Source organism: Candidatus Binatia bacterium, assembly GCA_036504975.1.
Taxonomy (GTDB): Bacteria; Desulfobacterota; Binatia; order UBA9968; family UBA9968; genus JAJPJQ01.
Window position 1 is genome coordinate 1 of the sequence record DASXUF010000011.1, and the last position, 41,821, is coordinate 41,821.

Below are 41,821 nucleotides of genomic sequence, written 5' to 3' on the forward strand. Positions count from 1 at the left end.
TTAAACTCAACATTGTGGATGAAGGTCGTGGTTGAATTCCAGTTTGAAGCCGTACTGGGAAAAACCCGCCGTACGGAATTTTAGAGAGGGAGGAGGACACGCCTGTTCCTGTATGGGTTCATGTGGTGCGCCTCCTCCCTAAACCTTCCTTCAAGCGGAGCCGGAAACGTCGATGAAAATGCCGTCCGGGTCGGACAACTGAAGCCGGCAATAGCGGCAAACGGCGATCAAGCTCGCTCGACGCTCGCCCTCTTCAGCCACGCCGATGGTTCTCTCGCGCATGGCAGGGTCGGACTCACGCAAAGCCGCCAGATCCTTCTTAAGCGCCTCGACGCTCTCGACCTCGAAGCCCAGATGCTCCAAGCCCGGCCTGTCGATGCTCGCTCCGGCGTAGTCGGTCATGCGCCAGGGCGCAATGACGAGCGTCACTCTGCCGTCGGTGAGATAGAAATTGGGATCTTCGAGCGCCTTTTCCTCCTCCTTCAAATCGAAGGAGTCGCGGTAAAAAGAGGCGATCGCCGTGGGATTCATGACGCGCAGCTTGAAGTGACGGATGCGCCTTGGCTGCTCGCGCGCCGCCTCCGCGTAAACGTCGCGCCGATTTTCCATCCCTTCCTGCGTGAGATCGAAGAAATTTCCCTCGGGATCGTGTGCGCCGAAGCTGGCGAAGGGGCGATTGGAGGGGCGCTTGAGCACCGTAACGGCCGGGTATCTTTCTTTGATCCGGGCGCAGGCTTTTGCGACGTCGTCGACGTCGATGCCGAAGTGGTGCAGCCCCGGAACATAGCCGGGCTTTCTGCCGATCACGGTCACGCCGACGTAGCCGTCGCTGATGCTGAGAGCGAGGTTTTTCTTGATCGCCGTTGCTTCTTCGGCGGAGCCCGGCTTCGAACGCTTCATCCCGAACACGGCTTCGTAGAATCTCGTCTCGCGCGGGAAGTCCTCGCTCACGATGGCGAGGTGTTGAATCTTGGCCGCCACGGTTATTTTCCGACCAGCTTCTTGAAGAAGCCTTCTTTTTCCAATTCGTCGAGCGTGCTTTCGTCGAGGTATTTGTTCACATTCATGTCTATCTTGGCTCCCGGAGTTCGCTGAGAGAGCAACTCCAACGTGTTGCGCAGGCCGACTTGGGACACGCGCGTAGGAAAGGAAAACTTTTTGGCGAAATACTGATAGGTCTCTTCGATCGCCTTGGGGTTCTTTAGTCTGAGCCGTTTCGATAACACCGCCAACCCCTTGTCCTTGCTGTTTATGAACAGGTAGGTTCCTTCGGCGTAGGCTTGCTGCAGCCGCTTGACCGTATCCCGGTTTCTTTCCAAGAACGAGCGGCGCGTCGCCATGGCGCTCATGGGAAAAGATGCTTCTTTCATTTCGCTCATGTCCGCGAGCGTGTGCATGCCGATTCGAAGCGCCTCGTTGATGTCGGGGTAAGACAGCACGGTGGCGTCGATAGCCCTGGTGGAAAGAGCCGCGATACGGACCACCGGATCTCCGGCGGGGAGAATCGTGACCGACTGGCGCGGCACGTTCCATGCTTTGAGCGCGAGGATCACCGCCGTTTCGGTGGCGCCTCCGACGGCGAGAATGCCGATCTTCTTTCCGGCCAGGTCCTCAGGTTTTCGGATCTCCTTTTGCGCCACAAAGTTGTAAGGAAAGGTATTGAGCGAACCGGATATCATCACGAGATCCGCGCCTTGATTGATCGCGTTGATGGCCGTCGCCGCGTCGACTTGGGCAAAGTGTATGCTGCCCCCCTGTAGAGCTTGAATCTGGCGGACGGAGCCGGGCACCAGGATAACCTCGCCGTTGAAACCGTATTTCGCCATCAGTCCCAGGTCTTTCGGTGCCCAAACGGGCGCCTGGAAGCCGGAGAAGCCGGCATAGGCGATGAGGTACGGCTCTTGCGCGGCGGTGGCCGCCGGGAAAACGGTAAAGAGAAGAAGAATGAGACGCGCCAACTTGCTCAACATTTCGTGTCCTCCGTGCGGTTACTTCCCGTTCCGTAGGGCCAATTGATTCTCGGATTCGACCTTTTTCATGTACTGCTTGCAGTCCGTCGCCGCGGGCACGACTTCGGAAATTACAACCAGATGGGGGAAACGATTCAACTTGGGATCCCTGATGAGGTTCCGCGGCTCGCGGCCTTCCTCCACGTCTTTGATGGCGGCGAGCAGCAGCTTGCGGCCGGCGACGATCGCTTTGTCGGAAGAGATCAGATGCTCCGCCGTTCTATCTTCCCTCGCTCCCTGGCTCTCCGTGGCGAAGGCGTCGTGCGCCTGAAAGTTGAGGCCCATGCCGGCAAACGTTTTTGTTTTCATCGACTCGCGGTCTTGTTGGAAGCGGTTCGCCGCATTGCGCGTCAGGGTATAATCGGCATTCAGCTCGAACCGGCTCCAATTCCTCAGCTCGTCGGATAGCGGTCTCTCCCGGCTGAACATGAAGATGTATTTCCAGTGGCAGGTATCGTCGATCGGCACGTGCCAGTGGACCGAGTAGCCTTCGCCGATGGTCGAGCCGCCGAAAGCGCCGGCGTTGGGAAAAATCAGGTTCGTGACGCGCAAATAGGATCTTTCGGCGCCGGCGGCGCGGATCGTATAGATTCGCAATCCGAAGTCGGTGATTTCCACGTCGATCGCCGGCGCGCCGTCTTTTCCCAACAGGGCATTGTCGCTCGCGTCGCTGCCCTGAACGGCTCTGCGACGCGGGATGTCGCCCTCGGCGAGCGATTGGTGTAAAAAAGAAAGATGCACGGGATCGATGTTCCCTTCGTTACCCTGCAAGTAATTGCAATGAATTAAAATCTTGGTCGCGGTCCGGTATTCTTCCGGCACCGTCAAGAACTCGTAGTTCGGCAACAAGGGCGGCTCGCCGGGACCGAGGTAGGCGAAGATGACTCCGCCCGACTCTTGGCAAGGATACGCCAGGTGGCAGATTTCGTCTCGGTGCGCTCCGCCGCCCGGCTCGCCGGGTTGTTCCAGGACGCGGCCGCCGATATCGTAAAGCCAGCCGTGGTAGAGACACCGGAGCCCGCCGTCCTCGACGCGGCCGTAACTCAGGTCCGTTCCGCGGTGCGAGCAATGAATCCCCAATAAACCGGGGCGGCCTTGATCGTCGCGGAAAAGCACCAAATCCTCGCTGAAGACTCTCACTTTGACAGGCGCTCCCGCTCTGGGCAGCTCTTCCGCAAGCGCCACCGGCTGCCAGTAACGGCGCATCAGATTCCCGCAAGGAGTGCCGGGGCCCGTTTGAGTGAGCAGGTCGTTTTCTTCCTTCGTGATCATTTCTTACCTCGTATCTGATTATTCCCCAGTCCAAATTAGGCGAAATCGTGCTTGGGCGTCAAGTCGAGAGGGTTCTGTTCAATCCTCAGGTATTCACCTGATTGGACATCCGAGCGGGTCGAGCTATTAATAATTATTTGAGCAGGAGAGGAGCAAACCATGCTGGCTTTACTCATTGCCGTCCTTTTCGGTTTGGCGATCGGTTATTTCGCGACGCAAAATACCACTCCGGTGACGATCCGGCTGGCCGAATATGCGCTGGAGGAAATTCCGTTGTATCTCGTCGTCGTGGGCTCGCTGCTGATCGGACTTTTCATCGCCTGGATTCTTTATATCGCCCAGTTTCTTTCGGCAAAATTGACGATCTACGGAAGAGACCAGGTCGTGAGAAAAACCCGGCGGACGGTGGCCGATCTGGAACATAGGGTCCACGAGCTCGAGGTCGAAAACGAACGGCTGAGGGCGCGGGAGCCTTATCCGTCCGATGAACGAGAGCAGGTTTATCATCGGCACCCTTCGGTCGCGCCTTGACCTTCGATCATCATCCATTCCGAGCGGCGTTCCGTCTGATTCCCGTGGCGCCGGCTGCGCCGGTGTCACGGTCGAGAACCTCTTGACCTCCGGTTTGAATCGTCCTAGATAATTAGACCGATCCTCTGACCGAGCGAAGCGCCGCATGAAACGTTTCCGCCGCATCCTGCATGCCACCGATTTCTCCACCGCGTCCAAGCGCGCCTTCGAGATAGCGGTCGAATTCGCCAAGCAAAATAGGGCGGAGCTGCTTCTGGTTCACGTGCTGGTGCCGCACGTCATCTATCCGCCGGATGCCGAGGCCGATCCTACATTCTACCTCGAGCTGGAAAGGACCACGCGGCGCCAGGCGCAATCTTCTCTGGACGCGCTGGTCGGCCAAGTCAAAAGAAGGAAAGTCAAAGTGAAGGGTCTTCTGCTCAGAGGGACGGCGCACGATCAGATCGTTCGCTCGGCCAAGAACCGCCGCGCCGACATGATCGTGATCGGCACGCACGGACGAACCGGCATATCCAAATTGCTCATGGGCAGCGTCGCCGGGCGGGTGATCTCCGAAGCCACTTGCCCGGTGCTGACGGTCCGGGGGAAGTAACGCGTCACGCCGCGCTTTCGATCCATTATCGATTGGTCCGCTTTCAGGCAGAACTCGCCTCGAAGGAGGCCCGCCGTGCGCTTATGACTCCGAACGCGCTTCCATTTGCCCTTGTTATCTGTTGTGCGCTCCTGGTGAGCATCGAGGCGACCGCTGAGGAGGCGAAGCGCATTTATTACGGCACCACGGCTTCGCCCGCCCATCTTCCAGTATGGGTCGCGAGAGACGCCGGGTTGTTCGCTCAGCGCGGCCTCCAGGTCGAGCCGGTGCAGGTTCGCGGCGGCTCGCTGATCACGTTGGCGATCATCACCAACGATCTGCCCTTTTCCGGCGTGGGCGCGGAGTCGGTCGTCGCCGCGCGCGCGTCCGGGGGCGACGTCGTTTTGCTCGCCTGCCCGATCGACGCCGATCCGGTTTACTTGATCGCGCGGCCCGAAATCAAAAGTCCCTCGGACCTCAAGGGACAGGCCAGCGGCGTGACGCGCTACGGATCGAGCACGCACTTTTATCTGAGGTCGGCGCTGAAACACGTCGGGCTCGACCCGGATCGAGACCTGATCGTCATGCAGTTGGGCGCGGGCCCGGAAATGGTCGCCGCGCTGGAAACCAATCGCATCCAGGCCGCGGCGCTCACGACCCGCTACGCGATTCCTTTTTTGCAGCGCGGCTGGCCCGTGCTCGTCGATTTGAGCAAGACGGATCTGGTTTATCCCTCTTCGTGCGTCGCCAGCAGCCGCGCCTTTATCAAGGCCCAGCCCAGGACAACCGAAGATTTTCTCCGCGCCTACGTCGCCGGCATCAAGCTCATTAAAAAAGATCATGCCTTTGCGGAGAAGTCTTTTTCCAAATGGCTCAGGGAAAAAGATCCCGTCATCGTGCAAAAATCCGTCGCCGCTTACGCGCGCCTCTTCAAGACGGCGCCCATCGTGCCGGACAAGGGAATCGAGAACGTCGTGAAAGACTTGCTGAAGACCCGGCCGGAGTTCAAAGAATATTTAGGATGGCCGGAGCCGTTCCGTGAAAACGGCCCCCTGGAAAAAGTTCTGTTGGAGAAGTAGATGAGACGGCGCCGGAGAATACGCCAAGCGTCCTCGTCTTCCGGCGGTCAGGTGAAGAGAACCGTGATCTGCGCGTGAATTTCCGCGGCCAAAGGACCGTCGGCGTCCTCCGTCAACGCGGACTGCCACACTTTGAGCGCCTCGTACTTCTTATCGACCGCCGCGTAGACGAGCCCTAATTTATAGCGCAGGAGCGAGTTGTCGAATCCGAGCGCCTTGGCCTGCAGGTAGTTGGCGATCGCGTCCTCATATCTCTGCCACTGGTGATAGAGAAGCCCGAGATTAAAATACGTCGGCGCATAATTCGGCTCGAGGCGCTGCGCTTCACGGAAAGCCTTTTCTCCCGCTTCGCAGTCTCCCAGGCGCTCGTGGCAGAGACCGAGATTGTGGTAAGCGGCGGCGTGATCGTTCTGGAGCGCGATCGTTTTGCTCAAGGCCTCGATCGCTTCCGCAAGTTTCCCCTGCTCGTACAGGGCGGTGCCGAGATTGTAATAGGCCTCGGCGTGCTTGGGATCGGCCTTAACGGCGCCGACAAAATGCTGAATGGCTTCATCGAAGCGGCCTTGCTGCGCCAGCGCGAGGCCGAGATTGTTGAGCGCGCCGGGATGGTTCGGCTTGGTTTTCAGATGCCTTTGAAAGGCGCCGATGGCGTGGTCCAATAATCCCTGCCCGCAATACGCGAGCCCCAACGCGTAATTCGCCTCCCCGTGGCCGGGGTCGAGTGCGACCACGGTTTCCCAATGGGCCAACGCCTTGGGAAAATCCTTTTTCTGGTAGTATGCGACGCCCAGATTATAATGGGTCGAAACCGACCGTGGGGCATCCTTCAAAGACAGCTCCCACTGGGAGATAGCCTCTGCGAGACGGCCTTCCTGCGCGAGCCGGTTCCCCTCGTAGTGGCTACGCAAAAGATCCGGTGCGCCGGCGCCGTCCCGCTTATCGATCTGTGGATGACTCATATTGGTTAGGCAACGAAGCTGATGCTAACACTGAAGCCCGCGGCGTTGAGATGCAGCGCGCCGCGATAAGCCTGAAAGCCGGCGCGAACGGCGTCCGCCGTAGTAAGGTGCGCGAGGCTCGGCATGCCGACGGCGGCCGCTTCCCGGTTCTCCACCTTGGCAACGTTCATCTCGGCTTCGGCTTGAGTCTGGACCAAAGTTGTTCCGCCGTCGGAAGAGACCTGGCGATTCACGGCCAGCCGTCCGGAAACGTCGAGCTCGGTGTGACTGAGTTCCGCCTGCAATCCTTGTCCCTCGTTGGCGACGAGAGCGGCGGCCGACTCCTGGACGACTTTGCCGTCGAGCTCGAATACCCGGTTTCCCGCCGCGTCCACCGTGGCGACCACGCGGCCCTGGAAGCGCGCCGCATCCAGAGACGCGCGCTGGGTGTCCGTGGTCGCGCCTGCGACGGTTGCTTCGCCGTTTTGACCCTCGACGACTTTGCCTGAGGCGATCTCCTGGTGCGAGACGGTCGCCGTCACGCTTGAAAAATCGAATTCCAGTGTGCCTTGATCGAGCCGGAAGCTCGCGCGGAGGCCGGCGGCGGTTCTAATATCGACGATGACTGCTCCTTTGCCCAGGCCCGCGCCCACTTGCTGGGTGTCGGGCGAGTATTCGATCTGGCCCTGCACGAGTTGAGCGACCTTGGTCTCGCTTTCGACCAGACGCCCCTGGCCGTTCGCATTGACGGTCAGGTCGTCGGTTTCCGTCCGGCGCTCCTGCTTTGCATCAAACGATATGGCTCTCTGGCCGTCGGCGTCGACCCGGTTAAGCAGCTCGGCTTTCATCTCGGACTCGACTTTGGTGTCGATGGCCCGTTCCGTTTTCGCGCCGTTATTATCGGACACGACTTTCATCGCAAGCGCGACCGACTCTTCGCTCTTGATCTCAGTCTCGGCGAGAGTATCGCCGTTACTTTCTTTGGTGACGGCGGTGCGGGCGCTCGCCTCGCCGTTTCGGTTTTCGGAGGTCGTCGTGGTCGTCTCGCGGTCGATGGCCTGCTCGCGCACGAGCTTGCCGTTTCCGTCGAATTGCTCGACCGTGCCGGTGGTTACGACGTGATCCATGGTCGCGGCTTTGATCTCATATTCGGTGCGGGTCGAATTTTCCGTCTCACCGGGACGGGAAAGCGCTTTGGTCGTCTGCTCGCTCTGGCTCAAGCGGCGTGTGTCGATCGTGCGCGCCTCGGTCGTCGTGACCTGCTGTGAGCTGGCCTTGGCGGAGAGAACTTCGCCCTCGGCGCCGAGATTTTCCACCAGCGTCGCGCTCGTCGACTGAACATGGGTCTCGATCTCTTGATGTCCCTGGGAAGCATCCGTCGTTTCGGAGCTGACCTTGCGGAGAGAAGCCTTTCCCTCCTGGTGGACGGCCACAACAGTTTCCTGCTCGACCTGCCGGCTCGCGTCGCCGTGCGCCTTCACGTCGATCGCTTGTTCTTGTTTGGTGGTGACCGCCTGGCGGCTCGACTTGTCGCTCACCAGGTTGCCCAACGAGTCGTACACTCGCACGCGCGCCTCGGTCTCGGTCCGGTTCTGCGCCGCGACCGCGTCGCTGCGGTTCCGATCGCTCGTGCTCGCGATGTTGATGCTCACGCGCGTGGCGTTGCCGTTCTTAACAACGTTGCGCGTCGTGCTTTCGTTGTTGACGCGCGCCTCTTTGAAGTCGGCGTCCCGGTTGCCGACGTTGACCTGATGGACGTCGCGCTCCACGTTTTTGTAGACCGGCTTGCCGTTCACCTGGCCCTGGACCACTTGATTCGAGTGTTGGGTGACTTCGCGCCGGTGTTGCTGGTTGCCGTCGCCTTGACTGACCTGCTGGGTCGAGGTCTTAAGAGTTTGGCCGTCCTGCTGCGCCGACCGGACCGTCTGGGTATCGACGTGGGAGTGCACGCGACTCTCGAACCTCGCGCTCATGCTGGTCTGCTGTTGCAGCCTGAGGGCGCTCTGTACGGCGTTTTGGGTAAGATTTTTCTGGTTCGCGACCGAGCCGACGCCGTTCTTGCGGACTTTCTCCAGCAGATTGCCGGCGAGGCGAACGGGTTTGTAGTTGAATAACTGCGAGGGAAGATCGAATTTTGTCTTCACCATGACTCCTAACCGAGATTGTCAGGCAGGTTCGGAGGGGTTACCCTCCTGGCCTCTTGGCTTCCATCGGCAGGAATTGCCGCGGCTTTAGGAAAAATTTTCCCAGGGAAAGTTTTTCCTACCGACAGTAAAGAAATCGAGGGGTTGGGAGGCGTACCGGGAGAATCACCTAGAGCGAAAAGCGTTGGTTTTGGGCTCTTAATAGACGGTTTGACGCTTCAATCCTCGTTAGTAGAATGGGCGCGATCATCGCCAGACGCCCCGCTGGAGAAAGATTTGGTGAGAGAAGTGACGGAATGCCGAACGCAATCGAAGGCAGTATATTTAAAAAGTAGGCGCTTTTATTGGCGGTTCCGGCAGCCGTACCGTTGCCACGGAAACCGACTCGGTACGTTCTCCACCGCCTGAGGACCCCGGCCCTCCACCGCCCGCAGTCGGCTCCCCCGACCCTCGTGTTATCGGTCCGTTGTTTTCAGGAGACGTTTTTGGAGTGCCCCCGCGCAGATAATTGATTGCCCCGTTCTGACGCGCGTAATGGTGCCAGACGACGGTTAAATCCAACAACAGCGCCGCCAGCCACCATAAATAAAAGAAAACCGCCGCGCCCAGAAGAACGGGCCAAACCGAAGCGCCGGGCGGCGCTTTGATCAGCAGGTAGACGACGATGCTCAGCACGGCGATCGCGCCGGGAACGATAAGCGGGCGAACGCCGCGCGAAGGGTAACGCAAGCTTAACGCCGTCCCGGCGATCACGACCAGCGCCGCCAGAATCGCCAAAGGCCAGCCCGGGCCGAACGGCATATCGTAGCCTAGGAGCGTTGCTGCGTAGGCCGGGAGCGCTTCGATCATCGCAAGGGTGGCGGGCTCGATCTGCCAGGAAGACCACACGCCGGCCGCGAAGAGCAGCCCGGCGGCGAGTATCCAGCCTGGGGAACGAATCAGCCGCAGCACGCGAACCACGGCCGTAATGCCTGCAAGAAGCAAGCTCAGCGCCGCGACGTTTTTTAACATAGTCGCCGCGCCGAGAATGGTCGGCTCGCTTTGCCGCGGGATGCCTCGCGGTTCTTCGAGCGATCGCTGGACGAGCACGATCCCCGCGCGTCCGTCGCGGCTTTCGGGTCGGGAATTTGGCCGCCCGTTGTTGGAAATCGCCGCCGCGGCGCGCGCCGATTCGGCCGCGTCGGTGTGCGTCAGTGCGTTGTTCACCGGTCGGTATAAAAAGTACACGGCCGCAAAGATGATTGCGTAGACGAGCAGGTAGGGCAACGCGTAACTCGCCGACCGCGCCCAAAACTTGTTCGGCGGCGGTTTCTTATAGTTCTTTGGCTGATTCAAGACAACGTTTTCCATGAAGTGGCCGAAGACGTGATCGTCGGACCAGTAATCCACGTGGGCCTTGCCGGGCAGCGGGTAACGCCCGAAAGCGTGGTCTTTGACGGAGAAGTGCGACGGCCAATCCTTGTCCAGCCACTTCCGCGTTGCTTCGAGCTCATAGGCGATCGGATCGCCGTAGTCATAATAGTTGCGCCACTGGATCGGCTGTGCAGGCGAAAAGGCGGGATGCAACTTTTCCCAAAGCCTAGGCCACAGCAGCATGTGAATCTCGATGGCGGAGCCGATCGTCATCAAGCCCCGCACGTTTCTTATCCACGGGTGGGCCTTTGGATTGTCGAGCGCCTGCAGCAAGCCCAAAAAAGCGACGACCGTCCCCTCGCTGTGCGCGACAATGTATAGTTCGGCGCCGGGGTGTGCGGTGAAAATGTCTTTTATTCCTTTATGGAAGATGCCGACGATCTCGTCGCGTCGCTTGGAGAACTCCGCCACGACCTGCACGTCGTTTAGAAAATCGTCCAGCAATTTTTTGAGGTTGAACTTGAACACGCCGGCGCGGTCGGCGAGAAAAGTGAGGTTTTCAAGAACGAAGACGACGTCGATCAATTCATCGAGCGCCGCCTGGATCATCAAGTACTGCCTCGGCGTCAGCGGCGCATTCTTATTCTGCGCGTTGAGCGCGACGCGCGCCATGATGGTGCGCGCCCAACGCTTGGCTTCCTCCAGGGTGTAGCCTTCCTTGACGACGTCGCGCGGAACTCCGGCCCAGTACGCTTCCGCGAAGCCCAGGTCGGGCAGATCCGGATCGAGCGGCGGCTTGGGGATAAAAGCTCCTCCCGGATTATCGTGAAAGCGCCCGAGCGGTATGGCCAGCGGCACGTCGTAGAACGCGCATAGCCGATAGGCGACCGACTGAGCGGTTTGATAGGCGGTCTGATCGCCGATGCCGTGCACCGCGACTAAGATTTTTTCTTGCGCCATGACCGTCCGATGACATACTCCAAAACGGCCGGTCCAGGCAAGGAAAAAATAATTAGGAAATATCGCCTATAGGCGCGTCAGGGCGCGCTGGCGTCTCCGGCTATTTTCCTGCCAGGATTTCGTTGAGAAATTTCGTGATGGGTTGGATGTCTTTCGTTTCGGGATCGTCGATGTCGAAATATCTCATGCCGTCTTTGCGCCGCTCCTCAGGCGGGATGTGGTCTTTGGGCACATCGATCCGCCGCGAGTCCTGCGGATCGCCGGGCTGGCTCATGATTTTCTGGAATGCCGTTTGCCCCTCCCGGGAGAGAAACCAATTGATAAACACTTTGGCCGCGTTCGGATGCGGCGCGCGATTCAGGAGAGCCAATTGGCCGAAGCCGGAAGAGACCGACACGCCTTCTTTGAAATGGTACGGCTGGAATTGGTCCACGGGGAGTCCCTGGTTTCTGGCCTTTATCACACCGGAGCCCTGGCAAGGAATGCAGAGAACCACTTTGCCCGTCGCCATCCAGTCTACCGCCTGGCGCAAATCCGCCGACATCGTCACGTCCATTTCACCGTAAAGGCGCTTGATGTACGCCGGCCCGAGCTGCGGGTGGTAATAAAGATACTGCCACCCGAGTCCGGCGCCTCTCACTTGCCTTAGGTCTGCGGCGACAATCTTTCCCTTCAACTTGGGATCGAGGAAATCCCAGTAAGATTTGTAATTCTTCGGGTTAAGGAGATTGGTGTTATAGCTCAGCCCTCCGCCGGCGGAGACGTTGCCTTCGTAGACGAAGACGTACATGCCTTCCGGGTCCACGTATTTGTGCTTCCCTTCCCACCACTTGGACTCGTCTAATACTTCGGGCAGGATCAGGGCGCGCCTGATCGGATCGAGCATCTTTCCAAGATAAAGAGTCTGGTGGAGTGAGTTTCCACCGCCGTTGTAGACGTCGGCCAGGTACTTTCCCGCTCTCCTTTCGGACGCGATGCGCGGGGCGAGCTGAGTTCCGGATCCGGTCACCGTCACGACTTTGATTTTAGGATAGGACTTCTGAAAAATTCCCGACTCGATGATCGCCTCGTAGCCGGCGACGTAGAAGCTGACCTGCCCCTCCTGCTCGGCTGCCCGCACGGTCTTCTCCCACTCCGCTTGCCAGTTGCCCTTTGTCTCCGCCGCTGAAACCCGGGATGGATGGAAGAGCGATTCCAAGAGCAAAAACCCCAGAGCGGCGAAAGTTTTTAGCGCGTTTGTCATCGGCTGCCTCACTACTTCTGTTCCAGGCCCTGCATGATCTCTTTCGCCAGTTTGAAAATCGGCGTCATGTCGGCGTATTCGCTGCGGGAGATATCGATATAGGTTCTACCCTCCACCATCCGATTGTCGGGTGCAAGCATCTCTTTGGGAATATCGATTCGCCGGGAGTTCGGCGGGAGCTCGCCGTAAAGATCGTTCGAGCTTTGCAGCGCGATCTGTCCCCGGCGCGAGAGAAACCAGTTGATGAAGACCTTCGCCGCGTTCGGGTGCGGCGCTCCTTTGACGAGACCGATGGAGCCGCCGCCCGTGGTCAGGCCCTGTCCTTCTTTCCACGTGCCGTCTTCAAATTCAGCCACTGCGAGCCCTTGCGTTTTGGCGCGCTCCAGACCCCGGCACCCGATGCAGAGGGCGTGCTTTCCTTTGGCCAGCCAATCGACGATCAAGCGTCTGTCGCCGAAGGCGACGTCCATCGTCGCATAGATCCGCCGGATCCACTCCGGACCGATCTGCGGGTGAAAGTAGAAAAACTGGAGCGTCGCTCCAAGGCCGGTTTCGGTCAGCGGCTGCGAGCCGATCTTTCCCTTCCACTTGGGATGGGCGAGATCCCAATACGACTTGAACTCCTTGGGGTTCACCAAAGTGGAATTGTAAGAGATGCTTCCGCCGCCCGGATTGGCGATGTAAACGAAGATGTATTTCCCTTCGGAGTCCGTATAGACGTGTTTTCCTCCGTACCACTTCGATTCATCGACGACCTCGGGAAGGATCAGCGCCGGCGGGAAAGAGTCCAGGGCTTTGCCGCGATACAGCAGGTTATAGTTCGAGTTGGCCCCGCCGCTGTAGATATCCGCTATCGGCTTGCCCGACCGTACCTCGGCGAGGATTCGTAGCGCCAGTTGATTTCCGGTTCCGTTGACGGTGACGAGCTTGATCTCCGGAAATTCTTTGCTGAACTCGGCCAACAGCTGGGGTTGGCCGTACCGCCCGACATAAAGATTGAGGCGCCCTTCTTTCTTGGCCGCCGCTAGCGTCCGGTCCCACGCCGCTTTCCAATCCGACTGCGCCGAGCCGCTTTCGATAAAGCCTAAAACTAAAAGGATGAGAGCCGCAGCACTCCATGCCGGCAGGGTATTCGGTCTTGGAGAACCAAGCATTTCTCCTCCTTGCAGCGGCCGGGCTCGTTAAGAAGACGAAAAGCCCCTCGTGATGATCGCTCTGCCGGAAAAAGTCAGCAGTGTCAATGCCACAATCAGCACGACTCCCAGGGCGGAAGCCGCGGCGACGTTTTGCTCTTCATCCCACAGATGCCAGAGCATGACCGCGAGAGGGCGGTTGGCGCGGCCGGCGAGCATCAGCGGGACCGAGAAGGCGCGCACCGCATGCGCCGCAACCCAGATCCAGGCGGCAATGAAAGCGGGACGGATCAAAGGGAACGTGATCTGCCACAGGATACGCAGCCGGCTCGCCCCGCTCACTTCTCCCGCCTCCTCGAGCTCTTTATGGATCTGCATGACCGCGGCGTTGGTGGTTCTGGAGGCGAAGGAGACGTACTGAGTAACGAGCGCCAGGACGAGGATCCATACGGTCCCGTAAAGCCCCAGGGAGCGGAACGGCGGCTGCAGGTAAAGAAAGATAAAGGAAAGCGCGATCACCACGCCGGGGATCGCGTGCGACGCGAAAGTCAGCCCGTCGAGAGCCATGGAGCCTCTGACCCGGGCGCGCACGACCAGCCACGAGACGGCAAAAGCAAGCCCCACGGTCGCTGTGGCGGCGCCTAAGGTCATGATCAAAGTATTCCACGTCGCCCTGAGGATGGCGGGTTCGGTGAAGATCAACTGGTAATTTCCCCAGTGAAGGCGCGTCAGCGCCGCGCGCGACGGCGGCTGGTAAGAGGGAAGCAGCGAGGTCCAGACGAGCACTCCGAGCGGAAGGACGACCGCGAATAAAAAGTACAAAATGAAAAGCGCGAGCGCGGGATAACGCCAGCGGCCCAGCTTGATCCTGTGCGGCCGGTAGCCTTTGCCGGTCACCGTGGCGAATCGCTCCGACTGTCGCACCGTGGCCCGTTGATAAAGGTAAACCAGGCCGAGCGAAAGCAGAAAGTAGCTCGCCGCGAACGCCGCGCCCAGACCATAATTCGGGATGGCGTCGCGCGTAGAGATATAGATCATCGTGCTGTAGACGTAGATCCGGCCTGGAAGGCCGAGCACCAGGGGAGCTTCGAAAGATTCCATGGAGGAGGCAAACTCATAAAGAACCGCCGCCAGCAGGGCGGGGCGCAAAACCGGCAAGGTCACCCTCCTCAATGTCGTCCAATGGTTCGCGCCCGAGGCGAAGGAGGCTTCCTCCATCGCCGGGTCCATGATGCGAAAGGCGCCGACGATCATGAGAAAGACCGTGGTGACGCCGCGCAGGCCGTCCAGAAAGATCATGCCGCCGAGAGAGTAGATATTGATCGGCCCCTCGGAAAGCTCCATTCCCAAATGGGACAACGCGTCTCGGAAAAAGACATTCAATAGTCCGCTCTTCGGCAAGAAGAGAAACACATAGGCCATTGAAAAGAGCAGGCCGGGCATGGCCAGAGGAATCAAGAGGAGACTCCAGCAGAGGTTTTGCAGCGGCATGTCGGTCCGCTCCAAAAGCCACGCGAAAAGAACCGCAATGATTGTCGTGATCGCCGTGCCGCCAACGGCAAAAACGAGCGTGTTGAAAATCATCCGGTACGTTAACGGGCTGGTGTAAGCGACGAGATAGTTTTTCAAAGTGAATGGACCGGGTGCGGCGGGATGGCCGGCGCGGAAGCTGTTCAGGACCATCTGCCCGAGCGGGATGACGATGAGCCAAAGAAGAATCAAGACGACGCCGGCAAAAAAAAGCGTCGTGACGCTCGGCAGTCTTAGCCGCATGCTTAACGCACGACCGGGAGACCCACGGCTTCGAGAATCTCTTTCAGAATCTCATCCGCCTTGGCTCTCCATTGCGGCTCGTACCACGCGACCTTTTTTCCTTTGATCAGCTTGGCTGCCTGCGTGCTTGGGAAGAGAGGGCTGCCGCTTCCCTCGACCTCGTCGAGAACCTTTTGTCCCTCATCCGTAATGGACCAGGCCGTCCAGAGCCGCGCCGCGTTCGGGTGCGCCGCTCCGCGCGGCACGAAAACCACGTCGCCGAGGCCCATGGGAACGGGCTCGGCGACGCGGAAAGCGAGATGGCCCTGATCGCCCGAACGCATCTGTTCATAGTAGGTCGAATAAAACGAGCCGCAAACGATGGCGTACTCGCCGAGCGAGAGCTTGGTCATGGTTGCGGTGCGGTCTTGCTCGAACTTTGTGCCATTCTCGGACAGGCGGCGCGCATGGGCGAGAGTTTTCTCGCGCCCCCATACCTGCGGCTGCCAAAGTATTTCCAGGTGGCGCGGCCGGCTGTCCATCGCAATCTTGCCGCGATACTGGGGCGATACGCAATCTTCCCAGTTGAGCTTCGCGCCGACGGCATCGGGAATGACCTTGCGATTGTAGGCGATGCCGTAAAGCTGAGAGCGGTAGTTGATGCCGACGCCGTCCTCATGGACGTGCTGCGGCAGCACGCCGAGAGAGCGCCAGTCGATCTTCTCGATGACGTTCGCTTTGAGCGCGATCGGCACCTGGGTCTCGCTCAAAACGGTCACGTCGTAAGAGATCTGCCCCGCCGCCAGCTCGGAAAGAACCCGCTCCCGCTCGCGCGAGCCGCCGACGCGCTCGTAGTCGACCTTGACGAAAGGATAACGGGACTGAAACAGCTCGACGATCTTCTTCGCTCCAGGCTTGCCTCCTTCTTGCCATCGAACGGTGAGCCCAATCTTTGCTTTGCCCTCCTTCTTGGCTCCCTCGGTAATCTTGTCCAAGCCCTGGGCGAGAGCCATAGCCGGAACAAGAAAAAAACACGCAATCCATAGAAATCGACGGCCGTTCATCTTATTATCCCCCGTTCGATTGCATCAGCGCTTGAGCTCGACGCGAACCCGAGTCTTGTCGGGATCCATGACGAGTTTGTAATCGGAATCCGCGAGCCGGTCGATCTTGTACCATTGGACCAGCCGCTCGGGGAGCTTGGCGATCACCGTCCCGTCGTTCTTCTCGTATTCGCAGTTCATGCGCAAGAGCGAGCCTTTATTCCAGTCTTCGAACAGCAGGGGAGAGACGCCGAAGGTATCGCGGTTCATGGCATAGACGAAGATATTTTTCCCGAGCCCCTTGGCGCTCAGCGCGTCGGCCGGAATCTTGAGGTGAACGTTCGACGCCGCGTTTTTGACGTACGCCACGCGCCGGCCGCCGCTCGACTCCGTTCGCATCGACAGAAAAATCAGATCTTCCTCGGCCGTATTGGTGAATCCGTAGTGGACGCCGGCCGGTATCAGGACGCCCTGATTCGGCAGCAAAGTGGATTTTCCAGATAGCCCTTCGACGGTCAGCTCGCCTTTGAGAACGAACAGGATCTGATCGGAATCGGGATGCTGGTGGATGTGGGTTTCGCCGCCCCGGGGCTTGGTTTGGAAAACGGCGACGAAGCTATTCGGCGACCTGGCCATGTCGGTGCGTCCGATCACGGCGTCGCTCTTTTTCAGCCACTCCCTCACGTCGAACGTCTGCACCTCGTCGGTCATGGTTTTTGGGCTCTCTTTCATCTTCTCTTCTCCTTCCTTAGGTCTGTTGTCCGTAGCCGCGAATCAAAGTGCTATTTACGTGCATAGAGCCCGTCGATGAAGCCGGAGTCGTCCAGCTCTCTCAAGAAGTGCAGGTCCCAGAGCGAGACCGGGCTCAGCTCTTTCGCCTTAGGATCCTTCATGCAGCAAAGCTCGTAGGCGTTGGCGATCGCCTCGTGGTCGGGATAGGGCTTGGCGAGGAGCTTGGCTACGCTATTGTAGGTGGCGTTGGATTCCGGCACGCGCCGGCGCAATCCGGCGAGAATGCGCTCGGTTTCCTCGCGATGCTGCCGCGCATACGCGATGCCCATGACGAGCGCCTTTACTAGGCGCTCGGCCAGACGGTCTTTGTTCTTGAGGGTGGTGAGGGTCGAAGTGAGCGTCGGACCGTTGACCATCGGCAGGCGGCCCAATTCCAGGACGTGAAAGCCTTCCTTTTGAAATTTTTCCGCGGCGCCGGTCGCCATGGCGGCGTCCGCTTTGCCTTCCTTCACCGCTTCCATCTGCTGCGCGCGAAATTCCTCCGACATGATGTCGGCGATCTCGACCCACTTGACGTCATCCAGCCGCAGCCCCGCTTTGAGCACGTACATCATGTGATTGCCGCGTATGTGGTTGTAGCCGCCGCCTTTGTCCGTCACCGTCGTATCGGCCAGCCGTTTCCCTTTAAGCTCAGCGATCGACTTGATCGGCGCGCGTGAGATCAGCTTGTCGTTGACGCTGTTGGACGGCGACGCGAGCGAGACGATCGGCTTCCGCTTCGCGACCAGCCCGTAAGGAGAGATGTGGTTCCCCGAAACGTATTGGACCGTGCCGTCGAACAGCGCGGCTTCCGCGACCGAGGAGCTGTCGCAGTATTCGAAGCTCGCTTTGACGTTTAGCTCCTTCCAGATTCCGGCTTTTTCGACGACTTCCCACACGGGCAGGTGGGTATGCGAGCGATAGAATGCGTGGATTTCGAGGGGCTGATAGTCGGACATGAGGTACTCCTTTTTTTCTCGTTGGTTTACTTATTTTTTGGCCCGCAGCTCATTGAGTAGTTTGGTGACCGGCTCCGGGTCCTGAAAACCGGTCACGGTGTACTTCTTGCCCTCTTCGCGTCGCCCGGTGCGCAGCACGTTGTCTTTCGGAATGTCGTTCCGCATCGAGTCCGAAGGCTCGACGACCTTGTTGTTCATCACGTTCTGCCAGACCATCTGGCCCTGGCGCGAAAGAAACCAATTGAGGAAGAGCCCCGCGGCGTTTGGATTCGCCGCCTTGTTGATCAGCGCGAGGCCGCTGTTGCCGCTCGTGCCGATCTCGGCGCCGGCCTCCTTGAGATGCTTATGCTCGAATTCGCTGACCGGTACGCCTTGCTTGCGCGCGGCGTCGGTGTCGGCGCAATCGAGGCAGAGAATAAATTTGCCGGCGCCGAGCCAGTCGGTCGCCTGGCGCCGCTCCTTGGATACGACTAAATCCATTTCGGTCCAAAGGCGACGGACGAATTCCGGTCCGAGCTGGGGATTGTAATAGTACCGGATCATGTTCGGCGAGCCCGTCCCCGGCCTTTCGAACAGGGCGATCTTTCCCTTCCACTTGGGGTTCAGAAGGTCCCAGTAGGAGCGAAACTCATTGGGGTCAAGCAGCTTGGTGTTGTAGTAAAGCCCGAGCCCGGCGACGCTGCCCTCGAACATGAAAACGTACTGGCCTTCGCTGTCGGCGTAGTGGTGCTTGCCGTTCAGCCATTTCGATTCGTCGACGACATCGGGCAGCATGAGAACGGGCTTCAACGGGTCGAGCACGCCGGAGCGCTGGAAATCAAAGAAGGCGCGCCCGCCGAGGCCGCCGCTGTAAAGGTCGGCGAGATATTTGCCGACCCGGCGCTCGGCGGCGATGCGCGGCATCAGATCGCCCACCCGCCCGCTCACCATCACCGCTTTGATGAACGGAAACTCCTTGGTGAACGCAGCGACGATGTCGGGGTGGGTGATTTCCTGATCGCCCCACAATCGTACCTCGCCCTCTTTCTTTGCACCGGCAATGGTGTTCTCCCACGCCGCCTTGGCGTCGGGCTTCATCTCCGCCGCTTCGACGCCGCACCAAGACAGGACAAAAATAAAAAGCGACGCTAACGCTATAATCTGCTTCATAATATCTCCCATGTTGGGCGCCGAAATCTTTGCTCAACTCTTTATCTCGAAGTAGCGCCGACGGTCAAGACGAAATATGCCTTTACTTGTGATAGCATGTTTGTGATAATCCGCTGTGTCCTGGACTCTACTGCAGTATGAAGACAGCAGAGGGGGCCGTCCCGTCGATGAATTTTTAGCGGCGCTATCCGAGGATGACCGCGGAGCTGTTAAGGCCAAACTTTTCTACTTACAGGAGCGCGGGAATGAGCTACGAGAGCCGCTTTCTAAGAATTTGGGCGGAGGATTACTCGAGCTAAGAGTCAAATCCTATCGTCTGTTTTTCTGCTTCAAGCCCGGGAACAAAATTGTTTTGCTCCACGCTTTCGCCAAGAAAAGTCAGGGCACTCCGTGGAGAGAGCTGGAACTGGCGAGAAAACGAATGCAGGAGGTCGTAAGATGAAAAAGGGAAGAGCCGTAGCATTAGATTTAAGACTTGACGCCGAGATGAAGAGCCCACGATTCGCCGCCGCGTTTCAAAAAGAGCTGAGCCGGACCCAGTTGGCAGACCAGATTGCTGAGTTGAGAGAAAAACGCGGTTGGACTCAGGCTGATCTTGCACGTAAGGTCGGAACGACTCAATCGGGAATCGCCCGCCTCGAAAATCCAAGCTATCGAAATTATTCTCTCAAAACCTTGGAGAAGGTCGCTCAGGCCTTAGGCGCGAGACTGGTCGTAGGCCTCCAAGAAGTCGGCCGCCGCGCAGCCTAGGCTGCGCGACAAGAAATTACGGTCTTGCGGGACGTTCAAGAAAAAATTGAGTTAAGTGTATTCAAAGAGTTCGCTGAAGTCTGTTCCTACAAAATTAGGTCTGATTCGATTGAAAAGCGTGCTGAGCCTGAACCGGATATTTTGTGCGAACTCGTAGGGGAAGGCTCCGTAGCTTTCGAGTTGGGCGAAATAGTCGACGAGGTCTTCGCGAGGCAAGTAGAGGGAGAGTATAAGATACGTAAAAGATTTGACGCGGCCTCGAAGAAGTTCCCTGCATTGAGAAGCAGTCTCGCAGACGCGCTTGTTTATATCGAGTTCTTTGACGAAGTATCCCACCGAATGAGGTTAAACAGCATTGAGCCGATCCTAGAATTTCTTCATTTTCTAGAACCATGCTTTGAGGGAGACGCTCCCGTATGGAAACATGCTCAGCTGGAGAAAGTAATTAGAGGTATCGAAATCAATCGAGGCCTTTTCAAGGGGCCCGTTTTCACACTTGCTAAATTTGTAGAGGACATTAACCGGTCGTTAGACCTTTTGCAGAAAAAGTTTGCTAAATCATACGAGACGGGAGCCCCTGTTGACCTTCTCGCATACTTTCTTCGCCAATCGCCGAGTCGTGACAATAGGTGGGTTGAAGACGTGCGAGGTTATGTCGCGAGGAAGCTAAACGGTTCAAGCTTCAGGCGAGTGTGGATTTATAATCGGTTTGACCGAAAGATCGTGTACGTATTTCCTGAATTATAGCTTTGTTACGGTCAACATCGAAAGAGTTTGCCATCTAAGAACGGAGTCTTCAAATTCTCGGCTAGTTCCCTTTCCGACCCTCCTGATACAATCGATCGATAAACCCCGAATCGTCCAGCTCTCTCAAGTCGTGGATGTCCCAGAGCGCCAGCGGGCTCAGCTCTTTCGCCTTGGGATCTTTGTGGCAGCAAAGCGTGTAGGCGTTCACGATGCCGCGAAGATCGGGATACGGCTTGGACTGAAGCTTCGCCACGCTGTTATAGCTCACCCATCCGGCCTGCGGTTCTCTCCGCTTCAATCCTTCCAGAATCCGCTCCGTCTCTTCGCGCCGCGTGCGCGCGAAGTGAATGCCCATCACCAATGCCTTAACCAGGCGCTCGCCGAGGCGTTCTTTGCGTCTTAGATTCGCGATCGTGCTCGTGAGCGTCGGGCCGGTAATCATCGGCAGCGGCTCGAGATCGAGAACGTGGAATCCCGCCTGCGTGTATTTCTCCGTGCTGCCGGTGACGAACGTGGCATCGGCTCTGCCGGATTTGAGTCCTTCCAACTGCGCCGTCCGGAATTCCGCCATCGTCTCGCACAGCTCCACCCATTGAACCTCCTCCAAACGCAGGCCGCCGCGCATCACGTAGAGCATGTGGTTGCCGCGCAGATGATGGTAGCCGCCGTGCGAATCGACCAAGGTCGTGTCGCCGATCCGTTTCCCGCGCAGATCGGCGACCGATGCGACAGCCTCGCGCGAGACGAGCTTGTCGGTGACGCTGTTGGAAGGCGAGGCCAAACAAACCATCGACTTGCCGCGCGCGACCAATGCGTAGGGCGTGATATGGTTTCCCGAGACGAAATCGACCTTGCCGCCGAACAACGCCGCTTCCGCGATGGTCGAGCTGTCGCAGAACTCGAAGCTGACTTTCAGACCGACCTGATTCCAGATGCCGGCCTGCTCGATGACTTCCCAAATCGGCAAGTGCGTGTGCGACCGGAACAGACCGCGAATCTCGATTGGCTGGTAATCTGACATGTTTCCTATTGCCTCAGCCCGCAACCCAAAGACGCTGCTTCTCGCGCCAAGACGCCAAGACCGCAAAGAATTTTTTCCTCTTAGTGCTCTTCCTTGGCGCGCTTTGCGGCTTTGCGCGAGTCATTTTGTCGACTGTTTTCCGCTGGCTCCCTCTTCATTATTATTTCAGGACTTCGTTGAGGAGCTGTTGCAGCGGCTTGGGATCGAGAAAACCGACGACGCGGTATTTTCGGCCTTCGGCGCGCCGCGCTTCGGGCAGCACGTCGTCTTTGGGAATATCGGTCCGCATCGAATCCGAAGGCTCGACCTCTTTCGTGTTCATCACTCTCTGCCAGACCATCTGGCCCTGGCGCGATAGATACCAGTTGATGAAGACGCGCGCCGCGTTGGGATGGGGCGCTTTGTTGATCAGCGCGAGGACGCTGCTGCTGCCGCCGCCGATCGTCGCCCCTTCTTTTATTTGCGCCGGCGGCACCTCGGCGATCGGCAGGCCCTGCTTCTGCGCGAGATCGATGTCGCGGCAGTAAAAACATACCGGAAACTTTCCCGTCCCGAGCCAGTTGGTTCCCTGGCTCCGGTCGCGGAAGAGTATGATATCCATCTTGCCCAGGAGCGTTTTCAGAAACTCCGGTCCCACATCGGGGTCGTAGTAGAGCATCAAAACCGGCGTCGGCAGCGCGGCCCCGCGCGGGTCCATCGCGAGGATTTTGCCCTTCCACTTCGACTGCACCATGTCCCAGTAAGACGTAATCTCATTCGGGCTCATGAGTTTCGTATTGACCGAGATCCCTGTCGTGGAGACAGAGCCCTCGAAGAGGAGGATGTGTTTGTTCTCGGGATCTGCATACCAATGCTTGCCGCCGTACCACTTCGTCTGATCGGTGACCTCCGGCAGGATTAACGCGGGGGCGATCGGATCGAGCGCCTTTGCCAGATAGAGCGTGCGCGGAGCGTTCGGTCCGCTCGCGATGATGTCGGCCAGATATTTATCGGCGCGTCTCTCGGCCAGAATGCGCGCCGTCAGATCCGGCGCCCTTCCCGTGACCGCCGTGACTTTGATCTCGGGGTACTCTTTATTGAAGGCGGCGATAATATCCGGGTGGCTGATCTCCGCTCCGCCGTAGGCCGCGAGTTGGCCTTCTTTCTTCGCCGCCTCGACCGTCTTCGCCCATTCGTTCATCCATTTCTCCGCCTCCGCGGCAAAGAGCGGCCGAGCGCCCGAGAGCCAGAAAAGAAAAGGTAAGATGAGGAGAATGGCGGCCACGTGCGCTCATTACCAAAGTCCGCTCGGTCGCGCAATGGCCGCCGGTAGATGGGTAGGTGGTATTTTCACTGCCTTGATCGGATGGTCGATGCCGCGATATGATTCTATAAGTCGTTGTTTTTATAAGGTTATAATTCTATAGATTTTTTTTCTGAATTTGTTAGTATATAAACTTCATGATGTCTCTAAAGAAAAAGAAAATTATTTCAAGAAACAAGACAGGTGAAAAGCCCCGGTCAAAAAAGAAGAGTCAGTATCAAACTGATATAGTGGAACCGGCAGACCGATTAATTCGGCTTTTAGAAAATCTGGAACGGAAAGAAGTCAGGTCTCGTAAATCCGCATAATCTCTTTCTCGTCAATTCCTAGAACCTCTGCCCATTTTTTCGCTACTCGTTGCCTGGCACGTTTACCGTAAATGTTAGCTAAAAGTGTTTTGACTATTATTCTCGTATCTGCACCTCGATCCCTAAGCCGCTGAACAACTTCTCTCCGCGCCTCCAGGAGCTTCTCAGGGTAGCTACTATGCTCCAGATTTCTGATTAACTCACCTAACTCCGCCGGAGTTAGGCTTTTAACATCGACGTTCCAAAAATCCGGCTTGTCCATCGGATGTGACTCTCCTATTATCTTATCAATTGATACAGCGGCCCGTACTTTACGTTTTCGACATGCCCGCCTATACCACAGACCCATATGGGGGTGGTATGGGATGGCCCTACGTCACAACTACCGGGTAATGAATTACCTAGCGGGGGGCGCTCATTAGAGTTATATTCAGGAAATCACAAAACAGCCGGAGGTCCGCTATGATTCCATTGCCTCAAGAGATCGAAGAATACGCCGAGCGGCATACGCGCGCGCTATCCGACCTTCACGCAAAGGTGTGGAAAGAGACGTATGAAAAGCAGAAGTCGCCGAAGATGATGGTGGGGCCGCTCGAGGGTGCGTTTCTCCGCCTGCTCGTTCGGCTTACCGCCGCCAAACGGGTTCTGGAAATCGGCATGTTCACGGGCTACAGCGCGCTGGCGATGGCGGAGGCGCTCCCGGACGACGGCCGGCTGATTACCTGCGACGTCAATCCCGAGACCACGGAAATCGCGCGCCGCTATTTCGCTTCGAGTCCGCATGGCCGCAAGATCGAGGTCAAGCTCGGACCGGCGCTGGAGACGCTGAAAACTCTCAGCGGCCCTTTCGATATCTGCTTCATCGACGCCGATAAAACCGGCTACGATGCTTACTGCGACGCCTGCATCGATCTCGTTCGGCGCGGGGGGCTTATTGTCCTGGACAACATGATGCAGAGCGGAAAAGTCTTGAATCCCGCCGACGAGAGAGTGCGCACGATCGCGGCCTTGAACGACCGAATTCAAAAAGACGAGCGCGTCGAAAACGTGTTGCTGCCGATCCGCGACGGCATCATGCTGTGCTATAGGCGCTAATTGAGATGCAGTTTGGATACCGAAGAGGAGGCCGACTTCCGGTTCGCAGGGCTCGACGATGAAGTACGCGCCGCCTTGCCGTCGAATCGGTGGACCGGAAGGGAAGCGGAGCCTGATATCGATTCGATTCGAAGTTATGTCTGTGAGGATCAAAAATCCGACGCGCACATCGATATCATGGCTCGAAAATCGTTAAAAGGACCGGACTCTTACATGATCTCGATTTTCGCGTGGACCTACTAGACGTGCCGTTTCTTTCACCAGATAGCAACCCTATTTTCACGGGCTTCATTAAGAGGACTCGAGTCGGCGATTTCTCCTAGAACGTTTCTGATGCGCGTCTCCGCTCCCCAGTCGCTCCAGTAGACGTCGCGGACGGGCAAGACCCATAGCGGCGACGGGCGCTGTTTTGGAAGGATCTCCAATAACCCTCTGGAAAGATTTACCGGTTGCATTCGCAGGTAAAGCTCTTTCAACAGATCCCTTGTGGACGGTGTGGCGATGGTTCTCTGGATCCGCTCAAAGGAACTGTGAAGAAAGGGAGCGCTTCTCCTCACCTGGTTGAGAAATGTCTTGGTTTTAAAGACTACGACCAGCGTGTTCCACAGCCCGCCCCGTAAGACGAGCTCGCGAGCGACAGCGGGTTGCGGCTTTTCAATGATTCGGCATACCTCGCGAACGCCGAGCGCGATCGGGCCGCGCAGTTCTTCTCCCGGCACGATATAGCCGTATTCCGGCTCCGCCCGGTTTGGCGCTACTCCGAGCAATACGATCTTTGCGGGCTGTTGCTCGACCAGGCGAAACGCCGCGTCGACATGGGTCATGAAGCGATCCTCTTCACGAACGAAATGGTCCGATGGAAACACAGCGACGGTGGAGTCCGGGTAGCGACGGAACAGGTGCGCGAGCGGCAGCAGGAGTCCGATTCCCGTATCTCGATCGATCGGTTGCACGACCACACGAATTTCGGGATAGGCCGCCAACTGGCGCGTGACCTCCGGATATTTTAAATGGTTCGCGCTCACCACCGTGAATAACCGCTCCCAGGGAATCAGCCTCTGAGCCCTGTGGAAGGTAGTCTCGAGCATGGATCGGCTGCCCAAGAATCTTACATATTGCTTCGGCAGAGTGTCTCCGCGCAGTGTCTTGACGAAAGACCGCAACCGCACTCCTTCTCCCGCAGCCAATATGATTGCACAACGATTGAAAGCGCCGTCGGCGCTGGATGTTTTGTGAGCCATGTCCAGCGGAGTTGAGCAATTTCCAGGCCACGGCCGCGCAAGGTCCACTCGTACGGCAATCCGCGCTTATCCAGTGCTCCGCGCTCGCGCGGACTTTCATGTGCGCGGCTATCTGAGACGGCAATGTGTGGCGAGTGAGGCTTTATTGCTTGGCGACCGTCGGTTCTTTCCGGTATTTTTCTCCGGCGGACGATTCCATGACTTCAATCGTCGGTCTCGTCGATAAATCATTCAGGAGGTGGGCGACGACCCGACTGCTCTCGCTCCGTTCAAAGTTAAGTAAAGTTTCGGTTTCTTCCCACAAAGCCGAGACCAGCTCGCCGAGAGTTGTTTCTACTCGGATTGTTTTAGAACTCTTCATCGCTCCTCCTGGAAATGACTGCGACCAGGTTTGGTCCGTCATGATAATCTCTCCGACGGGCAATCCCTGTGCCATGCTTCGACAAAAGCAGTCCAGCTATCGTTGAGGCCGGCGATGCGCCCCCGCTAGGTGTGGCATTCGACACCCGGGTGAGGCGGAAATGCGCGGCAGGTGTGGCATTATTGCAGCGATTTATGCTTTGAAGTAAATGTTGAGCATGCCAAGGACACGAAGATTCGTGCGTTGCCGCCGATTGGAATGGAATTTGTGAAGATGAAGGAAGCCACGTCGAGTCACATTGTGGCGGGGAGGTCGTGCTGCAACACACCGCCAAACTCATCCGAAGCCCGGACGCGAATATCTGATTTCGATGCCTCTTTCAGCCACAAGCAAACCAACCTTTGCCGACGGGTGCAGGCGGATGTTCATTGACAATCGCCCGCCCTTATTGCGCTACGCGATCTCGATCGCGAGCGTCGCCGCCGCGCTATCGTTGGCGGCGCTTTTGCCGTTTCGCGCCGATCCGAGTCATTTCACGCTGTTCTTCGTCGCGGTCATGATCAGCGCGTGGTATGGCGGTCTGGGAGCGGGGTTGGTCGCCACGATCCTTTCCGCCGTTTCGCTCGATTATTTTTTTATCGCCCCGATTCACTCCATAACTCTGGACTGGCGGGCTTTCTTGCGCCTGAGCGTATTCACGGTCGTGGCCGGGGTGACCGCCTACCTGACCACAGCCCGGCGGCGCGCGGAAGAGGCCTTGAGCAAGGCGCACGCCCAGTTGGAAGAACGGGTTCAGGAACGGACCGCGGAGCTGGCTGAAGCCAATCAATCGTTGCGGGCCGAGATCGTCGAGCGCAACCGAGCCGAGAAGGAGCTCTGGCGCGTCCAGCAGGAGATGGGGCGGGTGGAACGGCTTGCCGCGCTGGGACGCATGACCGGAACCATCGCCCACGAGCTGGGCACGCCGCTGAACTCCGTGCTCGGCTATACCCAGCTTCTAGCGCACGAGCCGTTGTCCGAGGACGCGCGGCGCCGCCTCAAGATTATCGAGACACAGGTTCAACGCATGGAAGGGATTATTCAGCACTACCTCTCGCACACGCGCGGCTCGCCGCGTAAGAGCCGGATCGATATCAAGGAGCTGGTGGGAGAAACCCTCCTGTTGCTCGGTCCGATTTTCCAGCAGAATGGAGTGGAGGTGACGACGAACTTGGCCGAACCGCTGCCGATGCTTTGGGGAGACGACGCTTCGCTGCAGCGAGTGCTGATCAATGTACTCGACAACGCGGTTAACGCGAGCAAGGAAGGAGGCCGCTTGAAGATTGCCGCCCGGGCGAGCACGGCTGCAGAAGCTAAACGGCCGGGGACCCATATCGAGATCACGGACAACGGCGCGGGCATAGCGGCGGAGTTGCTGCCGAACATTTTCGACCTTTTCGTAACCACCAAGCCGCTCGGCAAGGGAACCGGATTGGGGCTGGTTGTCTGCCAGGAAATAGTCAAGGCTCACGGCGGCACGATCGATATCGAAAGCGAGCTCGGAGCGGGCACGTCCGTGCGGATCTATCTGCCGGCCGATGAGAGATCGGCGGAATCCGGCGCGAGCCAGGGAGCCGAATGAGCGCGCATATTTTGATCGCGGACGATGACGAAACAGGTTGCCAGCTTTTTGCCGAAGCCTTGGAAGCGGAAGGATTTCAAGTCGAGCGGGCCGCCTCGGGCGACGCTGCGCTCGCGCGCTTGCGTGAAGAAATCCACGATCTTCTCATCATCGACGTGCGGATGCCGGGAACATCGGGGTTGGAAGTGACCCGCATCGTTCATGAAAAATATCCCTCGTTGCCGATCATCGTGATGACCGCGTTCGGCTCCATGGAAACCGCCGTCGAGGCGATTCATGAGGGAGCCTTCGACTTCATCTCGAAGCCCATGAATCTCGCGGAACTGAAAAAGACCGTCTCACGCGCGTTAGCGCAGCGCGCGTTGCGGCGCCGCGCAGAAACGAGCGGGGCGGGAGAAGAAGAGAGCCTGCAGCAATTCGGCAAGATCATCGGTAAGAGTCCGGCCATGCTGGAGGTTTATAAGACCGTGGCGCGCGTCGCCTCGACGAAAAGCACGGTGCTCATTCTCGGCGAAAGCGGCACCGGCAAAGAATTGATCGCTCAGGCGATTCACCAGCACAGCCCGCGGGCCAATCGTCCGTTTGTCGCAGTGGATTGCGGCGCATTGACCGAGACGATTCTCGAAAGCGAGCTCTTCGGCCACGTGCGCGGCGCGTTTACGGGAGCGCTGGCGGACAAAAAGGGGGTTTTTGAGGAAGCTCAAGGCGGCACGTGCTTTCTCGATGAGATCGGCGGCATCAGCTCGGCCTTGCAGGCCAGGCTCATGCGCGTCCTCCAGGAGCACGAGATTCGCCATGTGGGAGGCAAGGACTGGGTCAAGGTGGACGTTCGCGTCATTGCCGCGACCAACCACAACCTGGCTGAAGCGGTGAGCCAAGGAGCATTTCGCCAAGACCTCTATTATCGCCTCGACGTCGTCGCCATCCGTCTCCCGCCGCTCCGCGAGCGAGTCGAAGATATTCCGCTTCTAGCGCGTCACTTTCTACAGCACTATGGCCGGGAAAGCGGGAAGTCCATAGCGGCTATTTCCGACGAGGCGATGAAGCTGCTCTCGGCCTATGGCTGGCCGGGAAATATCCGCGAATTGGAAAACGCCGTCGAGCAGGCCGTCGCGCTCTCGTATCAGTCCGTACTGACAGCGGACGATTTGCCCCCCGCGGTGCGCGATCCTGCGGTGGCAAAGTCGCTTCAAAACGAGCCGAATGAGTTCCTGTTCCCCGATACGCCTACCCTTGAGGAGATCAAGAAGCGTTATGTGCTCCATGTCCTCAGCCGCAATCAGGGTAACGTCTCCCGCACGGCAAAGATTCTGAATATCGATCGGCGCTCGCTGTATCGAATGCTCGCGCGCTACAAGATCGAGCCGTTTTTCGATCATGAGTGAGGCGAACTGCCTCTTTTCCCGCAAACTTGCCACAGCAAAACTATCCGCTCGTTTCCGCTTTGAAAAAAAAGCCTGGAAAATCGTTTGCCATCGGATCCGTCGCTCTCGGCATCGTCTTTGCTCATACGAGTCGTGGAGACGGACAAATCATGCGTGTTCTAGTCGTAGACGATAACGAAATTTTTTGCCGGCTCTTGGCTGAGATCTTACGGGACGAAGGCATGGATGCAACGTGGACGACGGACGTCGTCGCGGCCTACGATGAGATGTCGACCGACCCCGGCTATGATCTTTTTATCCTCGATGTCCGTATGCCATTGATCCTGGGAACCGAATTGGCTGAAGCTTTTAGGACCACGCATCCAAGAGCCAAGATTATTTTAGTTTCGGCCTTTGCCGATGAGTCGTTACTCAAAATCTCCCAAAGCATGGCGTCCCGCTGTTGTCGAAACCATTTAGCGCAAAGCGTTTTCTCGAGCTAGCCCAGAGCACTCTGGGCGGTTCGAAGCAACAACGAAATTAGAACGCGGCCGATGAACACAGCCGAGACTTACGGGCGGCGGGCCAATCAACGTAGTTGCCAACGAAATAATATGACGTGGGAATCAGTTCGTGGTCAATCCGTCTTGTCCAGCGGTCTGATGGTTCGGCCCCACCCAGGCAAAATGGACTTGAGTCTGTCCTCTCGCAGATATATGGGCCGTGCGCTTGAGAGTCTCTTCCCTGGTTGTGGCCTCGATCGTGTAGCTTCCCGCCGGTAATTTGGCGAAAAACAGCGGACCGTCGGAAACCGCTTCGAGCACCGAGTTCCCTTTGTTGTCCTTGACAACGACGTTGACGTCGCCGAGATAATTCCCGTTTTGGAGCGCAAAGCTGAGCTTCAGGTTGTGTTCTTTTCCGATAGCTTCGACCGCCTCGCGCTCCTCCACGCCGATCCCACCGCTCACATAGGGAATCTCGTGGTAGAAATTCACTTGCGGCGGAGAAGCCGACGGCTCCATCGAAAAACCCGGAAACGAAGGCCCCACCGCGAAAAGAAACAAGATAGCGATTGCAATTGTTATTTTAGTCATTGTTTTCTTCCTCCTTTACCTACGGTGCTTTCTAGCCGGCTTTTTATTTTCCTGGATTTCCCGCTTGTGCGCCGCCGAACGCGTGGTGTTGAGGAGGGGGCGTCACCCCCTCCTCTCATACCGTTCGGTTACCAAGTCGTGTCCTCGTAATCGAGTATCTGGGACTGGACTTGATCTTGTCCGAGAGGATTCTCGTCACACGGCCCATAGAAGTCGATCATATCGCCCGTGCCTGGATTTTGTAGGACCGGATGATCCGTGCCTAAGGTCGAGGGACGTATGGCCGGGAACTTCATGTGGCAGTAATTACTGCCCGGCCACAACTCCTCCTTAAAGAGGATGCCGTCCGCGCCGAAAGCAGCGCCACTCACTCCCACGGCACCGATCAACAGCAGGACCGACAAGAATAACTTGACGTTTTTCATCTTATTCACCTCCTTTCTTTTCTTCCTTACCTGCGGTGAAAATCAGCAAGTCACATGCCATCCATATAATGATGGCCGGGAGCCTAAATAAATCCGAACAGGCATAGGAATGAGACCTTTTGTCTCGCCATCTTGCCGCTTGGCCACACTTTAGACGTAGGAGCTATAATAACAGCAATAGGATGGCGTGAGTCGGAGTTTCTAAAGAATGGAGGGACTTTCGACCCTCGTCCAGTCCCGGATGATGTTGTAGCCAACCGCGAGGAGCGTCGGACCGAGAAAAAGGCCGAGGAAGCCGAAAGCGATCACGCCGCCGAGCGCGCCCATAAAGGTAAGGATGAAGGGAAGGTCGGCGCCACGGCTGATGAAATAAGGCTTGATGATATTGTCCACGCTGCCGACAGCGAGCGCGCCCCAAAGAAAGAGAAAAATCGCCCAACCTGTCGAGCCCGAGTAAAACAGCCACAAGCTTGCGGGAACCCAGACCAGCGGCGGCCCGATCGGTACCAGAGACAAGACAAAAGTCGCGAGGCCCAGCAGAAACGCCGCCGGTACGCCCGCGAGCCATAATCCAAAACCGGTGAGGATCGCCTGAACGATTCCGGTTCCCAGAATGCCGTAGATCACGCCTTGCATCGTGTTCGCCGCCACGTCGATCAAGCGCAGCGCCCGGTTTCCCCAAAGCCGGACGGCCACGGTATTGAGCCTTTTCACGCCCTCGCTGCCGTCGCGGTAAAAGAAATAGGAGATAAAGAGGCTGAGCGCCAACTGCGCCGTCCCCTGGCCGACCGTTTTCGCGCCGCTGAACAGCCATTCGCTCGCCGGCAGCAAATATTTGCCGAGCTCGCTGAGCAACTGACTGCTGTTATGCGCCACCCCGGCCCAATATCGATAGATATAGCCACCGATCAAGGGGATGCTCTCGATCCACGCAGGAGGGTCGGGCGGGCCGTCCTGCAATACCGTGCGGACCCAGGCGACCGCCTGTCCGACTTCGTCGGCCAAGCTCGAGCCGACGATCACGATCGGCAGCAGCACGATCAGCGCCAGCAGCAACGTCGTCAGCATTGCTGCGAGCCCCTTGCGGCCGCCCAGCATCCGTTCGATCCATTCGTAGATCGGCCAGGTAGCGAAGGAAAGGATGAGCGCCCACAGGAGCGCGGACAGAAACGGCCGCAGCACCACCAAGCAGCCGAGCAGCAAGAGCAGGAGCAGGGCCGTCGCTGCGATTTTTTCGATGCGGTTGACGCCGCCGTTCATTGAAATGGTAGAACCTCCATTTAAGGAACGAAGCTTCTCTTACAGCATAACCGCAGTGAAAACCAGTGCTATGATCCAGGTGCTGCTGACCTGTTGATCCGGCATGTTGATTGTGCCGCGTCTTTGTACCCTGCCGCATCCAAATATGCCCGCCTCAGGTATTTTCCTCGCGGGATTTAAGATGTTCACCCTATTTTCGATCGGCTCTCCGGCCATTATGATATCGCCCATTGCGGTGAGTTCTGCTTGGCCGCGCCGACCGATTCCGCTGCTTCGCGGAAGACGATATGAACCAGACTTGCAACGATCCAATACGATGTGGGATTGTCCTCGCAGCCGGCGACGGCAAGCGCCTCCAGCCGCTGATCCAACGGCTCCGCGGAGACACCTTACCCAAACAATACGTCAGCTTCATAGGCAGCCGTTCCATGTTGGAGCATACTTTCGACCGGGTGGAAAAGGTGATCTCCCATGAGCGTGTTTTTACGGTGGTGAGCCAGGACCATTTGCTTCATCCCGCTGTCGCGCGGCAACTTTCCAGCCGCTCCAAGGGAACCGTCATCGCCCAACCGGAGAATAAGGACACGGGGCCGGGCGTCTTGTTGCCCCTGATGCACCTCGCCAAGCGTCATCCCGACTGCACGGTCGCGGTTTTTCCGTCGGATCATTTCGTCCTGGAAGAGGACTTGTTCATGAGCCACGTTTCTTTTGCCTTCCAGGTAGTGGAACGGAATCCGTCGCTTTTGGTCCTGTTGGGCGTCGAGCCGGACCAGCCCGAGCCCGAATACGGCTACGTGTTGCCGCACGGCGACGGGAATGGGAAGTCTCCCGGTCTCAGTATCCGGCGAGTGAGCCGGTTCGTCGAAAAGCCGGAGCGCGATGCCGCGCGGGATCTGATCTGCAAAGGCGGGCTATGGAACACGATGGTCATGGTTTTCAAAGTCAATACGCTGCTCGACATCGTACGCGAGGTCGAGCCGAAGCTGTGCGCCTCTTTTGAAGAGGTCTTCAAGGCGATCGGGACACGTAAGGAGAAGAGCAGACTGCGGGCGATCTATCAGCGTTTGGCGCCGACAAATTTTTCCCGAGGGGTTCTGGAGATGCTGCCGCTCTCCCGTCCCTCGTGTCTGTCCGTTCTTGCGGTTCGGGACGTGCTATGGAGCGACTGGGGTTTGCCGCGCTCCATCGAGGCCGTATTGATAAAAACCGGCCATCTGGCGCCCCGCTATGAGATCAACGGATATTCCGAGAGCCCGCTGCACCGGCTCTTCAGCGATGGTCTCGAGCAAGCGGCCGGAGCCGAAAAAGCTCCGATCCGACGAGAAAAGCTCCTTCGAGCGACCCACCGCCCCGCCCTTAGCCCGTAAATTCGATAGCTCAAAATTCTCCCCGGACGGGCGCCCTTCACGGCAAGCCCGCGAGCGCGGCGGTTTACCGACGGCTACCGGCTCATCAACAGATCGACCGACAGCGTGCCGCCGCCGCCGACGAGCAGCGCGAGCGCCATAAGAAAGAGCGCCAGGCAAAACTCGATGCCGTTGCCTTCTCCGCCGCGGTGCGCGAGAAAAAATCCGTTCTTCCAGTGAGCCTTCCAGATCGCGACGGCCATAAAAATCGCCAGGCCCAGCGCGAACGGCCGCGTGAGAAAACCGAACAGCATGGCAAAGCTGCCGAAGAATTCGGTGAAGATGCCGATGGCACCGATTGGCCGCGGTATCGAGTACCGTTCGCGCCAGGAGTTGATCGTGTCCCTCGGCCCCTTGCCGCCGAACCAGCCGAGCAGTTGCTGCGCTCCGTGAGCGAAAAAGACGGCGGCAAGACTCAGGCGTAAAAAAACAAAAGCAAAAATCGGATCGGTCTGCACGATCGAATTCATGAATCGCCTCCTCATCCCGCGAGCTGTGCGCGGATATTAGCCGGCATTTTTCTTTGCTGTCAAGGAGAACGGTTACGGCCTTGCGCTGACGGGATGTCTGCCCGTAACGATCAAAAGCCCGCCCGCGGCCAGGGCGCAGACCGCCGCCGACACGCCGAGCGTCCAGGCGATTCCGATCACCGACGCAGCGCTGCCGATCAACAATCCTCCCAACGACCACAGGCCCCGGTCCATAAAGAAGAGGCTCAACACCCGCCCGAGCAGACGCGGCGGCGTCTCCGACTGAATCGCGGTATTGGCCGAGGCGCGAAAGGCGATGAAGCAAAATCCCACGAGAGCCAGCAGAACCAGGGAGAAGACGAACGAATGGGAGAAAGCGAACAAGCCGAGAAACGCGCCGAACCCCAGGGCGCATGAGCCGATCCAGAGGATTCCCGGCCGGCGGTCCGCCAGCGAAGCGAGGCCCAGGGCCGAGACGGTCGCGCCGATTCCCGGCGCGGCCATCAGAAGCCCGAAACCGGCTGGGCCGACGTGGAGGATATTCGTAGCGAAGACGGGGATGAAGCGCGTGTAGGGCGCGCCGACCAGCGCGACGACGTAGGAAAGCATGACGATGGAAAAAAGACGCCGGTCGCCTCTCAAATAACGATAGCCCTCCTGGATCTCGCTCCAGATGCCTCCTTGGCGCGTCGGCGCTTCCCACGGCGGCAGTTCCATCATGACCAAGGTCGCGATCAGGGCCACAAAACTTACGGCGTTGATGAAGAAGCAGGTTGCGATTCCGACGAGCGCGATGAGAATCCCTCCCAGCGAGGGGCCCAAAATTTTCGAGAAGTTGAACACCGAGGATTGGAGCGCGATGGCGTTGAACAACTCTTCCCTGGGCACCAGGCTGTTGACGAGCGACTGGCGCGCCAGTTGATTCAGCGTGTTCACGGCGCCCAGGAAAAATGCCAGGACGACGATGTGCCACAGCGCGATGAATTGGAAATAAACCGCGAGCCAATAGAGGAAGGCTTGCGTCATCCCCAGCGTTTGCGTGATCATCAGCAGGCGCCTGCGGTCGAAGCGGTCGGCGATCGCGCCGCCGAGGGCGCCAAAAAAAAGCCGCGGGACCGTGTCGAAGAAGCTCACGACGCCGAGCAGAAAGGGCGAGCGGGTCATTTGCCACACGAGCCAGCTCTGGGCGATATTCTGCATGAAGTCGCCCGCGCTCGAAAGCAGCGCGCCGAGGAGCAGGAGGCGGAAATTCCGATGGCGGAGAGAGCGAAGCGTGCCGGATGTCCAGGATGATCTCACGAGTTGCTTTCGTTGGGTATTAAGAATGTAATGGGAAAGAGCGTTACAATGCAACGGACGTTTTCTCTTTTAGCCGGAGGGAGGGCAAGATGATCGGTTGGCGGGCGAAAATCGGCCACGTCGCGCCGTCGCGCGGCGACACTTTCGTCTACGAGTTTTATCGGATTCTCGGAGAGGGGTTTCTGCTCCTCAACACGACGGGAACGATTCGCAAGCTCGTCGACGAACATCTCGAAAGACAGCTCGCGAGGCTCGAAGAGGCCACGGTCGATCTCGCCGAGAACGGCGCCGAGTTCATTATCCTTGGCGGCTCGCCGATCTTCACTCGCCTGGGGCACGGCAGCGACCGCGAGGTCGCGGCGCGTCTGCAGGCGAAAGCCGGCGTCCTCGTGGCCGCGGGTTTGACCTGCGAGGTCGAGGCGCTTAAGCACATGGGTGTCCAAAAAGTCGTTGTGGCCACCCCGTATCCGGACCCGCTCACGAAGCGCGTGGCGGATTTTCTGACGGCGTCAGGCTTCGAAGTCTTGCGCGCGGAAGGCCTCGGCGTCGAGCGCAATTCGGACCTCAGCAATTTACCCGAGGAGGCGGCTTACAAGATCGCCAAGAGAGTTTATTTCTCCGCGCCCGAGGCGGACGGGATTTTTCTACCCTGCAACCGCTGGCCGACCGCCGCCATCGTCTCTCTACTGGAGCAGGAAACGGGCAAGCCGGCGCTCACGAGCGGCATGTGCAACATCTGGTACGCGCTCCACAGCCTGCGCGTCAAAGAAAAAATCTCGGGGTACGGCAAGCTACTCTCCACGCTGGCCTGAACAGGCCGGTGAACCACAGACCACGCGGGAGTCTCTCTCCGGGTCGATGCGATACGTCCTGTGCTACGCGGCACGAGAGTTCTGAGAGAAAGTTGGATGTACGCCTGAAGCTCCTCGTCCCTACGCATCGGCCCTTCGAGAACCTCCCACGCGGTCTGGCGTCTAGCTGGGACCTTTACTTCTAAGAGAATTTAATTTTATCGAATTCGGTGATTTTGAATTTGTCGGCGGCGCCGCCGGGCAGGATCGTGAACTGGTGCAAGGTGAACTCGTGCTCGTAGTTGCCGCGCGCGATCAAGCCATCGACGGGGATCACCACCTCGTAACCGAACGGCCGCGCGGCGGCGGTCGCGGTGTAGAGCACCGCCTGGTTGCTCGCAGCGCCGCAGACGATCACGGTCTTGATGCCGCGCTGCTTGAGCATCGGCTGCAGCTCGCCGCTGTAAAATTTGTCGAAGGCGGGCGGAAAGAGCACCGGCTCGTCGCTTTGCTGCTTGAAGGCGAGCGGCATTCTCTCTTCCACCGTGCCGATGTAGCGATCGGCAGCCGTATAGACGATGAAGATGCGCGCCGCCCGCGCACGCGTCAGGAATTTCGCCACGGGCTCGACGAGCTTGTGGCAACGCTCCGCCGGGTTTTCACAGCGGGCGTTGAGATCCAAAACCAAGAGCGCCGTTGTTTTCGCATCGACGGCGACTTCTGTGGGTGTGGGTTTGTTGGGCATGAAACTTTTTCCTTTCACGCGGCTTATAGCTTCTGTCAGTAACCAATGTCAACCTGACGTCAAGTACTGATCCGCTTTAAAGAGAGATCCTTCACTTCGTTAATCAGGATGACATTCTTCCACATGTCATTCTGAGCGGAGCGAAGAATCTGCATTGGTGTTTGCAGTGGCTTTCAAGTCATAACATGTCAATGCCTTCCTGTTTACTTTATTACAGGTAAGAGGGTAAATGTTTACAGGATGTCAGTCCCTTTTCTATACAAGCTCAACAAGACGATCAGCGGCGTGGCGAGCGGCATCATCAATTTGATGACTCCGAGGTCGCCCGATGTCGAGGTCGATCTCAGCCGCGAGACGTTCCGAAAAATCTTGCTGGTGCGTGGAAACTTCCGCATGGGCGATTCCCTTCTAGCATCGCCGGCGATCTTGTTGTTCCGGAAAAATTTTCCCGACGCCAGGATCGATTTCGTCGGATCGCCCATGTCGCGGACGCTTTTTGAGAACCTGCCGATCGACCGCCACTATGAGATCACCCGTCGCTTTCCCGACGCTTCGTGGAGCTACTTCAGTCTCCTCAAGCGAATCCGTTCGGAGCGCTACGACCTCGCGGTGGACGTGAGCGGCTCGCAATCGTCAATGGGCGCGTTCGTCGTCGGCTTTTCTGGGGCGCGTCTCCGCGCCGGACTGCGCGGCAAGAGGGACCGTTGGCTGAATCTTCGGGTGGCCAAGCCGGCGGAGAGAAATAAATATCGGGCCTTGCCGGCCTTTGTCGCCGCGCTGGGTTTGACGTCGGAAGAAATCTTCCCATTGATGACGTTCACGCCTGCGGAACAAGCGGAAGGCAAAAGGCGGATGGAGACGGCGCTCGGACAAGGCGCCGGCCCGATCGTCGCCGTCTTTGTCGGCGGCAGGGTGAGCCGGCGCAAAAGATTGCCCTCCGAGTTTTTCATCGAATTGGCTACGGCCCTCAGGCGATCGGTTGCGAAGGTTGCCGTGTTCGTCGGGCCGGAGGAGAAGAGCCTGATTGATTTTTTTAGGCGGAGCCTGGGGCCGGACATTCCGGTGCTCTTCGAGCCTTCGGTCCGAATGTTCGCCGCGATGGTCGCCGGCTGCGATTTGTTCGTCACGGCCGACAGCGGGCCGATGCATTTGGCTTGCGCCGCCGGAACGCGCACGGTCGCCATTTTCCAAAAAGCCGATCACCGCCACTGGGGTCCGCCCGAGAGTCTCGCGCGGATCATTTACCGGCGCAGCGGCGCGACGGTGGAAGAGATCTTGAGCGCTTGTCGCCAGGAATTGTCAAACAGAGGCGTTGCTGTTTGCGCTGAACGGGCGCAACCGGACGCCAAAAGGCTCGCCTGATGGTTCTCCGCTGCCTTGACCCTGGCCGATGATTTGTTTATTTTCTTCTTCGGGTCGGGCACGGCCCTTTTTATTTGACCGTCCGTCGCAAACTTCCTTCGCGCTTCGACCCTTGGGCTTGGCTTAGGACAGGCAAGCTCAGCGCGAACGGTGCCGTACGTAAATGACGGTCACCCTGAGCCTGTCGAAGGGTGCGAAAACGTTCCAAGGAGGCCCGTTCATGAACGCGGAACAATGGCGAGAAAAACTGGGAGGACTGGTGCGGGATCTTTTTCTCTCGCCGGAGATGAAGCAGTTTTATTCGACGAAGGTGACGAAGGAGCGCGCGCAAATTTATCTTTCACAGCTCGGGATTTACGTGCGCCAGAGGCGGAACTATTGGCCGCAGGTCGCCGCCAACTGTCCGGAGCTGGACGTGAAGCAGAGAATTTTGGCGCATGAATACGAAGAGCTGGTGGAGGACGAACACTCGGCCGTGGGCCACGTGGACCTGGTCGTGCGCCAGGCGCGCGAGGTCGGGATGAGCGAGCAGCAGCTCTACGGCGCCGAAGCGCTGCCGACGACCAAGGCGGCGATCTACGGCTGGTGGTGGATCGCGCGGCACCGCCCGTGGCAGGAGGCGATCGCGGCCTCGACGATCGCCGAATGGACGAACGACGACCGCTTGCTCGGCGACCTCGGCGGCGGCAACTGCACGCGCCTCGCCGGGATCTGGGCGCGCGACCTCGGCTTTCGCCCCCAGCAGATGCCGAACTTCACCGCGCACAGCATTGCCGACGTCAAGCACTCGGATATGTTTCTCGACGTGCTCGAAAAGCACGTCGCTCCGGGAGCCGAGGAAGGCGTCCTCGCCACGGCGAAGGAATCGATGGACATCCATCGCGCCTACTTCGGCGGCATGGCGATGGCGATGAATCAACTGTCTTGAAAAGAAAGGCAAGGGAAGAATGATGAGAAAATTTTTGCTCGCAGCTTTTATCGTTACCATTTTGGGGGTGAACATGGCCGACGCGCAGGAAAAGAAGGGACCGCTTTACGCGACGATGAAGACCAGCATGGGGGATATCGTGCTGGTTCTGTTCGAAGATAAGGCGCCGAAGACCGTCGCGAACTTCGTCGGCCTCGCGACGGGGACGAAGGAATGGACCGATCCGAAAACCGGACAGCCGGTCAAGCGGCCATTTTACAACGGCACGACATTCCATCGCGTGATTCCCGGCTTCATGATCCAGGGCGGCGATCCGTTGGGCAACGGTAGAGGCGGTCCCGGGTACCGGTTCGAAGACGAGTTTCATCCCGAATTGAAACATTCCAAGCCCGGAATTCTTTCCATGGCGAATGCCGGGCCGAACACCAACGGCAGCCAGTTCTTTATTACGGTGGTTCCGACTCCACCGCTCGACGGCAAGCACGCCGTCTTCGGCGAAGTCGTCAAAGGTCAGGAGGTCGTGAGCGCCATCGTCACCACACCGCGGGGCGCGAACGACAAGCCGGTCAAAGACGTCGTGCTGAAGGAAGTCGTCATCTCGCGCGGCAGCTATTGAATTCCAGCCGTTTGAAAGTGAGCAGGAATGTTCTAGAGTAAATCTATCGCAGGAGTACCTTTAGGCATGGGACTCACGCACGTTTCCGCAACCGTTATAAACCCGGGCAATCCACGAAGGAAAAAGAAGCTCAGCTTGCTCGTGGACTCGGGAACTGTTTACTCGGTGGTGCCTAAAAACGTGCTGCGCGGGCTTGGCGTCAAGCCTCATTCAAAAAAGACTTTTATTTTGGCCGATGGTTCGGAAATCACCCGAGATGTGGGCGATGCGGTATTCAAGTTAAACGGCGAGCAAGGCGCCTCACCGGTCATCTTCGGCGAAAAAGGAGATAGCACGCTTCTGGGAACCGTCTCGCTGGAGGCGTTAGGACTGCTTCTAGATCCCATTCGACGCGAACTTCGTCCTCTCCCGATGGTGCTCGGCGCGCATAAGCCACGACGCGCCCGATAATTGCCGCCGCTCATTAGTCATAAACCGTACGCTGGTCAATCCTTCATAAACCCTAGCTTGGCTATTGTCCCTCCCCCTTCCGGGGCGATATGCTTATCCATGCAGGACAGGTTCTTCATCGCGGCGCAGCTCCGGCAGATCGCCGGACTCCTTCAGATCAAGGGCGAGAATCCTTTCAAGGCGCGCGCTTACGAACGGGCCGCCGATGCGCTGGAACGACTCGACGGCGATCTCGACGCGCTCGTGACCAGCCGGCGGTTGACCGATATCAAAGGCGTCGGCGCCGGTCTCGCCGCCGCGATCGATGAGCTTTACCGCACGGGCAAAAGCGCCATGCTCGAACGGCTTCGGGAGGAGCTGCCGCCCGGCGTCGTCGAGATCAGCTCCGTCCCCGGCCTCAACTTAAAAAAAATTGTCGCGCTTCATGCCGCGCTCGGCAGCGAAAATCTTTCCGATCTCAAGGCGGCCGGCGAAAAAGGGCTGATCCGAACCGTCAAGGGCTTAGGCGAAAAAGCCGAAGCCAAGATCCTCGCCGCGATCGGGAGGCTCGAGACACGTGAAGACCGAGTTTCGCTGGATCGCGCGCTCAAAGAAGGCGAGCGGCTGGTGCGCCATCTGCGCGCCGCTCCGGAAATCGCCGAGGCGGATATCGCCGGCGTGCTCAGGCGCAGGAAAGAGACCGTCCGCCGGATCGTCTTCGTCGCAGCCAGTCGATCTTCCAAAAAAGCGCTGGATCGGTTTCTTAACTTCCCGGCCGTCGCTCAGTCTCTCGAACGCGCTGCCGATCGCTGCTCTGCGCGACTGGCCGGCGGGCTCCATGTCGAGCTCAACGTCGTCGCGCCCGAAGACTACGCCGGGGCGCTGCATTACTTCACGGGATCGAAGAAGCATTACGCCCGGCTCGAAGAGCTTGCGCGTCGGAAGAAAATCACGCTCGGTCCGCGCGCGCCGCGCGCGGCTGCGGGGAAAAAGATCGCGGCGCAAGACGAGAAGCAAATCTACCGGCGGCTCGGCATGCGGTACGTTCCGCCCGAGCTGCGCGAGGACGAGGGAGAGATCGAAGCGGCTTTGGCCGGAGAACTTCCGGATCTTGTCACGATCGACGACATTCAGGGCATGACGCACTGCCACACGGTTTATTCCGACGGCAAGAGCACGGTCGAGGAGATGGCGCGGGCGGCCGAAGTCATGGGCATGAAGTATCTCACCATCACGGACCATTCGCCTAATGCCTTTTACGCGCGCGGCGTCAAGATCGACCGGCTCATGGCGCAATGGGAGGAGATCGACAAGGTCCAGGAGAAGGTGAAGATCAAGCTGCTCAAGGGAACCGAATCCGACATTCTCGACGACGGCGCGCTCGACTATCCCGATCGTATTCTGGAGCGGTTCGATATCGTGATCGCCAGCATTCACCACCGCGCCAAGATGGACGCCGGGCAGATGACGCGGCGGATCGTGCGAGCGATGAGGCAGCCGATCTTCAAAATCTGGGGCCATCCACTCGGCCGGCTGATCCAGTCGCGGCCGCCGCTCGAATGCGACATGGAGAAAGCGCTCGACGCCGTCGCCGAGTCCGGCGCGGCGATCGAGGTGAACGGCGACCCGCGCCGCCTCGACCTGGAGCCGCGCTGGATTCGCGCGGCGCGCCGCCGCGGCATCAAGTTCATCGTCTCCACCGACGCTCACTCAACCCTGGCGTTGCAAAATTTGCGCTACGGCGTATTCATGGCGCGGCGCGGCTGGCTCACCCGCGGCGAGGTTTTGAACACGCTCGACACGCGCGCGTTCAGGGAGGCGGTCCGTCCATGAACCGCATATTTCTTCTTTCGCCGGCGAGCTGCGGCGGCAAGCGGGCGCGTTGGATCCTCAAGAAAGACGCGCAATCCGAGATCGCCAAGCGGCTCCGGAGCGACGAAGGGGTCCCCTTAGGCGAGGTGTTTTGTTTCTTGAGCGTGCTCTACTTTCGCGGCAAGCTCGCCTACGCGCGCGCCTTCGCGCGCCCGCCCCTCGATGGGCAGAACGGCCATGGCGTCCTGATCATCACGCCGACGCGAGGTCTCGTCGCCGACGATGCGGCGATTCGCCTGTCGGCGCTCCGCGGCTTCGCGCGCGTGCCGATCAACAAGAAGCATCGACTTTATCGGCGTTCGCTCGTTCGCGGCGTCAAAGCGCTCGCCGCCGGGGTCGGTCCGAAATGCGAGGTCGTCTTTCTCGGCAGCATCGCGAGCGGCAAGTACCTCGACATCCTGACCGA

General features: G+C 58.4%; 41 protein-coding genes. 17 read left to right on the forward strand and 24 right to left on the reverse strand.

Translation table 11 applies throughout. From position 1 onward, the window contains the following. Positions 1 to 150: 150 nt before the first annotated feature. From VGL70_01425 to VGL70_01435, 3 genes are read right to left on the reverse strand one after another with little or no spacing between them, the layout of a single operon-like run. Positions 151 to 981 (reverse strand): VOC family protein, encoded by an 831-nt coding sequence (locus VGL70_01425; GenBank protein ID HEY3302174.1) that lies wholly within the window; start codon positions 979 to 981, stop codon positions 151 to 153. Positions 982 to 983: 2 nt separating this feature from the next. Then, positions 984 to 1,970, reverse strand: coding sequence for an ABC transporter substrate-binding protein (locus VGL70_01430; GenBank protein ID HEY3302175.1), 987 nt, complete (start codon positions 1,968 to 1,970; stop codon positions 984 to 986). A gap of 18 nt (positions 1,971 to 1,988) precedes the next feature. Then, a complete protein-coding gene (locus VGL70_01435) occupies positions 1,989 to 3,281 on the reverse strand; it encodes a Rieske 2Fe-2S domain-containing protein (protein HEY3302176.1) in 1,293 nt (430 codons plus the stop codon). A 159-nt stretch (positions 3,282 to 3,440) separates the two neighbouring features. Between VGL70_01435 and VGL70_01440 the strand changes: the two genes are divergently transcribed. The 3 genes from VGL70_01440 to VGL70_01450 all read left to right on the forward strand — a co-directional run bounded on the left by VGL70_01440 (position 3,441) and on the right by VGL70_01450 (position 5,462). Beyond that, positions 3,441 to 3,812: a LapA family protein gene (locus VGL70_01440; protein ID HEY3302177.1), complete on the forward strand. Its 372-nt coding sequence runs from the start codon at positions 3,441 to 3,443 to the stop codon at positions 3,810 to 3,812. Positions 3,813 to 3,957: 145 nt separating this feature from the next. Then, complete coding sequence (locus VGL70_01445; GenBank protein ID HEY3302178.1) at positions 3,958 to 4,404, forward strand: universal stress protein; 447 nt, start codon at positions 3,958 to 3,960, stop codon at positions 4,402 to 4,404. 83 nt (positions 4,405 to 4,487) lie between these two features. Further along, positions 4,488 to 5,462, forward strand: coding sequence for an ABC transporter substrate-binding protein (locus tag VGL70_01450; GenBank protein ID HEY3302179.1), 975 nt, complete (start codon positions 4,488 to 4,490; stop codon positions 5,460 to 5,462). A gap of 47 nt (positions 5,463 to 5,509) precedes the next feature. Here the strand turns inward: VGL70_01450 and VGL70_01455 are convergent, their stop codons facing one another. The 10 genes from VGL70_01455 to VGL70_01500 form a co-directional block, all read right to left on the reverse strand. Next, positions 5,510 to 6,421, reverse strand: coding sequence for a tetratricopeptide repeat protein (locus VGL70_01455; GenBank protein HEY3302180.1), 912 nt, complete (start codon positions 6,419 to 6,421; stop codon positions 5,510 to 5,512). A gap of 5 nt (positions 6,422 to 6,426) precedes the next feature. Beyond that, on the reverse strand, positions 6,427 to 8,547 hold the full coding sequence (locus tag VGL70_01460; GenBank protein ID HEY3302181.1) for a hypothetical protein: 2,121 nt from the start codon (positions 8,545 to 8,547) through the stop codon (positions 6,427 to 6,429). A 321-nt stretch (positions 8,548 to 8,868) separates the two neighbouring features. Further along, positions 8,869 to 10,857 carry a hypothetical protein gene (locus VGL70_01465; protein HEY3302182.1) on the reverse strand — a complete coding sequence of 663 codons (1,989 nt, stop codon included), beginning with the start codon at positions 10,855 to 10,857 and terminating at the stop codon, positions 8,869 to 8,871. Between the two features lie 100 nt (positions 10,858 to 10,957). Next, positions 10,958 to 12,100, reverse strand: a complete 1,143-nt coding sequence (locus VGL70_01470) for an extracellular solute-binding protein (protein ID HEY3302183.1) — start codon at positions 12,098 to 12,100, stop codon at positions 10,958 to 10,960. Between the two features lie 11 nt (positions 12,101 to 12,111). Further along, positions 12,112 to 13,254 (reverse strand): extracellular solute-binding protein, encoded by a 1,143-nt coding sequence (locus tag VGL70_01475; GenBank protein ID HEY3302184.1) that lies wholly within the window; start codon positions 13,252 to 13,254, stop codon positions 12,112 to 12,114. 27 nt (positions 13,255 to 13,281) lie between these two features. After that, positions 13,282 to 15,006 (reverse strand): iron ABC transporter permease, encoded by a 1,725-nt coding sequence (locus VGL70_01480; GenBank protein HEY3302185.1) that lies wholly within the window; start codon positions 15,004 to 15,006, stop codon positions 13,282 to 13,284. Between the two features lie 2 nt (positions 15,007 to 15,008). Continuing rightward, positions 15,009 to 16,049, reverse strand: coding sequence for an ABC transporter substrate-binding protein (locus VGL70_01485; GenBank protein ID HEY3302186.1), 1,041 nt, complete (start codon positions 16,047 to 16,049; stop codon positions 15,009 to 15,011). 24 nt (positions 16,050 to 16,073) lie between these two features. Next, entirely contained in the window at positions 16,074 to 16,760 is a 687-nt protein-coding gene (locus VGL70_01490) for a cupin domain-containing protein (GenBank protein HEY3302187.1), read from the reverse strand. 50 nt (positions 16,761 to 16,810) lie between these two features. Continuing rightward, positions 16,811 to 17,758: an ABC transporter substrate-binding protein gene (locus VGL70_01495; GenBank protein ID HEY3302188.1), complete on the reverse strand. Its 948-nt coding sequence runs from the start codon at positions 17,756 to 17,758 to the stop codon at positions 16,811 to 16,813. Between the two features lie 30 nt (positions 17,759 to 17,788). Further along, entirely contained in the window at positions 17,789 to 18,907 is a 1,119-nt protein-coding gene (locus VGL70_01500) for an ABC transporter substrate-binding protein (GenBank protein HEY3302189.1), read from the reverse strand. A gap of 438 nt (positions 18,908 to 19,345) precedes the next feature. Here VGL70_01500 and VGL70_01505 point away from each other — a divergent pair, with 438 nt between their 5' ends. Both VGL70_01505 and VGL70_01510 read left to right on the forward strand, forming a co-directional pair. Beyond that, positions 19,346 to 19,657 (forward strand): helix-turn-helix domain-containing protein, encoded by a 312-nt coding sequence (locus VGL70_01505; GenBank protein ID HEY3302190.1) that lies wholly within the window; start codon positions 19,346 to 19,348, stop codon positions 19,655 to 19,657. A 24-nt stretch (positions 19,658 to 19,681) separates the two neighbouring features. Next, the gene (locus tag VGL70_01510; GenBank protein HEY3302191.1) at positions 19,682 to 20,404 is read left to right on the forward strand and encodes a hypothetical protein; all 723 of its coding nucleotides are present in this window, start codon (positions 19,682 to 19,684) and stop codon (positions 20,402 to 20,404) included. A gap of 61 nt (positions 20,405 to 20,465) precedes the next feature. Here VGL70_01510 and VGL70_01515 read toward each other — a convergent pair whose 3' ends face one another. The 3 genes from VGL70_01515 to VGL70_01525 all read right to left on the reverse strand — a co-directional run bounded on the left by VGL70_01515 (position 20,466) and on the right by VGL70_01525 (position 23,298). Beyond that, positions 20,466 to 21,425, reverse strand: coding sequence for an ABC transporter substrate-binding protein (locus tag VGL70_01515; protein HEY3302192.1), 960 nt, complete (start codon positions 21,423 to 21,425; stop codon positions 20,466 to 20,468). A gap of 160 nt (positions 21,426 to 21,585) precedes the next feature. Beyond that, positions 21,586 to 22,689 (reverse strand): extracellular solute-binding protein, encoded by a 1,104-nt coding sequence (locus VGL70_01520; protein ID HEY3302193.1) that lies wholly within the window; start codon positions 22,687 to 22,689, stop codon positions 21,586 to 21,588. A 324-nt stretch (positions 22,690 to 23,013) separates the two neighbouring features. Further along, a complete protein-coding gene (locus VGL70_01525; protein HEY3302194.1) occupies positions 23,014 to 23,298 on the reverse strand; it encodes a hypothetical protein in 285 nt (94 codons plus the stop codon). A gap of 200 nt (positions 23,299 to 23,498) precedes the next feature. On the opposite strand from VGL70_01525, the gene VGL70_01530 reads away from it, so the two are divergent. Beyond that, a complete protein-coding gene (locus VGL70_01530) occupies positions 23,499 to 24,131 on the forward strand; it encodes a class I SAM-dependent methyltransferase (protein ID HEY3302195.1) in 633 nt (210 codons plus the stop codon). Between the two features lie 257 nt (positions 24,132 to 24,388). On the opposite strand, the gene VGL70_01535 is transcribed toward VGL70_01530, so the two are convergent. Further along, positions 24,389 to 25,372: a sugar phosphate nucleotidyltransferase gene (locus VGL70_01535; protein ID HEY3302196.1), complete on the reverse strand. Its 984-nt coding sequence runs from the start codon at positions 25,370 to 25,372 to the stop codon at positions 24,389 to 24,391. Positions 25,373 to 25,514: 142 nt separating this feature from the next. Next, positions 25,515 to 25,733: a hypothetical protein gene (locus tag VGL70_01540; GenBank protein HEY3302197.1), complete on the reverse strand. Its 219-nt coding sequence runs from the start codon at positions 25,731 to 25,733 to the stop codon at positions 25,515 to 25,517. A 421-nt stretch (positions 25,734 to 26,154) separates the two neighbouring features. Between VGL70_01540 and VGL70_01545 the strand changes: the two genes are divergently transcribed. The 3 genes from VGL70_01545 to VGL70_01555 all read left to right on the forward strand — a co-directional run bounded on the left by VGL70_01545 (position 26,155) and on the right by VGL70_01555 (position 29,221). Next, positions 26,155 to 27,354, forward strand: a complete 1,200-nt coding sequence (locus VGL70_01545; GenBank protein HEY3302198.1) for an ATP-binding protein — start codon at positions 26,155 to 26,157, stop codon at positions 27,352 to 27,354. After that, positions 27,351 to 28,739 (forward strand): sigma-54 dependent transcriptional regulator, encoded by a 1,389-nt coding sequence (locus VGL70_01550; protein HEY3302199.1) that lies wholly within the window; start codon positions 27,351 to 27,353, stop codon positions 28,737 to 28,739. The genes VGL70_01545 and VGL70_01550 overlap by 4 nt, the downstream gene beginning before the upstream one ends. Positions 28,740 to 28,888: 149 nt before the next feature. Beyond that, the gene (locus VGL70_01555; GenBank protein HEY3302200.1) at positions 28,889 to 29,221 is read left to right on the forward strand and encodes a response regulator; all 333 of its coding nucleotides are present in this window, start codon (positions 28,889 to 28,891) and stop codon (positions 29,219 to 29,221) included. A 123-nt stretch (positions 29,222 to 29,344) separates the two neighbouring features. Here the strand turns inward: VGL70_01555 and VGL70_01560 are convergent, their stop codons facing one another. The 3 genes from VGL70_01560 to VGL70_01570 all read right to left on the reverse strand — a co-directional run bounded on the left by VGL70_01560 (position 29,345) and on the right by VGL70_01570 (position 31,497). Then, positions 29,345 to 29,812: a hypothetical protein gene (locus VGL70_01560; protein ID HEY3302201.1), complete on the reverse strand. Its 468-nt coding sequence runs from the start codon at positions 29,810 to 29,812 to the stop codon at positions 29,345 to 29,347. A 128-nt stretch (positions 29,813 to 29,940) separates the two neighbouring features. Beyond that, complete coding sequence (locus VGL70_01565; protein ID HEY3302202.1) at positions 29,941 to 30,237, reverse strand: hypothetical protein; 297 nt, start codon at positions 30,235 to 30,237, stop codon at positions 29,941 to 29,943. A gap of 201 nt (positions 30,238 to 30,438) precedes the next feature. Next, positions 30,439 to 31,497, reverse strand: a complete 1,059-nt coding sequence (locus tag VGL70_01570; GenBank protein HEY3302203.1) for an AI-2E family transporter — start codon at positions 31,495 to 31,497, stop codon at positions 30,439 to 30,441. Between the two features lie 287 nt (positions 31,498 to 31,784). Here VGL70_01570 and VGL70_01575 point away from each other — a divergent pair, with 287 nt between their 5' ends. Continuing rightward, the gene (locus VGL70_01575) at positions 31,785 to 32,864 is read left to right on the forward strand and encodes a sugar phosphate nucleotidyltransferase (protein HEY3302204.1); all 1,080 of its coding nucleotides are present in this window, start codon (positions 31,785 to 31,787) and stop codon (positions 32,862 to 32,864) included. 74 nt (positions 32,865 to 32,938) lie between these two features. Here the strand turns inward: VGL70_01575 and VGL70_01580 are convergent, their stop codons facing one another. Together VGL70_01580 and VGL70_01585 are read right to left on the reverse strand one after the other, a co-directional pair. Then, positions 32,939 to 33,373 carry a DoxX family protein gene (locus VGL70_01580; GenBank protein HEY3302205.1) on the reverse strand — a complete coding sequence of 145 codons (435 nt, stop codon included), beginning with the start codon at positions 33,371 to 33,373 and terminating at the stop codon, positions 32,939 to 32,941. Positions 33,374 to 33,445: 72 nt separating this feature from the next. After that, on the reverse strand, positions 33,446 to 34,672 hold the full coding sequence (locus VGL70_01585) for an MFS transporter (GenBank protein HEY3302206.1): 1,227 nt from the start codon (positions 34,670 to 34,672) through the stop codon (positions 33,446 to 33,448). Between the two features lie 89 nt (positions 34,673 to 34,761). Here VGL70_01585 and VGL70_01590 point away from each other — a divergent pair, with 89 nt between their 5' ends. Next, a complete protein-coding gene (locus VGL70_01590; GenBank protein ID HEY3302207.1) occupies positions 34,762 to 35,484 on the forward strand; it encodes a hypothetical protein in 723 nt (240 codons plus the stop codon). Positions 35,485 to 35,665: 181 nt separating this feature from the next. Here VGL70_01590 and VGL70_01595 read toward each other — a convergent pair whose 3' ends face one another. Then, positions 35,666 to 36,208, reverse strand: coding sequence for an isochorismatase family protein (locus VGL70_01595; protein HEY3302208.1), 543 nt, complete (start codon positions 36,206 to 36,208; stop codon positions 35,666 to 35,668). Between the two features lie 240 nt (positions 36,209 to 36,448). On the opposite strand from VGL70_01595, the gene VGL70_01600 reads away from it, so the two are divergent. From VGL70_01600 to VGL70_01625, 6 genes are all read left to right on the forward strand, one after another. Next, complete coding sequence (locus VGL70_01600) at positions 36,449 to 37,570, forward strand: glycosyltransferase family 9 protein (protein ID HEY3302209.1); 1,122 nt, start codon at positions 36,449 to 36,451, stop codon at positions 37,568 to 37,570. A gap of 220 nt (positions 37,571 to 37,790) precedes the next feature. After that, entirely contained in the window at positions 37,791 to 38,498 is a 708-nt protein-coding gene (locus tag VGL70_01605) for an iron-containing redox enzyme family protein (protein ID HEY3302210.1), read from the forward strand. 73 nt (positions 38,499 to 38,571) lie between these two features. Continuing rightward, positions 38,572 to 39,114: a peptidylprolyl isomerase gene (locus VGL70_01610; GenBank protein ID HEY3302211.1), complete on the forward strand. Its 543-nt coding sequence runs from the start codon at positions 38,572 to 38,574 to the stop codon at positions 39,112 to 39,114. Positions 39,115 to 39,180: 66 nt separating this feature from the next. After that, positions 39,181 to 39,564, forward strand: a complete 384-nt coding sequence (locus tag VGL70_01615; GenBank protein ID HEY3302212.1) for an aspartyl protease — start codon at positions 39,181 to 39,183, stop codon at positions 39,562 to 39,564. Between the two features lie 99 nt (positions 39,565 to 39,663). Continuing rightward, positions 39,664 to 41,376: a DNA polymerase/3'-5' exonuclease PolX gene (gene polX / locus VGL70_01620; protein HEY3302213.1), complete on the forward strand. Its 1,713-nt coding sequence runs from the start codon at positions 39,664 to 39,666 to the stop codon at positions 41,374 to 41,376. Next, positions 41,373 to 41,821, forward strand: a 449-nt coding sequence (locus VGL70_01625; protein HEY3302214.1) for a hypothetical protein, incomplete at its 3' end; no start/stop codon positions are given. The genes polX and VGL70_01625, both read left to right, overlap by 4 nt.

Bases quoted from the DNA above. Each gene is read 5' to 3' on its own strand.
- VGL70_01430 (HEY3302175.1), bottom strand. From the start codon at position 1,970: ATGTTGAGCAAGTTGGCGCGTCTCATTCTTCTTCTCTTTACCGTTTTC.
- VGL70_01535 (HEY3302196.1), bottom strand. From the start codon at position 25,372: ATGGCTCACAAAACATCCAGCGCCGACGGCGCTTTCAATCGTTGTGCA.
- VGL70_01500 (HEY3302189.1), bottom strand. From the start codon at position 18,907: ATGAAGCAGATTATAGCGTTAGCGTCGCTTTTTATTTTTGTCCTGTCT.
- VGL70_01450 (HEY3302179.1), top strand. From the start codon at position 4,488: ATGACTCCGAACGCGCTTCCATTTGCCCTTGTTATCTGTTGTGCGCTC.
- VGL70_01530 (HEY3302195.1), top strand. From the start codon at position 23,499: ATGATTCCATTGCCTCAAGAGATCGAAGAATACGCCGAGCGGCATACG.
- VGL70_01555 (HEY3302200.1), top strand. From the start codon at position 28,889: ATGCGTGTTCTAGTCGTAGACGATAACGAAATTTTTTGCCGGCTCTTG.
- VGL70_01495 (HEY3302188.1), bottom strand. From the start codon at position 17,758: ATGTCCGACTATCAGCCCCTCGAAATCCACGCATTCTATCGCTCGCAT.
- VGL70_01455 (HEY3302180.1), bottom strand. From the start codon at position 6,421: ATGAGTCATCCACAGATCGATAAGCGGGACGGCGCCGGCGCACCGGAT.
- VGL70_01580 (HEY3302205.1), bottom strand. From the start codon at position 33,373: ATGAATTCGATCGTGCAGACCGATCCGATTTTTGCTTTTGTTTTTTTA.
- VGL70_01565 (HEY3302202.1), bottom strand. From the start codon at position 30,237: ATGAAAAACGTCAAGTTATTCTTGTCGGTCCTGCTGTTGATCGGTGCC.
- VGL70_01525 (HEY3302194.1), bottom strand. From the start codon at position 23,298: ATGGACAAGCCGGATTTTTGGAACGTCGATGTTAAAAGCCTAACTCCG.
- VGL70_01590 (HEY3302207.1), top strand. From the start codon at position 34,762: ATGATCGGTTGGCGGGCGAAAATCGGCCACGTCGCGCCGTCGCGCGGC.
- VGL70_01610 (HEY3302211.1), top strand. From the start codon at position 38,572: ATGGCCGACGCGCAGGAAAAGAAGGGACCGCTTTACGCGACGATGAAG.
- VGL70_01615 (HEY3302212.1), top strand. From the start codon at position 39,181: ATGGGACTCACGCACGTTTCCGCAACCGTTATAAACCCGGGCAATCCA.
- VGL70_01540 (HEY3302197.1), bottom strand. From the start codon at position 25,733: ATGAAGAGTTCTAAAACAATCCGAGTAGAAACAACTCTCGGCGAGCTG.
- VGL70_01435 (HEY3302176.1), bottom strand. From the start codon at position 3,281: ATGATCACGAAGGAAGAAAACGACCTGCTCACTCAAACGGGCCCCGGC.
- VGL70_01560 (HEY3302201.1), bottom strand. From the start codon at position 29,812: ATGACTAAAATAACAATTGCAATCGCTATCTTGTTTCTTTTCGCGGTG.
- VGL70_01575 (HEY3302204.1), top strand. From the start codon at position 31,785: ATGAACCAGACTTGCAACGATCCAATACGATGTGGGATTGTCCTCGCA.
- VGL70_01600 (HEY3302209.1), top strand. From the start codon at position 36,449: ATGTCAGTCCCTTTTCTATACAAGCTCAACAAGACGATCAGCGGCGTG.
- VGL70_01480 (HEY3302185.1), bottom strand. From the start codon at position 15,006: ATGCGGCTAAGACTGCCGAGCGTCACGACGCTTTTTTTTGCCGGCGTC.
- VGL70_01545 (HEY3302198.1), top strand. From the start codon at position 26,155: ATGTTCATTGACAATCGCCCGCCCTTATTGCGCTACGCGATCTCGATC.
- VGL70_01605 (HEY3302210.1), top strand. From the start codon at position 37,791: ATGAACGCGGAACAATGGCGAGAAAAACTGGGAGGACTGGTGCGGGAT.
- VGL70_01485 (HEY3302186.1), bottom strand. From the start codon at position 16,049: ATGAACGGCCGTCGATTTCTATGGATTGCGTGTTTTTTTCTTGTTCCG.
- VGL70_01595 (HEY3302208.1), bottom strand. From the start codon at position 36,208: ATGCCCAACAAACCCACACCCACAGAAGTCGCCGTCGATGCGAAAACA.
- VGL70_01505 (HEY3302190.1), top strand. From the start codon at position 19,346: ATGAAAAAGGGAAGAGCCGTAGCATTAGATTTAAGACTTGACGCCGAG.
- VGL70_01440 (HEY3302177.1), top strand. From the start codon at position 3,441: ATGCTGGCTTTACTCATTGCCGTCCTTTTCGGTTTGGCGATCGGTTAT.
- VGL70_01515 (HEY3302192.1), bottom strand. From the start codon at position 21,425: ATGTCAGATTACCAGCCAATCGAGATTCGCGGTCTGTTCCGGTCGCAC.
- VGL70_01460 (HEY3302181.1), bottom strand. From the start codon at position 8,547: ATGGTGAAGACAAAATTCGATCTTCCCTCGCAGTTATTCAACTACAAA.
- VGL70_01550 (HEY3302199.1), top strand. From the start codon at position 27,351: ATGAGCGCGCATATTTTGATCGCGGACGATGACGAAACAGGTTGCCAG.
- VGL70_01465 (HEY3302182.1), bottom strand. From the start codon at position 10,857: ATGGCGCAAGAAAAAATCTTAGTCGCGGTGCACGGCATCGGCGATCAG.
- VGL70_01445 (HEY3302178.1), top strand. From the start codon at position 3,958: ATGAAACGTTTCCGCCGCATCCTGCATGCCACCGATTTCTCCACCGCG.
- VGL70_01475 (HEY3302184.1), bottom strand. From the start codon at position 13,254: ATGCTTGGTTCTCCAAGACCGAATACCCTGCCGGCATGGAGTGCTGCG.
- VGL70_01470 (HEY3302183.1), bottom strand. From the start codon at position 12,100: ATGACAAACGCGCTAAAAACTTTCGCCGCTCTGGGGTTTTTGCTCTTG.
- VGL70_01490 (HEY3302187.1), bottom strand. From the start codon at position 16,760: ATGAAAGAGAGCCCAAAAACCATGACCGACGAGGTGCAGACGTTCGAC.
- VGL70_01570 (HEY3302203.1), bottom strand. From the start codon at position 31,497: ATGAACGGCGGCGTCAACCGCATCGAAAAAATCGCAGCGACGGCCCTG.
- polX (HEY3302213.1), top strand. From the start codon at position 39,664: ATGCAGGACAGGTTCTTCATCGCGGCGCAGCTCCGGCAGATCGCCGGA.